General features: G+C 47.1%; 54 protein-coding genes (1 of these 54 running past the window's edge). 20 read left to right on the top strand and 34 right to left on the bottom strand.

Features of this window, described 5'->3' with window-relative positions:
- Positions 1 to 69 precede the first annotated feature (69 nt).
- The 3 genes from V7051_RS16295 to V7051_RS16305 form a co-directional block, all read right to left on the bottom strand.
- Positions 70 to 1,011, bottom strand: a complete 942-nt coding sequence (locus tag V7051_RS16295; protein ID WP_333876762.1) for an Lcl domain-containing protein — start codon at positions 1,009 to 1,011, stop codon at positions 70 to 72.
- Positions 1,012 to 1,131: 120 nt separating this feature from the next.
- Positions 1,132 to 1,257 (bottom strand): hypothetical protein, encoded by a 126-nt coding sequence (locus V7051_RS16300; protein ID WP_333876760.1) that lies wholly within the window; start codon positions 1,255 to 1,257, stop codon positions 1,132 to 1,134.
- Positions 1,258 to 1,305: 48 nt separating this feature from the next.
- Entirely contained in the window at positions 1,306 to 1,722 is a 417-nt protein-coding gene (locus V7051_RS16305; protein WP_333876759.1) for a hypothetical protein, read from the bottom strand.
- Between the two features lie 113 nt (positions 1,723 to 1,835).
- On the opposite strand from V7051_RS16305, the gene V7051_RS16310 reads away from it, so the two are divergent.
- Together V7051_RS16310 and V7051_RS16315 are read left to right on the top strand one after the other, a co-directional pair.
- A complete protein-coding gene (locus tag V7051_RS16310) occupies positions 1,836 to 2,114 on the top strand; it encodes a type II toxin-antitoxin system RelE/ParE family toxin (protein ID WP_333876757.1) in 279 nt (92 codons plus the stop codon).
- Positions 2,115 to 2,125: 11 nt separating this feature from the next.
- On the top strand, positions 2,126 to 2,440 hold the full coding sequence (locus V7051_RS16315; protein WP_333876755.1) for a HigA family addiction module antitoxin: 315 nt from the start codon (positions 2,126 to 2,128) through the stop codon (positions 2,438 to 2,440).
- A 160-nt stretch (positions 2,441 to 2,600) separates the two neighbouring features.
- On the opposite strand, the gene V7051_RS16320 is transcribed toward V7051_RS16315, so the two are convergent.
- Entirely contained in the window at positions 2,601 to 3,728 is a 1,128-nt protein-coding gene (locus V7051_RS16320; protein ID WP_333876753.1) for a tetratricopeptide repeat protein, read from the bottom strand.
- Positions 3,725 to 4,624 carry a tetratricopeptide repeat protein gene (locus V7051_RS16325; RefSeq protein ID WP_333876751.1) on the bottom strand — a complete coding sequence of 300 codons (900 nt, stop codon included), beginning with the start codon at positions 4,622 to 4,624 and terminating at the stop codon, positions 3,725 to 3,727. Before V7051_RS16325 ends, V7051_RS16320 begins: the two co-directional genes overlap by 4 nt.
- 484 nt (positions 4,625 to 5,108) lie before the next feature.
- On the opposite strand from V7051_RS16325, the gene V7051_RS16330 reads away from it, so the two are divergent.
- From V7051_RS16330 to V7051_RS16350, 5 genes are all read left to right on the top strand, one after another.
- Positions 5,109 to 6,605, top strand: coding sequence for a COG3014 family protein (locus tag V7051_RS16330; protein ID WP_333876750.1), 1,497 nt, complete (start codon positions 5,109 to 5,111; stop codon positions 6,603 to 6,605).
- Positions 6,606 to 6,608: 3 nt separating this feature from the next.
- On the top strand, positions 6,609 to 7,007 hold the full coding sequence (locus V7051_RS16335; protein ID WP_333876748.1) for a YcfL family protein: 399 nt from the start codon (positions 6,609 to 6,611) through the stop codon (positions 7,005 to 7,007).
- Between the two features lie 174 nt (positions 7,008 to 7,181).
- The gene (gene lpoB, locus V7051_RS16340; protein WP_333876747.1) at positions 7,182 to 7,802 is read left to right on the top strand and encodes a penicillin-binding protein activator LpoB; all 621 of its coding nucleotides are present in this window, start codon (positions 7,182 to 7,184) and stop codon (positions 7,800 to 7,802) included.
- An 11-nt stretch (positions 7,803 to 7,813) separates the two neighbouring features.
- A complete protein-coding gene (locus V7051_RS16345; RefSeq protein WP_333876745.1) occupies positions 7,814 to 8,617 on the top strand; it encodes a penicillin-binding protein activator LpoB in 804 nt (267 codons plus the stop codon).
- A gap of 100 nt (positions 8,618 to 8,717) precedes the next feature.
- Complete coding sequence (locus tag V7051_RS16350; RefSeq protein ID WP_333876744.1) at positions 8,718 to 9,707, top strand: serine/threonine protein kinase; 990 nt, start codon at positions 8,718 to 8,720, stop codon at positions 9,705 to 9,707.
- Between the two features lie 119 nt (positions 9,708 to 9,826).
- On the opposite strand, the gene rnhB is transcribed toward V7051_RS16350, so the two are convergent.
- The 7 genes from rnhB to efp form a co-directional block, all read right to left on the bottom strand.
- Positions 9,827 to 10,426, bottom strand: a complete 600-nt coding sequence (rnhB, locus tag V7051_RS16355) for a ribonuclease HII (protein WP_333876743.1) — start codon at positions 10,424 to 10,426, stop codon at positions 9,827 to 9,829.
- Between the two features lie 57 nt (positions 10,427 to 10,483).
- On the bottom strand, positions 10,484 to 11,254 hold the full coding sequence (gene lpxA, locus V7051_RS16360; RefSeq protein ID WP_442919665.1) for an acyl-ACP--UDP-N-acetylglucosamine O-acyltransferase: 771 nt from the start codon (positions 11,252 to 11,254) through the stop codon (positions 10,484 to 10,486).
- 2 nt (positions 11,255 to 11,256) lie between these two features.
- A complete protein-coding gene (gene fabZ, locus V7051_RS16365) occupies positions 11,257 to 11,700 on the bottom strand; it encodes a 3-hydroxyacyl-ACP dehydratase FabZ (RefSeq protein ID WP_333876739.1) in 444 nt (147 codons plus the stop codon).
- A gap of 61 nt (positions 11,701 to 11,761) precedes the next feature.
- Complete coding sequence (locus V7051_RS16370) at positions 11,762 to 12,262, bottom strand: OmpH family outer membrane protein (RefSeq protein ID WP_333876738.1); 501 nt, start codon at positions 12,260 to 12,262, stop codon at positions 11,762 to 11,764.
- Positions 12,263 to 12,363: 101 nt separating this feature from the next.
- The gene (bamA, locus tag V7051_RS16375) at positions 12,364 to 14,751 is read right to left on the bottom strand and encodes an outer membrane protein assembly factor BamA (protein WP_333876736.1); all 2,388 of its coding nucleotides are present in this window, start codon (positions 14,749 to 14,751) and stop codon (positions 12,364 to 12,366) included.
- 79 nt (positions 14,752 to 14,830) lie between these two features.
- Complete coding sequence (gene epmA / locus V7051_RS16380; protein WP_333876734.1) at positions 14,831 to 15,808, bottom strand: EF-P lysine aminoacylase EpmA; 978 nt, start codon at positions 15,806 to 15,808, stop codon at positions 14,831 to 14,833.
- A complete protein-coding gene (gene efp, locus V7051_RS16385; RefSeq protein WP_333876732.1) occupies positions 15,808 to 16,377 on the bottom strand; it encodes an elongation factor P in 570 nt (189 codons plus the stop codon). The genes epmA and efp overlap by 1 nt, the downstream gene beginning before the upstream one ends.
- An 81-nt stretch (positions 16,378 to 16,458) precedes the next feature.
- Between efp and epmB the strand changes: the two genes are divergently transcribed.
- Positions 16,459 to 17,469 carry an EF-P beta-lysylation protein EpmB gene (gene epmB / locus V7051_RS16390; RefSeq protein WP_333876730.1) on the top strand — a complete coding sequence of 337 codons (1,011 nt, stop codon included), beginning with the start codon at positions 16,459 to 16,461 and terminating at the stop codon, positions 17,467 to 17,469.
- A 2-nt stretch (positions 17,470 to 17,471) separates the two neighbouring features.
- Here epmB and V7051_RS16395 read toward each other — a convergent pair whose 3' ends face one another.
- Positions 17,472 to 18,368, bottom strand: a complete 897-nt coding sequence (locus tag V7051_RS16395; RefSeq protein WP_333876728.1) for a 5'-nucleotidase — start codon at positions 18,366 to 18,368, stop codon at positions 17,472 to 17,474.
- A 15-nt stretch (positions 18,369 to 18,383) separates the two neighbouring features.
- Entirely contained in the window at positions 18,384 to 21,515 is a 3,132-nt protein-coding gene (locus tag V7051_RS16400) for an SPOR domain-containing protein (RefSeq protein ID WP_334168757.1), read from the bottom strand.
- A 166-nt stretch (positions 21,516 to 21,681) separates the two neighbouring features.
- Between V7051_RS16400 and V7051_RS16405 the strand changes: the two genes are divergently transcribed.
- The 3 genes from V7051_RS16405 to V7051_RS16415 are packed head-to-tail and all read left to right on the top strand — an operon-like array spanning position 21,682 to position 24,108.
- Positions 21,682 to 22,206, top strand: a complete 525-nt coding sequence (locus V7051_RS16405) for a glycine cleavage system protein R (RefSeq protein ID WP_333876724.1) — start codon at positions 21,682 to 21,684, stop codon at positions 22,204 to 22,206.
- 13 nt (positions 22,207 to 22,219) lie between these two features.
- Positions 22,220 to 22,690, top strand: a complete 471-nt coding sequence (locus V7051_RS16410) for a peroxiredoxin (protein WP_333876722.1) — start codon at positions 22,220 to 22,222, stop codon at positions 22,688 to 22,690.
- A 2-nt stretch (positions 22,691 to 22,692) separates the two neighbouring features.
- Positions 22,693 to 24,108 carry a PhoH family protein gene (locus tag V7051_RS16415; RefSeq protein WP_333876720.1) on the top strand — a complete coding sequence of 472 codons (1,416 nt, stop codon included), beginning with the start codon at positions 22,693 to 22,695 and terminating at the stop codon, positions 24,106 to 24,108.
- A gap of 238 nt (positions 24,109 to 24,346) precedes the next feature.
- Here the strand turns inward: V7051_RS16415 and V7051_RS16420 are convergent, their stop codons facing one another.
- From V7051_RS16420 to ygfZ, 4 genes are all read right to left on the bottom strand, one after another.
- Positions 24,347 to 25,447, bottom strand: coding sequence for an AI-2E family transporter (locus V7051_RS16420; RefSeq protein WP_333876718.1), 1,101 nt, complete (start codon positions 25,445 to 25,447; stop codon positions 24,347 to 24,349).
- Positions 25,448 to 25,662: 215 nt separating this feature from the next.
- A complete protein-coding gene (locus V7051_RS16425) occupies positions 25,663 to 26,637 on the bottom strand; it encodes a COX15/CtaA family protein (RefSeq protein WP_333876716.1) in 975 nt (324 codons plus the stop codon).
- 15 nt (positions 26,638 to 26,652) lie between these two features.
- Entirely contained in the window at positions 26,653 to 27,495 is an 843-nt protein-coding gene (locus V7051_RS16430) for an HDOD domain-containing protein (protein WP_333876714.1), read from the bottom strand.
- 37 nt (positions 27,496 to 27,532) lie between these two features.
- Positions 27,533 to 28,531, bottom strand: coding sequence for a CAF17-like 4Fe-4S cluster assembly/insertion protein YgfZ (gene ygfZ, locus V7051_RS16435; RefSeq protein WP_333876712.1), 999 nt, complete (start codon positions 28,529 to 28,531; stop codon positions 27,533 to 27,535).
- A gap of 112 nt (positions 28,532 to 28,643) precedes the next feature.
- On the opposite strand from ygfZ, the gene V7051_RS16440 reads away from it, so the two are divergent.
- Positions 28,644 to 29,060, top strand: a complete 417-nt coding sequence (locus V7051_RS16440) for a protein YgfX (protein WP_333876710.1) — start codon at positions 28,644 to 28,646, stop codon at positions 29,058 to 29,060.
- Between the two features lie 13 nt (positions 29,061 to 29,073).
- On the opposite strand, the gene V7051_RS16445 is transcribed toward V7051_RS16440, so the two are convergent.
- The 3 genes from V7051_RS16445 to V7051_RS16455 form a co-directional block, all read right to left on the bottom strand.
- A complete protein-coding gene (locus V7051_RS16445) occupies positions 29,074 to 29,568 on the bottom strand; it encodes a Crp/Fnr family transcriptional regulator (RefSeq protein ID WP_333876709.1) in 495 nt (164 codons plus the stop codon).
- A gap of 80 nt (positions 29,569 to 29,648) precedes the next feature.
- A complete protein-coding gene (gene parC, locus V7051_RS16450) occupies positions 29,649 to 31,880 on the bottom strand; it encodes a DNA topoisomerase IV subunit A (RefSeq protein ID WP_333876707.1) in 2,232 nt (743 codons plus the stop codon).
- 3 nt (positions 31,881 to 31,883) lie between these two features.
- A complete protein-coding gene (locus V7051_RS16455) occupies positions 31,884 to 32,381 on the bottom strand; it encodes an acyl-CoA thioesterase (protein ID WP_333876706.1) in 498 nt (165 codons plus the stop codon).
- 307 nt (positions 32,382 to 32,688) lie between these two features.
- On the opposite strand from V7051_RS16455, the gene V7051_RS16460 reads away from it, so the two are divergent.
- The gene (locus V7051_RS16460; protein ID WP_333876704.1) at positions 32,689 to 32,931 is read left to right on the top strand and encodes a hypothetical protein; all 243 of its coding nucleotides are present in this window, start codon (positions 32,689 to 32,691) and stop codon (positions 32,929 to 32,931) included.
- A gap of 192 nt (positions 32,932 to 33,123) precedes the next feature.
- Here V7051_RS16460 and folP read toward each other — a convergent pair whose 3' ends face one another.
- A complete protein-coding gene (folP, locus tag V7051_RS16465) occupies positions 33,124 to 33,960 on the bottom strand; it encodes a dihydropteroate synthase (RefSeq protein ID WP_333876703.1) in 837 nt (278 codons plus the stop codon).
- Between the two features lie 80 nt (positions 33,961 to 34,040).
- Here folP and V7051_RS16470 point away from each other — a divergent pair, with 80 nt between their 5' ends.
- The 4 genes from V7051_RS16470 to V7051_RS16485 all read left to right on the top strand — a co-directional run bounded on the left by V7051_RS16470 (position 34,041) and on the right by V7051_RS16485 (position 37,867).
- Positions 34,041 to 34,577: a flavoprotein gene (locus V7051_RS16470; protein WP_333876702.1), complete on the top strand. Its 537-nt coding sequence runs from the start codon at positions 34,041 to 34,043 to the stop codon at positions 34,575 to 34,577.
- Positions 34,574 to 35,962 carry a DUF6513 domain-containing protein gene (locus V7051_RS16475; protein ID WP_333876700.1) on the top strand — a complete coding sequence of 463 codons (1,389 nt, stop codon included), beginning with the start codon at positions 34,574 to 34,576 and terminating at the stop codon, positions 35,960 to 35,962. The genes V7051_RS16470 and V7051_RS16475 overlap by 4 nt, the downstream gene beginning before the upstream one ends.
- Positions 35,963 to 36,140: 178 nt before the next feature.
- Positions 36,141 to 36,815: a DUF447 domain-containing protein gene (locus tag V7051_RS16480; RefSeq protein WP_333876698.1), complete on the top strand. Its 675-nt coding sequence runs from the start codon at positions 36,141 to 36,143 to the stop codon at positions 36,813 to 36,815.
- On the top strand, positions 36,812 to 37,867 hold the full coding sequence (locus tag V7051_RS16485) for a (5-formylfuran-3-yl)methyl phosphate synthase (RefSeq protein WP_333876696.1): 1,056 nt from the start codon (positions 36,812 to 36,814) through the stop codon (positions 37,865 to 37,867). Before V7051_RS16480 ends, V7051_RS16485 begins: the two co-directional genes overlap by 4 nt.
- Before the next feature lie 328 nt (positions 37,868 to 38,195).
- On the opposite strand, the gene V7051_RS16490 is transcribed toward V7051_RS16485, so the two are convergent.
- The 4 genes from V7051_RS16490 to V7051_RS16505 all read right to left on the bottom strand — a co-directional run bounded on the left by V7051_RS16490 (position 38,196) and on the right by V7051_RS16505 (position 43,795).
- Positions 38,196 to 40,844 carry a chemotaxis protein CheW gene (locus tag V7051_RS16490; protein ID WP_333876694.1) on the bottom strand — a complete coding sequence of 883 codons (2,649 nt, stop codon included), beginning with the start codon at positions 40,842 to 40,844 and terminating at the stop codon, positions 38,196 to 38,198.
- Between the two features lie 442 nt (positions 40,845 to 41,286).
- Positions 41,287 to 42,495: an HDOD domain-containing protein gene (locus V7051_RS16495; RefSeq protein ID WP_333876692.1), complete on the bottom strand. Its 1,209-nt coding sequence runs from the start codon at positions 42,493 to 42,495 to the stop codon at positions 41,287 to 41,289.
- A 133-nt stretch (positions 42,496 to 42,628) separates the two neighbouring features.
- Entirely contained in the window at positions 42,629 to 42,910 is a 282-nt protein-coding gene (locus tag V7051_RS16500; protein ID WP_333876690.1) for a hypothetical protein, read from the bottom strand.
- Between the two features lie 507 nt (positions 42,911 to 43,417).
- Entirely contained in the window at positions 43,418 to 43,795 is a 378-nt protein-coding gene (locus tag V7051_RS16505) for a hypothetical protein (RefSeq protein WP_333876688.1), read from the bottom strand.
- Positions 43,796 to 44,359: 564 nt separating this feature from the next.
- Between V7051_RS16505 and V7051_RS16510 the strand changes: the two genes are divergently transcribed.
- On the top strand, positions 44,360 to 44,836 hold the full coding sequence (locus V7051_RS16510) for a MarR family winged helix-turn-helix transcriptional regulator (protein ID WP_333876686.1): 477 nt from the start codon (positions 44,360 to 44,362) through the stop codon (positions 44,834 to 44,836).
- A gap of 9 nt (positions 44,837 to 44,845) precedes the next feature.
- On the opposite strand, the gene V7051_RS16515 is transcribed toward V7051_RS16510, so the two are convergent.
- Genes V7051_RS16515 through V7051_RS16525 form a run of 3 tightly spaced genes read right to left on the bottom strand, consistent with a single transcriptional unit; the run spans position 44,846 to position 46,781 of the window.
- Positions 44,846 to 45,448: a nitroreductase family protein gene (locus V7051_RS16515; RefSeq protein WP_333876684.1), complete on the bottom strand. Its 603-nt coding sequence runs from the start codon at positions 45,446 to 45,448 to the stop codon at positions 44,846 to 44,848.
- 33 nt (positions 45,449 to 45,481) lie between these two features.
- A complete protein-coding gene (locus V7051_RS16520) occupies positions 45,482 to 46,339 on the bottom strand; it encodes a pirin family protein (protein WP_333876682.1) in 858 nt (285 codons plus the stop codon).
- Entirely contained in the window at positions 46,332 to 46,781 is a 450-nt protein-coding gene (locus V7051_RS16525) for a DoxX family protein (RefSeq protein WP_333876680.1), read from the bottom strand. The genes V7051_RS16520 and V7051_RS16525 overlap by 8 nt, the downstream gene beginning before the upstream one ends.
- Before the next feature lie 204 nt (positions 46,782 to 46,985).
- Here V7051_RS16525 and V7051_RS16530 point away from each other — a divergent pair, with 204 nt between their 5' ends.
- Positions 46,986 to 47,879 carry a LysR substrate-binding domain-containing protein gene (locus V7051_RS16530; protein ID WP_333876678.1) on the top strand — a complete coding sequence of 298 codons (894 nt, stop codon included), beginning with the start codon at positions 46,986 to 46,988 and terminating at the stop codon, positions 47,877 to 47,879.
- Positions 47,880 to 47,975: 96 nt separating this feature from the next.
- On the opposite strand, the gene V7051_RS16535 is transcribed toward V7051_RS16530, so the two are convergent.
- From V7051_RS16535 to V7051_RS16555, 5 genes are all read right to left on the bottom strand, one after another.
- Positions 47,976 to 49,172, bottom strand: coding sequence for an efflux RND transporter periplasmic adaptor subunit (locus V7051_RS16535; protein WP_333876676.1), 1,197 nt, complete (start codon positions 49,170 to 49,172; stop codon positions 47,976 to 47,978).
- Positions 49,165 to 50,634 (bottom strand): efflux transporter outer membrane subunit, encoded by a 1,470-nt coding sequence (locus tag V7051_RS16540; RefSeq protein ID WP_333876674.1) that lies wholly within the window; start codon positions 50,632 to 50,634, stop codon positions 49,165 to 49,167. Before V7051_RS16540 ends, V7051_RS16535 begins: the two co-directional genes overlap by 8 nt.
- Positions 50,635 to 50,636: 2 nt before the next feature.
- Complete coding sequence (locus V7051_RS16545) at positions 50,637 to 52,286, bottom strand: DHA2 family efflux MFS transporter permease subunit (RefSeq protein WP_333876672.1); 1,650 nt, start codon at positions 52,284 to 52,286, stop codon at positions 50,637 to 50,639.
- Between the two features lie 375 nt (positions 52,287 to 52,661).
- The gene (locus V7051_RS16550; RefSeq protein WP_333876671.1) at positions 52,662 to 54,506 is read right to left on the bottom strand and encodes an autotransporter outer membrane beta-barrel domain-containing protein; all 1,845 of its coding nucleotides are present in this window, start codon (positions 54,504 to 54,506) and stop codon (positions 52,662 to 52,664) included.
- Positions 54,507 to 55,072: 566 nt separating this feature from the next.
- Positions 55,073 to 55,546: a low affinity iron permease family protein gene (locus V7051_RS16555; RefSeq protein ID WP_333876669.1), complete on the bottom strand. Its 474-nt coding sequence runs from the start codon at positions 55,544 to 55,546 to the stop codon at positions 55,073 to 55,075.
- A gap of 916 nt (positions 55,547 to 56,462) precedes the next feature.
- On the opposite strand from V7051_RS16555, the gene V7051_RS16560 reads away from it, so the two are divergent.
- Positions 56,463 to 57,671: the 5' portion of an AAA family ATPase gene (locus tag V7051_RS16560; RefSeq protein WP_333876667.1), read on the top strand. It continues 222 nt past the right edge of the window; the window shows 1,209 of its 1,431 coding nt (coding positions 1-1,209); its start codon is at positions 56,463 to 56,465; its stop codon lies beyond the right edge, outside the window.

The raw sequence follows: 57,671 nt of genomic DNA on the forward strand, positions 1-57,671 counted from the left end.
TTTTCTTGGCATAACGCCAACTATAACCTATATCTAATGCTATTAATGCAATTAATGCAATTAATGCAATTAAACACTAGCATGCCAGACACTGGTATGACCGTGACGCCTTTCAGGCTGTCTTGGATCCATGTTGAATGCACCGCTACGCGAAGATGATGTGATGGGTTTATCATAGATTTTCCTGACAAATTTACCATTCTCGTACACTCGTCTTTCGCAATCGCCATACTCATCACAATAGGTACCTTCGCCATCCCTTTCGTCATTCTTCCATTTACCCGAATAACGCGAGCCTTTATTCCAGGTATAGGTACCAAAACCATTAAACATGCCATCATTAAACTGGCCTTCGTAGCGGTTGCCGCTAGGAGAGAAGTAGGCTCCGCTGCCATGCATTTTGCCATTCTTCCAATCACCTTCGTAGCGCGTACCATCAGGCCAGGAATATTCGCCTTTCCCATTGCTGGGTTTGACGGACGCCGGTTTTACTACTTCCGCCAAAGATTTTTTGAACTCATTAATGTCCTTCGATTGGCTGCCACGAACCAACCGAACCGCTAATTTCTCGTTAAAACTGCTGGCTCTAGGTATTCTTGTATGGTGATATGTGACAATGATGCTCGAAGCTTTTTTAGGCTCATTATCCCTAGTAGACGTCCATTGCTTAATCGGTGAACCATGTCCACAATTCCACTCAGACAGTTCCTTGAGTTGGTCTAACGTAGGTAGTATCCAATCACCCTTACCCTGAAATTGATTGTTTTTCGCAACCATAAGTGCTTCTTCCCAAAAATATAGGCTGGGATCACCTTTGCATTCAAAATAGCCATATCCCGAATCGCTCCAAGTCTGTCCGAGGGCACAGGCTTGCCAAATTAAGCCAGTATTAGGGTCTGTGCGTGTCCCATCGCCATTATCTGTAGGACACCGAGTTTTGCCACGAGGGCCTTTTTGTATGGTTAGATGCAGGCTGCTCAACTGGCTTGCTGCTTGTAGAAGAACAGCCATAAAGGGAAATTATAAAAACAAATAGAACAACAGAATGAATATTTAGGTTTTTCATGATGTTATTTAAAATAGAGATTAAAAATAAAAACTCACCATGCTCTAACATTTCAATATTTCTCGTTATACCATGTTGATGTTTTCGCCTATATTCGCTCCCAGCACCGAGGCCACAATAGGCTTGGAGTTGAATTCAGTCAGCGTAATAACGCCGTTGCCGGGCGGACCGGGAGTATAAATATCTTTCAATTAATGCACAAGTGTTGCCTCGGTCTACTTCGGACAAGCACAGACTGTTCAAAAACGCACCTCATAAGTCATATATCCACTCTTGTCCAGCGTGATTTTGTGGCAGAAATGATGGAGCAGTAATTCGGCCTCTCCGGTTTTGGCGAGAGCGTCGTTGAGCTGACGAATGTGCAGTGACACCGGGCTGAAGCGGTCAACGTAAATGACCCAGAACATCTGGATGATGGCACGCTCCCGAGCTTCGGCGTTCTTGGGTTTAGTGCTGAGCGAGAGGAAATTGCCGTCTTCGCTCAGACTGAAAGTCATACCATCCTGTGCCTTATTGAAGTAACGTTTCTCCAAGATATACCGCAGGCGCTCTTGCAGCAATTCGCGCCGATGATCTTTATCCCTCTCTCGCAGCTCGTCGGCAAAGGTGCGGCCTGCATAAAGGCTGTAAGGTGGATTCGCCGACAGACAATCCACCGCACAACAGCAGGCTGATGTCGGAACCCGTGCAGCGCAAAGCATAGGTATCAACAGGATTACAATTGTATTAATAACGCGATACAATACTAATGAAAAGGAGAGCGTAACTGATGATTAAAACCTTTAAAGGGGATGATACGCACGCGTTGTTTCAGGGTGAACGGGTTCAGCGGTTTATTAACATCGAAGCCGTTGCCTTGCGTAAATTGGCGCTACTCAATCGCGCCGCGTGCCTGAATGACTTGCGAGTGCCTCCGGGTAATCGTCTGGAACAGCTTAAAGGCAATCGTGCTGATAGTTATAGCATCCGTATCAATGACCAATTTCGCCTTTGTTTCCGATTCAAACAAGGTGATGCTTTTGATGTTGAAATTATTGATTACCACTGAGGAGTCACCCTATGCGTACTGTGCCTTATCCTACTCCGGGGGAAATTTTACTGGAGGAATTTTTAAAACCGTTAGCGATTAGTCAATACCGTTTAGCTAAAGAAATTGGTGTTCCGCCACGCCGAATCGGTGAAATCATTGCGGGTAAGCGGAGCATTACTGCCGATACGGGATTGAGGATGTCGCGTTATTTTGGTCTGTCCGAAGGGTTTTGGACGGGTCTGCAAGATGACTACGCCCGTGCGCTCGCCAAAGATAAACTACAGGATGTGTTGATGCACATTAAGCCGATGTGTGTCTTGGCGACCAATAAAACAACGCTGTAACGCTGTAAGGGGGATTCGCCGACAGACCGCACAAGCGGCAGGCTGATGTCGGCGTTGTGCGTGTGTGGCGGTTTGCTATCGCGAAATCGCCTTACGGGTTAGGGCCTTCCTTCCCACCCCTGTTTTACGCCCTAACCTTTCTCGGACATGCGCCGAGTATTCAAAAACGCACCTCGTAAATCATGCGTCCACCCTTGTCTAGCGTGACCTTGTGGCGGAAATTATGCAGCAGTAATTCGGCTTCTCCGGTTTTGGCGAGAGCCTCGTTGAGTTGACGAATGTGCAGTGACACCGGGCTGAAGCGGTCAACGTAAATGAGCCGGAACATCTGGATAATGGCACGCTCCCGAGCTTCGGCGTTCTTGGGTTTACCGCTGAGCGCGAGGAAATTGCCGTCTTCGCCCAGGCTGAAAGTCATACCCTCCTGTGCCTTGTTGAAGTAACGTTTCTCCAAGGTATACCGCAGGCGCTCTTGCAGCAATTCGCGCCGATGATCTTTATCCGCCTCTCGCAGCTCGTCGGCAAAGGCGCGGTCTGCATAAAGGCCGATGAGTGCCGGCTCGGCGATTTTGCCTGCGGCCTCCTTGTCGCCAAGGGCATCGGCTAACGCAAAGTGGTAGCGCGCCTGCGTGAAATTTTTGCTGATTTGCAGATGATACAAACCCAGATTGTAGTTCACATCGGGATCGTAGGCAAACATCTCGAAAGACTGTTGCCAATAGTCGGCGCCCTGATTCAGGTCCCTCGCCATCCCCAGCCCGTTGTAGTACAGCGTACCCAGATTCATCAGCAGAATCGGGGATTTGAGGGCGGGCAGGCAGTCGGTGTAAATCTTGAGCGCTTTCTCATATTGCTGTTGCGCTTCCCACATCGCGCCCAGATTGACGCAGGCACTTTCATTGTCAACGGTAATAGCTTGCCGATAGCGCTGCTCCGCCAGATCGAACTGCCGGTGTTGCTGTTCGATGTCCCCCAGCATCCGCTGCGCATAACCCTGATTAAACTTGTTCAAGGCGTCGGGTTGCTCAACGGCTTGCAGCAATAAACGACGCGCAACCTCACGTTGCGTCTTGCTTCCTTTCAGCCAATACGTGCTGCCGAGCAACAGCGCCTTACGTGCGGCGCTATTCCGGTCGAAGTTCTGAATATCGTAGGGTTCCCCGTGGCGCGTATGAAAGGTGAGCGCCTGTCGATATTCGGCAGGGGTGATAGCCTGAGTCGCCGCCCACGCAAACGAGGTAGGCATCAGCAACAGCAGCATTGGAAAAAATGTGAGCATTTGAATCATTTCGGAAACTCAGCTCCCGATTTTTGCGTTTGATCTCGCATCAGCCGGAGCCGCAAATCGGCCAGTTGTAGTTGTGCCACAGGGTCGCCGCGCTGCACGGACAGCTCGTACCAACGTTGCGCTTCCTTCCAGTCCTGTTTTACGCCCCAACCTTCCTCGTACATGCGGCCGATGTTGTAGGGAGCTCCGGCGTTGCCTTTGTCTGACGCAAGGCAATACCACTCCAAGGCCTTTGCGTAATCCTGAGGAACGCCCCGGCCATGCTGATAAAAGCTGCCGATATTGTTGGCGGCGGTATGGCTGCCCTTTTTCTCGGCTATATGGTACCAGCGTAAGGCTTCGGCGTAGTTCTGTTTGACGCCGAGGCCGTGGTCGTAAAGGTTACCGATATTGTTAGCCGCCTCCACAAGTCCGCGTTTGTCGGCAATGCGAAACCAACGCATCGCTTCGGTGTAATTCGTTGTCACGCCGTTTCCGTACTGATACAGCATGCCGATGTTGTTGGGTGCGCTTGCGCTGCCGCGTTGGTGACCGAGTTTGTACCAGCGCATGGCTTCTTTGTAGTCTTTAGCTACGCCCAGTCCGTCGGCATACATCAGGCCGATTATTGCCGGTGCAGCCTTGCTGACTTTGTCGCTGGCGGCGCGGTAGAGTCGCATGGCTTCCCGATAGTCCTGCGGCACGCCGTTGCCAAGATGGTAACGTATGCCAAGATTGACTATCGCCTCGGGGTCGCTGTCAGCGACTCCACGCCGCAATTCTTCAAGAGTATAAGTCCTCCCCTGTTGATGGACAGTGAGAGGTACCGGGAACACCGCTTTCTCGGCGCGAAGCGGGGAAGCGAACAGCACGAGGCTTGCTATAAATAGCGAGATGAAACAATTGATGAATGTCATAATTGGCAACTAACGTGGCAGAATACTGGCTGACTTATTTTTGATCGGATGATTGTATATGTATCCGGAATGTAATGAAACGCCCCCTCGACTTAACAGCAACGTTCATTTGCACCCCGAACTGTTGTGTTACCTGATAAGGATACAACTTAAAAAGCAATATTGTACTTACAACTCTTTGTCGGTGTTTCGAATCTGGAGGCACACCATATAACTTGCCTGCAGCTCCTCAAAATCACACCTGTATTGCTGGGATCAAAAGTTACCATTCACTTCGACTGCGCTCAGGACTAACAGGCGCTGGATACCGGCATCCCTGCCAGTATGACGGCACTGGCTGAGGCATTTTACTAATCAGGAAATAACAAGCCATTAACGCCAAAAAATATTTTTACTTTTCTTTATATTGGCGCTTTTATTACGGACAATATCAAAGCTACCGAATTACAACCCAATAATTAAAATAATAGAATAAGAAATTACCATGTTTGCATATATCCCCTCTGCCAGCCTTGCGCTGCCTTTTTTATTAACAATAACCCTGTCCGGCTGCTCCGTGATGCGCAGTTACGATGATGAACTCAAACAAACTATTGATCTGGTCGGGCAAGGCCAGCTTGATCAAGCTTTAACCCAGCACGAAGCCAACAATACCGGCGGCGATTTCGACTTGCTTTACTATCTGGAAAAAGGCGAATTATTACGCTTGAAAAACCAATACAGCGACAGCGCCAACGCGTGGTTACTGGCCGATCAGAAAGTCAATGAGTGGGAAAATGAAGCTAAAATCCGGGCCGGCGCCATTTTGGAAAATGCCGGCGCAGTGGTTTTAAACGATAAGACTCGTCGTTACGACGGCCATGATTATGAAAAAGTCATGTTATCTACACAGCTTGCCTTGGATCACTTGTTGAAAGGCGACTGGAACGCAGCCAGAACCGAAATCAAGAAAACCCACGAGCGGGAAGCGGTTATAGCTGAAATTAACGCGAAAGATACCGAAGAGGTGGAACAGGAAAGTAAAGAAAAAGGCATCATCACTACGTTTAAAGACCTGAACGGTTATCCGGTCGAGACACTTAACTCGGCCGAAGTCACCGCGTTAAAAAACGGTTACCAGAGCGCTTTCAGCCATTATCTGGCCGGTTTTGTCTACGAAGCCTTAAATGAACAGGGACTAGCTTCGCCGGGTTACCGGCAGGCAATCGAGTTACGGCCTGATATAAAAATCCTGGAAGACGGCCTGGCTACATTGGAATCGCGCCCCAACCTTCGTAAACCCACGGAAACCGATGTGTTGTTTGTAGTCGAATCCGGGGCCGCGCCTGCGCTGAGTTCAATCACCATTCCTGTCCCGGTCATCGTCAGCAATTTGGGGGTTATTCCCATATCGTTCCCAGTGTTGCATTCAGACCCAAGCCACACGTTGCAGCCCAGCACCCTGGGCATTGATGGTAAGGACACCCTGCCGTTAGCAGCTATCACCAGTCTGGACAGCATGTCCAAACGCGCATTAAAGGATGATATGCCTGGGATTATCGTTCGGGGCATTGTTCGTGCCGCGGCAAAAACAATGTCGCAAAAAGCATTGATGGATCAAGGCGGCGGTGCGGCGATTGCCGGTATTGCGTTGAATGTAGTCAATGTGATCACCGAATCTGCGGACGAGCGCACTTGGCGCACTTTGCCTGCAACCATCAGCATTGCACGCGCAACACTGCCTTCCGGCAAACATGACATCGCTATCGGCAACAGTAAGCAATCGGTCGACATTCAAGGATCGCATGCGATAGTGGTTACACGGTTACTGGGTAATCAGGTTTATTGGTCGCAACCTGCTTACGGCCCGCAAATGCCGGTTTATGCCGCACCCGCTATTATTAATAATGAAAACGCGGCCGTAACCGAAGCGGAAAAGAAAGCCTCGGCAAAATCCAAAAAGAAAAAAGCCAAAAAAACTATCCAACAAGCAAAAGGATAAACCATGCATCTGTTTAAAAACATACCGTTAGCAATCGTTTTGTCGCTGCTCTGCGCCTGTGCCAGCCACAAACCGCCGCCACGCCCCCGCAGCATCGATGCCAAGATCGAACAACTGAGTGAAATGTTGTATCTGCAAGTGACTGACCTGCGCGCGGTGAAACGCAATCATCTTTTGACCGTACAAGCGGAAATCAATAATGCGGATTCGAACAACCAACAGCTTTACTATCGCTTTAAATGGCTGGATGCCAATGGTTTTGTGGTCGGAGAAGAAGCCTGGAAACCTGTGCTTGTTTATGCGTACCAGAAACAAACAGTGACAGCTGTTGCGCCGTCGCCCCAGGTCGCCGATTTCAGGCTTGTTGTGCAAAGCCCGGATAACACTGGGCAAATGCCTTAGGCTATTCCCATAAGAAGACCATGTCATCGTCACTGCAAAAGTAACTGACTGCTGGAGTGCAGGTTTTGCCTGCAAGTACAAGCAAAGCTTGCACTCCGACATGGCCCAAAATAATGATGTTCTGTAGATGCGACCTGGAACCACATCTAACATACTTTAAAGAGAGATAATCCCATGTATAAAAAAAATATTATGAATCCAAACGCTTTCAAAGCCACCGCGATCGCGCTACTGTTAAGCGGCTGTGCAACACAATCGCCAACGCTCAGTTCGGGCAATATTGAATACGGCGACAGCAAAGCGGTTGAAACCTTAACCAACGAGTTTGGCTCTACCGACCTGCAAACCATAGCCGAATCCATGGCCAGCTCACTATTGCAGGCCCCCGTCCTGGCGGCTAAATCGCGCCCTTTAGTGACCGTTGCGGAAGTAAAAAACCGAACCAGCGAATACATTGATACCAAATCGATCACCGATTCAATACGCACCAAAATCCTAAAGAGCGGCATGGTACGCTTTGCGGTAGATACCAGTGCGATGCAAACCCAGGTCGATGAATTGACCCGGCAAAACCAAACCGGCCTGTACAAAAAGAGCAAATCCAAAAAAATGGGCAATATGGAAGGCGCTGATTTCCGTATTGAGGGCACTATTACCTCTATCGTTAAACGCGCCAGCGATGTCAAAGACGTCTATTACAAATTCAGCCTGCAACTGGTGGATAATGAATCCGGCGTAATGGAGTGGGCGGATGAAAAAGAGATACGCAAGACTTCCAATAAATCCATGTTTTAGTGAGCAGGCAAATGAAACTGTTACGCTTGTTATTCTTGCCATTATCACTGCTTGGTGTATTCAACGCTCAAGCGGCCAAAATCGCAGTAACCGATCTGGCTTATGCCGAGCGGGTCAGCGGTTATTTTCATCTTGTCGATTATCACAATAAGTCATCGGTACGAGCTAGCGAAAGCGAGCGCGAACGGGATAGTTTCGAAAGCTCTTCGGCATCGAGTCGCTCATCCTATAGCGGAAAATCGCAGACTGACTATACCGAGGTCGAAAGCAGTTATAGCTATATCGAGTATGGGGAATTGCGTAAATTTGTCGGCGATATCAAAGGCGAAATTCTTCAAACCGGCAGTTTTCAAGTCTCTCAAGCCAAACCTTATACGGCCAAAAGCAGTGAAAAAATCTACGATATTATCGACCGCATCAAAAAAGGCGCCTATCCCGGGGCTGATTATGTGTTGTTCGGCACGGTCAGCGAGCTTGATTTTCGTGACGAGGTCAATCCGATTATCGGCACCGATACATTATCCAACACTTTCAGCCTGATGCTGGTCGCAGAGTTTAGCCTGATCAACACTCGCACTTACGAAGTAAAAGCCGCGTTTAGCGCTACCGGCGAAGGGCAGGATGTACGCGTTGTAACCGGAGGTAGCCGCGTCGTGCCAAGCCGCGGCAGGGTTGTTTCGGAAGTATCTAAAAGCTTAGGCGTAGATGTAGCCCGGCAGATCAATGAACAGCTGGGCGGCGGCTCATATCAAAACACCGACCCTGCGAACGGCAATTCGATGCAGGAAGGTGAAGTCATACATTTTAGCCAGTGAACAAATCCACACGCCCGATCCCCAAGCTGGACCTTGGGGATCGGGCGCTTTTAAGATGATTAATTAAAACCTCTCTGGATTCAGCGTTACAATAGTAACCATGAATACTAATCTAACTCCTTTTTCAGCACTAACTCCCGATATCATTTTAAATGCGTTGGACAATATCGGCCTGCATAGCGATGGCCGACTGTTGGCGCTCAATAGTTATGAAAATCGCGTCTACCAGGTCGGCATGGCGGACGCATCCTTTATTGTTACCAAGTTTTACCGACCCGAGCGCTGGTCAACTGCCGCCATTCTTGAAGAACACGCGTTCGTTCAGGAATTATTCGAGTCTGAAATCCCTGTGGTACCGGCAATCTCATTCGAAGATAATCAGACCTTGATCCATGCTGATGGTTTCCGTTTTTCCGTATTTCCAAGACAAGGCGGCCGTGTACCTGAGCTTGAAGGCCGCGAAAAACTGGAATGGATGGGGCGGTTTATCGCCCGTATTCATGCTATCGGCGCTTTAAAGCCTTTCAAAGAGCGCCCGGTTCTCGATATCGCCAGTTTTGGTGATGAACCCAGTGCTTATCTGCTGGCAAATAATTTTATCCCCGCCGATCTTACCGAAGCTTATCGCAGTGTGACTGAGTACGCTTTAAATAGCGTAAGGCGCTGCTTTGAACGAGCCGGTAAGATAAAAACTTTACGGCTGCACGGAGACTGCTATCCCGGTAATATTTTATGGACCGATGACGGCCCGCATTTTGTTGATTTCGATGACAGCAGGATGGGGCCGGCGATACAGGATTTATGGATGCTGCTCTCCGGCGATCGTACCGAAATGACCATGCAGTTAAACCACTTGCTCGCCGGTTACAGAACTTTCTATGATTTCGATATTAGAGAGTTGCATCTTATAGAAGCTTTGCGTACTTTGCGCCTGATTCATTATTCTGCCTGGATTGCACGACGCTGGGATGACCCTGCGTTTCCGATGGCGTTTCCGTGGTTCGATACGCCACGTTATTGGCAAGACAGAATTATTGAGTTGCGCGAACAAATAGCGTTAATGGATGAAGGGCCGCTTGAGCTGGCTTAAGGCGATTCTGCGGTAGCGCGACAAGCCATTAAAAATATTTTATTCACCACGAAGACAGGAAGTTTTTATTCTTTGCGTTCTTCGTGGCGATTATTTTTTAATAATTACACAGCGTTACATTAAAGCCCTCGCTGTCGCATCAGCATGGTTTTTACCGGGTTAAATGTTCTTCTGTGTATCGCTAAAAAGCCGAACTGTTCGATTTCAGCCAAATGTTGCTTGGTGCCATAGCCTTTATGCACATGAAACGAAAAATCAGGATAATGTTGATGATAGTCGACCATCAGTTTATCCCGCTCGACTTTAGCCAATATTGATGCCGCGCTGATCGCTTGCACTTTGCTGTCGCCTTTAACGATAGCCTGCGCGGGCATGGATAATTTTGGGAGACGATTACCATCCACTAAAACTTCATCAGGCTGGATATGCAAGCCATTGACCGCTCTTTGCATTGCCAATAGGGTTGCTTGAAGAATATTAAGCTGATCAATCTCTTCAACACTGGCCTCTGCAATCGACCAGCTTAAAGCGACTTCCTTGATGATTATATAAAGACTATCCCGTTTGCTTTCGCTAAGGATTTTGGAATCGGCCAATCCGGCTATCGGTCGCATGGGGTCCAGGATAACCGCTGCCGCGAAGACCGGGCCGGCAAGCGGTCCGCGGCCTGCTTCGTCAACTCCGGCAACAACATTTTTTGTTGAAAACTCATCATCCATAACTACTTTCGATCCTGAAACTATTGAAGTGCACGTTGACTCGCACCAAGACGGCACTTAACGCAATATGCCGCGACTTACATTACGTAAAAAGCTAACCATATCGGACAATTCTTTGCTTTCACCGGCCAGATCTTCCATTTGGTCAATCGCATCTTCCAGACGCAGGTTCATCTTGTAAATTATCTTGTAGGCTTTTCTGATCAATCGAATGTCTTCAGGAGAAATGCCGTTACGTTCCATGCCGACTGAATTGATGCCGTGCGGCCTGGTAGGCTTGCCGCCAACCATAACAAACGGAGGAATGTCCTGGGTAATTGCACTGCCCATCGCAGCGAAGCTGTACTGACCTATTTGAGTAAACTGATGCACCAAGGTAAATCCGCCCAAGATAGCATGACTATGTAAATGCACATGTCCTGCCAATGAAGCCCCGTTTGCCATAATGACATGATTGCCGATAATGCAATCATGCGCCACATGGGTATAGGCCATAAACAGGTTATCGTTACCTATCTTGGTAAGGCTTTTATCCTGTTTTGTCCCTCTGTGCATAGAGGTATATTCACGTATTGTATTTCTATCGCCAATTTCCAGCCGGGTGATCTCAGCCGCATACTTCTTATCTTGCGGATCTTCGCCGATGGACGTGAATTGATAGATGCGATTATCTTTGCCTATCGTAGTAGGCCCTTTAATCACAACGTGCGAACCTATGACTGTGCCGGCGCCGACTTTTACATCGGGCCCTATGACGGAAAAAGGGCCAACCGACACGTCATCGGCCAGCTCTGCCTTACTATCAACTATCGCTGTTGGATCAATCAAAATTAATTTACTACCGCTGCACATCTGATTTCGGCACTTGCGACAAACTCGCCATCAACTTCTGCACGGCATTCGAATGCCCAGATATTACGCTTGCTTTTAAGGAACTTTGCTTCCAGCATCAATTGATCTCCGGGTACAACGGGTCTTTTGAACTTGGCCTTATCAATACCGACCAAATAATAAATCATCCCGGCCAACTCATCCCCTGCTGTTTCTGATGCCAGTAATCCCGTGGATTGAGCCAAGGCTTCCAAGATCAGTACGCCCGGCATAATGGGTTTTTGTGGAAAATGACCTTGAAAAAACGGTTCGTTATAAGTAACGTTTTTCACGCCTAATAACCTAACGCCGGGTTCACATTCAATAACCTTATCAACCAATAAAAAAGGGTAACGATGCGGCAGGAATTCTTGTATTTGTAAAATATCTAACTTAATGGACATATTTGAGGATGCTTCTCTTAAAAGTTGATGACGATGCGGTTAAATAAAAACGCGTGTTTAATTATTCCGGCATGGTTGACAACTTTTGTTGGACTTGACTGGTTACGTCAATTTTTTCACTGGCATAAATAACGCCATCAGTGAGTAACAAATCAAAATTTTGATCCTTGGCTATTTCCCGAATCGCTTCAACAATACGACGTTGTAATTTACCTAATTCTTCATTACGACGCGCATTAAAATCTTCGCTAAATTCCTGCTGGGCTCTTTTTGCATCTCTTTTTTTATTTAAAATATCTTTTTCCAGGTTGACTCGTGCAGACTCACCCATCACCGCGGCATCTTTGGTCATTCTTTCGTCCATATTTTGGATTTCTTTTTGTTGGGCAACCAATTGCTTGTCTCGTGGTGAAAATTCCTGTTCCAGACGTTTTTTGGCTTTTTCTGCCTGGGGTGCTTTTTCAAGAACGGCTGGTATATTGACAAAGCCAATTTTTAAATCAGCGTAGCTCACATTAGCTGCAAGCAACAATCCTATGAATAAAGCAATTTTTGTTTTCATCGTTAAACAGGTCTCTCGTGAAATTAAAATAAATAATGATTAGAAATAAGCTACTTTGTTAAATTATAGGGGATAAGCTTGTTAAACAAAAACAACTTCTGCTAGAAATTCTGGCCAAAGTTAAATTGAAACATCTGCTTTTGATCCCCGGTAATAGTGCCGTCAGGCGCCGTTGTGGTAGAAGTAGCGTTTAACGGTAATGCGGCACTGACGGATAAAGCACCGAAAGGCGACAGCCATTCTCCTGAAACCCCGACAGAATATTTCAGGTTGTTCGCTTTAAAACCATTATTAATAGAACCCGCATCCAAAAAGGTTCCTAACCTGACTGATTTTGTCTCCGGCAAGAAAGGGACCGGGAAAAACATTTCGGCATTACCGATAATTTTACTGGAACCACCAAACGGATAACCATTAGAGTCTCTCGGACCTACAGTATTATTTTTAAAGCCGCGTATAGATCCTGTACCGCCTCCGAAATAGTTTTCAAAGAAAGGCAAAGTGGCGGTCTTTCCATAACCGTCTCCGTAAGCCGCTTCAGCTTGCAACCTGAACGTAAAGTCTTTCGCCAACGGGAAATAAAGCTGATGTTTATAATTGACTTTATAATATTCCAGATCGCTGCCGGGAACTGTCGCCAAGGCCGAAAAACGCTGTTGTTGTCCCTTATTCGGGAAAATTGCACGATTAAGAGTATCATGAGTCCAACCCACTGCCGGTGCCAGTGTCAGAAACGCATCCCCTGTGGCCTTAACTATTGCCCTACTATTGGCAGCGCCTTGGATGTAATTGTTTGTAATATTTGCGCAAGCATCTGTACCATTATTGCCATAGATAAAATCACAAATCTGGTTGGATGAATAAGCCGTAGTACTCAACTCGGTATGTTTTAAATCGACATCAAAACGTAGACTGTCGAATTCATTCAACGGGATGCCGAAATTCACCCCCGCATTCATCACGTTGGTCGAATAATTGGCGATATTGACTTGTCCTGCATTTCGTTTGGTATAGCCCAAATTATAACCTTGGCTTACACCATCGACTGTGAAGTAAGGATTCATAAAACCAAACTGATAACTTGTCATGTAAGTACTGTTATTAAAGGCAACATTCACCCGTTTGCCTGAGCCAAACACGTTATCCTGGGCAATATTGGCATTCAATACAATCCCTTGGGTTTGAGAAAACCCCACACCTGCCGACAAATTACCGGAGGGTTTTTCCACTACCGTATAATTAACATCGATCTGGTCGGCAGTACCCGTAACCGGCGGGGTTTCAACATTCACTTCTTCAAAATAGCCCAAGCGTTCAAGACGCGTTTTCGACCGTTCAATTTTTGAACTTGAGGCCCAACTGGACTCCATTTGCCTCATTTCGCGGCGCAGTACTTCATCACGGGTTTTGCTGTTACCTTTCATATTGATGCGTCTGACATAAACGCGTTTGCCCGGATCAACAAAAAAAGTCATATCAACTGTTTTCTTGGCTTCGTTGATTTCCGGCACCATATTAACGTTAGCAAAAGCGTAACCGTCATCCCCTAAGCGGTCGGAAATTGCTTTGGAAGTTTCGGTAGCGTTTTTTCTGGAAAAAATCTCACCAGGACCGACCTTAACCAGTTTAATAAGCTCTGGCGGAGCAACCACCAGATTACCGGCTAATTTAACTTTTTCCAGCTTATAAACATCGCCTTCTTTGACATTGATGGTGACATAAATATCTTTTTTATCAGGGGTAATGGCTACTTGTGTGGATTCAATGGAAAAATTGATATAGCCGCGATCCAGGTAATAGGAACGCAAAGTTTCCAAGTCAGCCTGCAATTTTTGTTTGGAATACTGGTCGTCCTTGGTATAGAACGACAATAGATTGGAAGTGTTTAACTCAAGATGGCGCAGCAGCGTTTCATCATCAAAAACGTTATTGCCGACGACATTGATTTGCTTGATCTTGGCTACCCTGCCCTCAGAAATCTTGATATGAATACCAACCCGATTACGGGTAAGATTGGACACGTCCGTGGTAATCTTTAAGCCGTATTTACCGTGACTGAAATACTGCCGGCTTAATTCCTGCTCTACTTTATCCAATACTTGCTGATCGAATACCTTGCCTTCAGCCAAGCCGATTTTCTTTAAGGCTTTGGTCAAATCGTCTTTACTTAAGTCTTTATTGCCTTCAAAAATGATTTTTGCGATGGAAGGACGCTCTACCACGTTGACGATCAAGGTTGAGCCTTCTCTTTCCAGAGAAATATCCTTAAAAAATCCGGTTTTGAATAATGCCTTGATAGCCGAACCGACATTATCCAAAGAAAACCTTTCACCCACATTGACAGGGAGATAGTTATAAACGGTACCTACTGAGATACGTTGCAGGCCCCTGACTTGAATATCCTCTACAATAAACTCTTCATCACCTTTAACCGCCTGGGAAACCAGTAGAAATAACAATAGCAAGCAAGAGAGAGTATTTAATTTCATGTAGAAGTCTAAAAATAAAACGGCATTGCCCAATGTTAAAAATCTGGCGGATTATATCACAGTAAATATTTAAACGAGCTTAAGCCCTGTGAATAGGAAAATTCAACACATCATCGATGGAAACACTACCCGACAACAGCATCAATAAACGGTCCAGACCTATAGCCATGCCCGAGCATTCCGGCAAGCCCGATTCAAGAGCAGAAATAAGACGCATGTCTTTAACGGGAACAGGCAGTTCTTGTTGTTGCCTGATAGCCAATTCCTTATCAAAACGTTTGTTCTGTTCTTCCGCATCAACCAGTTCATAATAGCCATTGCCAAGTTCAACGCCATTAATAAACAATTCAACGCGGTCAGTTGTCAGCGGGCACTGTTCATTGACTCTTGCTAATGAAGATTGGCAAGCCGGATAGCCGTAAACCATGCACAACGCATTGTCGCCCAAATGCGGCTGGACTTTATGACTAAATATAAAATCCAGCCACAGCGCATGGTCGTGTCCGCAAATATCCACCGCCTCAGGTAATTGGCATTCGTTGGCAAAAGCACAGTAGTCCTTATATGAAAACACCAAAGGATCTAAACCGGTAAACGAATTAAATACTTCTTGATAACTGACTCTTTGTGTTTCCTGTAAATGCTGTCCACTAAACAGCCCGGTAATCAGCTCAGCGATTTCATCCATTAATTGAGGCAAGGTAAAACCGACCCGATACCACTCCAGCATCGTAAATTCAGGATTATGAAAACGCCCGGACTCGCCGTTTCTGAATGCTTTACCTATTTGGTAGATAGACCCGCTACCGGCTGCGAGTAGCCGTTTCATTGCAAACTCGGGCGATGTTTGCAAAAACAGTGTTTGCCGCCGTGGCGACAAACAATACTCAGCCGTAAAAAACGCCAACTGCGGATCTGTTCCGATACTGTGACCAAGCAGCGGAGTTTCCACTTCAAGCACTGCTCTATCAGCGAAAAATTGACGTATCCCAGCAAGCATCTGCGCTCTTAAACGCATCAGCTCCAGGGAGCATGTCGGTCGCCAGTCTTGCTGCACTATTCTTTTACGCGGGAAACGTATTCACCGGTACGGGTATCGACTCTGATTAATTCACCGATTTGTACAAACAAGGGAACCCTGACAACCGCGCCAGTCTCCAGAGTCGCCGGTTTACCGCCGCCGCCCGAGGTATCGCCACGCACACCGGGATCGGTTTCAGTAATAACCAAATCGACAAAATTGGACGGTGAAATCGCAAGCGGCGAGTCATTCCACAAAGTTACCGTGCAGGAATCCTGGTCTTTAAGCCATTTACCGGCATCACCGACAATTTTTTCATCAGTCTGATACTGTTCAAAAGTATCCGGCACCATAAAATGCCTGAATTGACCGTCGTTATACAGATATTGCATCTCGACATCGACCACATCGGCGCCTTCAAGCGATTCACCCGACTTGAAAGTTCTTTCAATCACCCGGCCGGTTTTCAAATTCCTGATTTTCACCCGATTAAAAGCCTGACCTTTTCCGGGTTTAACAAATTCATTTTCAATAATTGCACAGGGATCGTTATCCAACATAACTTTTAGCCCGGCTTTAAACTCATTAGTGCTATAGACAGCCATTTTATCCTCAAATATGACAAACAATGTAAACTCAGCCATTATAATAGAGGCAACTACCGATAGAAACTTTAATAATCTCTAATGTCCGAGCCGCAATCCGAAATCCAGCATTTTACTAAAAACTGGCAACAACAACTTGCCGAAGCTTTTAGCAACATTGAAGATATCTGCCGTTACCTGCATTTATCACCGGACGACTTGCCGATTTCGGCCGCCGCTGCCGACAACTTTCCGTTACGCGTTCCTTTAAGTTTTGCCGCCTGCATCGAAAAAGGCAATCCGCATGACCCCTTATTACGCCAAGTGCTACCGATTAACGAAGAGCTGCTCGCCTATCCGGGATTTAGTAATGATCCCGTCGGCGATCTTGCATCAGCCTCCCAGACCGGTGTTTTGCATAAGTATCACGGCCGGGTTTTATTTATCAACACCGGCAGCTGCGCCATCAATTGCCGGTATTGTTTCCGGCGTAATTTTCCGTATGCTGATTTACAGCTTAGCAAACAAAACGAAGATAACGCCGTACAATACATACAAGACAACGCCAGTATCTCGGAAGTTATTTTAAGCGGCGGCGATCCCTTACTGCTCAGTGATTCACGGTTAACCCGGATTATTCAAAAATTAGACAGCATTAAGCATTTGCTACGCATCCGCATACACACTCGGCTACCTATCGTTTTGCCTGCGCGCATAACCGATGAATTCATTAACATCCTGAAGCTAAGCCCCAAACAAATCATCATCGTCCTGCACTGCAACCATGCCAATGAACTCAATGAACGCGTCACGGCTGCCTGCCAATTACTGAAAAACAGCGGTATCACCCTATTTAATCAATCCGTGTTATTAAAAGGCGTGAATGATAATGCCGAAGTCTTAGCTGAACTGAGCGAACAACTCTTCAGCCAAGGCATCATTCCCTATTATCTACATTTATTGGACAAAGCAGCCGGAACGGGACATTTTGAAGTTTCAGAAACGGAAGCGCTGGAGATCATGCGGCAAGTTCAAGCCACCCTGCCCGGCTATCTAGTTCCAAAACTAGTCAAAGAACAAGCGGGAGCCACTTCCAAACAGACTATTTTATAGTTCTAATCTTTCCGGTTTATTATGCCATGCGGCACATGCGCGGCGGCGACATGCCGGGCGGCAGACTCACAATGACCTTTTTGGTCATCAAAGAAAATATCCGCGCCGAATGCCTTCAAAAAAGCGCCTTTGTCTAAGCCGCCCAAAAACAGCGCTTCATCGATACGAATACCCCAGGCTCTTAGTGTCCTGACCACCCGTTCATGAGCCGGAGCCGATCGAGCGGTAACCAAGGCCGTTCTTATCGGTGACGATTGAGGATCAAACTGCGTTTGAATATGATGCAAGGCGCTTAAAAAATCTTTAAAAGGCCCGCCTGGCAATAGTTTTCTGGCTTCATTACGCTCATTTTCGATAAATACATCCAGACCGCGCTGTTGATAAATCCGTTCCGCCTCATCCGAAAACAATACTGAATCTCCATCAAAAGCAATGCGTAACTGATCGGAATGACTTTCCATGGAAGGTCCGCACAGAATGGTCGCCGCCGCAAACCCCGCACACAGCGCCTTGGCGACATCTTCGGCATTGGTTGATAAAAACAGATGCGCACCGAATGCAGGAATGTAATTATATGGGGATGCCCCACTGGTAAATGCCGCGCGGATAATATTCAGCTGGTAATGAGCAATGGAATTAAAAATTCTTAATCCCGTATCCGCACTATTTTGTGATAACAGAATAATTTCGACCAGCGGGTCATCAGGGCAGCTGTCATTTAAACTCAAAAACTTTTTAACCAAAACGAAACCATAGCCCGGTTCCAAAACTTCATCCTCATGTTCTATTTGGTAACGACAAAAAGCTTCCTTGCCTTGCGTTTCAAATATCGCATGTGATTCATCCAGATTAAATAACGCTCTGGATGATACAGCTACAACAAGCTTTTTCTCTCTCATAAAAGGTATAGGTTTCTAGTTGTCGCTGACCCAAACTGAATCCAAATTAAGGGTCTTTTTTATCCTATCCGTATTGGAGAGCGCCTCCGCTTTGCTTTTAAAGCCACCGACTCGTAGTCGGTACATTGTAGTGTTCTTTTCATAAACAGGAATTACCTCAGCAAAAACTCCTAGGCGGGCAAATTCAGCGGCTTTACTTTTGGCAAACCATTCTTGTTTCAATGCCACCAGATTGACCCCCCACTTTCCAGTCACTGTTGGCCTGTATACTGTTACAGGTTCCTCTTTAAAAACAGCTTTCGGCGGAGTTATTGGTTTGGCGGGCACGACTTCGGGTTGCGCTTTGACTTTGACCGGCGCAGTTTCAGACACTGCCTCTACTTTAGCAGGCGTTGCTTCATGCTTGGCTCTCTCTTTGGTCGGCGCGATCTCATGAGCAGTTTTCTCCGTGGTTGGTGCGGGCTCATGCCCTTCTTTGATAGGAGCATGCTCCTGGGTTGCATCGGTTTTGACCGATGCAGGCTCGTGTGCAGTTACTTCTTTAACTGCAGCAGGCTCATGCGCGATTTCAATCTTCGGAGATTCGATAGCCGATGGCTTCAATAGCTCCTTTCCATCTTCGCCCATTTTAACCTGCAACATGTCAAGCGCCTTGCTTACCATACTTTGTTTAGCCGCAATATCAGGCACCTTGTTGGTTAACAAGTCCACAGGGAATTGAGGGTTTCCTTTCAGTTCGGTTATAAACCCATAGACTTGCTGATTCAGTTGCACAACAGAATTCATCACAGCGTTAATTTCTTCATTAGGGTTCTTTTCAGAATTCTTTGCTAAGCTTGCTTCAAGCGTTGAAACCTGCTCAGTTAGTTTTGAAACTTCAGATTTTGCGTTATAAATCATCACACCCAATCCGGCCGCAGCGCTTAATGCAACAGCGCCAAGCCCTATCGCTACATAACTAAAACGCTTGGCTTTTTTAACCCTATTTTCAGCATCTTCCAGTTGCTTTTTAATTTCTTCCTGCTCAAATGTTTTTGTATTTTCAAAATCTTCTATAGCTGTATCGCCAGCTTGTTTTGCTTGAGAGTCAAAAATCGCTTCGTTATCCCCCGGTTTGAGTTCAGCAATTTCCGGCTCAAAAGAAGCCCGCCCAACTTCATCTTCATTCAAGAAATCAGTATCGCCAAAAACATCAGCTAACTCATCTTCTTTAATTCCTGAGCTACCGCCCATACCAGGAACTTCCATATCAGCAGTAATATCAAAATCAGGCAAAAGAAAATCATCTTCATCTTGAGTTGATGGTTCGTCGGTCTCTGCTAACTGATCCTGCTCCTTTTCATTAGAGAAATCATCGCTCACCTCATCCAATTGAAAAAAATCATCAATTTCGCTCAAATCCACGTCGTCGCCAATCGCATCTGTCTTCGCGACTGTTTGCCCTACCTCATCCTCTGCATCAAAACCGGCGTCCATGAGTAAACTGTCAAAGCTATTTTCATTTTGCAAATCATTAAAGGGTTCTTCAACTGCTAACTTCTGCCTCTGGTTGGATTCCGATTCAACAGGAGCCAATGCTTCAACATCATCATCTTGGATCATATCCGATTCATTAAAATCATCCCCAAGACCGAACAAATCATCGACTTCATCCGGCAGGCCAACGGTATCTCCATCATCCGAGAGTTGTTCAACCGCTGCCTGCGGTGCTGGACTGGATTCCGATTCCGTAGAAGCCGATGCTTCATCCTCGTCATCCTGAATCAAATCCGATTCGTTAAAATCATCCCCAAGACCGAACAAATCATCGACTTCATCCGGCAGACCAACATTATCTTCGTCATCCGAGAGTTGTTCAATCGCCGCCTGCGGTGCTGGACTGGGTTCCGATTCCGTAGAAGCCGATGTTTCATTCTCGTCATCCTGAATCAAATCCGATTCGTTAAAATCATCTCCAAAACTGGAAAATCCATCAATTTCATCCGGTAGGCCAACGGTATCTTCATCATCCGAGAGTTGTTCAACCGCCGCCTGCGGTGCTGGACTGGATTCCGATTCCGTAGAAGCCGATGTTTCATTCTCGTCATCCTGAATCAAATCCGATTCGTTAAAATCATCTCCAAAACTGGAAAATCCATCAATTTCATCCGGTAGGCCAACGGTATCTTCATCATCCGAGAGTTGTTCAACCGCCGCCTGCGGTGCTGGACTGGATTCCGATTCCGTAGAAGCTGATGTTTCATCCTCATCATCCTGAATCAAATCCGATTCATTAAAATCATCATTAAGACTGGAAAAATCATCAACGTCATCCGGCAGTCCGGCATCATCAACATGCGCGGATAGATTTTCTGCAACGTATTCAGGCTCATCAACTTCTACTGCCGGAATTATGTCCGGTTCATTGAAGTCACTAAAGTCTGAAAAATGGTCAAGTTCTTCATCCACATCAACATCATCTTCCACATATGACTCTTCAATTTCTGCCATAGCCGGAGCCGAGGCTTCAACCTCATCCTCCTGAATCATATCCGATTCATCAACATGATCAATTTCGTCTGCTAAATCCACATCATCCTCAAGCATAGAGAAATTCTTAATGGCCGGCTCAGGCTCATCAATCTCAACTACCGGAACTATTTCCGGCTCATTAAAATCGCTAAAATCAGAAAAATCATTCAGCTCTTCAAGCTCAGCCGCATCAACATCTTCGATTTCTTGCGTTGGCTCATCAGCTGCATCAAACCCGGCATTCATCAACAATCTATCAATGGCATCTTCCTCATGCTCATTTGATGAAGTAAAAGATGAGTTTCCTGCAGCTTCATTTAACCCCACACCGGCCGCTTGAGTTTTCTCCTGCTTATTAAAATCATCTCCAAAGCCGTCAAAACTTAAAAAATCATCCAGTTCATCATGCAGGTCGATATCCTTTACAATATCTATATCTTTTTTCGCCTCCGGCTGCATTAATTCATCATCCATATCAAAACCGGCATCCATCAACAATCTATCAATAGCATCTTCATCGTCCTGAAAGTCATTCATTGGGAGAAGAGAAGATTCCGCCTTGTCCAACATGGCATCCAGATCAACATCGAGATTATCGCGTTTTTCATTTGATTTTTTATCTATTGAATCATTCATATTCAGGCTCAGTAATGAGTTGTAAGATAACCACATTTTTCAATGCAGCGTTCAATGCTTATCGGCAGGGAAACAATTTTATTCATTCTAATACCAAATAAACTTAATCTTCATCAAGTTTCAGCCATTTGATGCTAAACTCCCAAAAAAACTTTTAAGAAGAAAAATGCAACTAGCTATCACAGCCTTAGGCAACCATCAGAGTAAATTTATTGCCGAAATATTACCCGCCGTGCGCGACTGTAAATGTAATATTTTGGAAATAAGATCATCCCGCCTTGCTCAATCTACTGCGGCGTACCTACTTATTCAGGGCAATTGGAATCAAATTGCCAAATTTGAAAGTACTCTGGACATTATCCAGAGACGGCTGGACATCAAAATTCACACCTTCCGGCCCGATCAAAAAGACAAGCCCAAGGAGTGCGTTCCCTATTCATTGGAAACCATATCCCTGGATCGTGATAATGTCATAGAATCCATTACTTCCTTTCTATTTGACCGTGAGATAGATATTGAAGAGATAACCGGTAGCTGCTACCAGGCGCCCTATATTCAAACCTCAGTATTCTCAACCAAATTTGTCATTTTGATCCCGCCGCAACTCCACCTGCTATCGCTACGCGAGGAGTTTCTGGATTTCTGCGATCAGCTTAATATAGATGCCATTCTTGAACCTATAAAACGATAAACTTAATTTAATAATGATAACTCTCGGCAACACTGTCCCCGATTTTGAGGCTTTATCTACCGGCGATAAAACGGTAAAACTAAGCGACTACCAAGGCAAATACCTTATTCTCTACTTTTACCCCAAAGACAACACGCCCGGTTGTATTCAGGAAGGTCAAAGTTTTCGCGACAATATCGAAAAGTTCACCGCTCTCAATGCTGTCATAGTAGGCGTATCCCGTGATACCGTCCGCGTTCATGAAGGCTTTAAGTGCAAACAGGAATTCCCTTTTGATTTGCTTTCGGACCCTGAAGAAAAACTGTGCCAGCTGTTTGATGTTATCAAAATGAAAAACATGTACGGCAAGCAGGTTCGAGGTATCGAACGCAGCACTTTTCTAATCAATCCTCAGGGGGAACTTGTCCATGAATGGCGTAAAGTAAAAGTAAAAAGCCATTGCGAAGAAATACTACAAGCCTTAGATGAACTAACAAACCACTAATTATGAATATTCAAACAACACCCGATAAAAAGCTGTTTGTCTTAGATACCAACGTGCTGATGCACGATCCGGCATCAATCTTCCGTTTCAAGGAACATGACATTTTTATCCCGATGATTGTTCTGGAAGAACTCGATCACGCAAAAAAAGGCCTGACCGAAGTGGCACGCAATGTCAGGCAGGTCAGCCGGTTTCTGGATGAATTAATCTGCGACGCCAACCAGCAAACCATCAACGACGGCCTGCCGTTGTCGAGTATAAAACACGGGCCGAATATCGATATCGTTGAGAGTGGACGCTTATATTTCCAAACCAGCGCGATGACCGCACTGCTGCCGGAAAGCATGCCCGGCAACCTTGCCGACAACTCCATACTCAGCATTGTCTTGGCGCTTACCAAGGAATTGCCCGATATCACCGTTATTCTGGTGTCAAAAGACATCAACATGCGCATCAAGGCCGCAACATTGGAGTTGCTTGCCGAAGACTACCATAACGACCAGACCCTGGATGACATTGATCTGTTATACAGCGGCGCCATGGCGTTGGAAGAGGATTTCTGGACTGTGCACGGCACCAAAATGGAATCCTGGCAGGAAAAAAACCGCACTTTTTACAAACTGGAAGACCCTATAGTCACCGAATGGTATCCCAACCAGTATTTGTATATAGAAGACGAAACCAATTTTGAAGCCATCGTCAGATCCTGTGATGGACAAGTTGCCGTCTTGGAACTGGCAAAGGATTATCGCGCAAAACATAACAATGTCTGGGGCATCACGGCAAAAAACCGGGAACAGAACTTTGCCCTCAATGTGTTGTTAGATCCTAACATTGATTTTGTTACCTTACTGGGCACCGCAGGGACCGGAAAAACCTTATTAGCCCTGGCCGCCGGGCTTACCTTGACCCTGGAGAACAAAGCCTATCAGGAAATTATCATGACCCGCGAAACTGTCCCTGTCGGTGAAGATATAGGTTTTTTGCCCGGTACCGAAGAAGAAAAAATGGCGCCATGGATGGGTGCGCTAATTGATAATCTTGAACTACTGGGCAGCAATGCGGAACATGGCGAATGGGAGCAAAGCGCAACCAGCAACATCATTATGAATCGGGTCAAAATCAGGTCGCTCAATTTTATGCGCGGACGGACATTCCTCAATCGCTTCCTGATCATTGATGAAGCTCAGAACTTGACCTCAAAACAGATGAAAACATTGATCACCCGCGCAGGTCCAGGAACAAAAATCATCTGTATCGGCAACCTGTCGCAGATCGACACACCTTACTTGACGGCGACGACCTCGGGTTTAACTTATGTTGTAGACCGTTTTAAAACCTGGCCGCATGGGGCGCATATCACCTTGCGGCGTGGCGAACGTTCACGCTTGGCCGATTACGCTTCGGATATTTTGTAGCGGCTTCCTTAACTGCGTTATGCATTGCCCACGAAAAACCCGAAATACAAATGACACTGATTAGATAGGTTTAAAAGGTTAAAATATTTCACCTTTTCATCGGTGTCTATCAGCCAAATCGGTATCGCCTACTTTTGGCATCGTGCTCTATTTTTTCACTGCTAAGTAGTCACGACATTTTTTCAAATTTTTCGTGCCCTTCGTGGACAACATCGTCCTTCCTCATGCTTAACGTCAATTAATAACTTGCATCCAGATTCTTATCGCCAATCCGCGGCCAAGCGGTTAGTACCGCTTTGACAACAGTAGCTAGCGGAATCGCCAAAAACACTCCCCAGAAGCCCCACAAACCGCCAAAAAACAAAATCGCAACGATAATTGCAATCGCATGTAGATTAACGGCTTCGGAAAACAATACCGGTACTAATACAACGCCGTCCAGCGCCTGAATAATTGAGTATGCAATAACAACGTACATAAACTGATCGCTACTTAATCCCCACTGAAAAAAGGCGACGCCCAAAACCGGAAAAGTAACCAGCGTTGCACCGATGTAAGGGATAATAACCTGCAAGCCCATCAAAACAGCCAACAGCATCGCATAATTTAGGCCCATCGCCGCATAAGTCGCGTAACTGACGGCCCAGAGAATAAAAACCTCACCGAACTTGCCGCGAACATAATTACCGATTTGTATATCGACTTCCTCCCAAACACGTACGGTCAAATTCCTGTCTTTGGGCATAAACTGCAAAAACCAGGATATGAGTATCTGTTTATCTTTTAAAAAGAAAAAGACCATCATCGGCACCAGGAACAGGTAGATCATTACACTGACCAGCCCGACAACGGAGGCTGCTGAATGTGACAATATATTTTGCCCGTAAGTTAACAATTCACGCTGCACCGCAAACATCATCTGCTGGATTTTACTTTCCGAAATAAACTGCGGATACATTTCCGGCAAACTCATGATTCCGCTTTGCGCCCTGTTAAGTATTTCCGGGATATGCTGAACAAGCTCGACGGCCTGCTGGGAAACAATCGGCATTAAATAAAATAATAAAAAAATCACACATGCCATAAACACTGAAAATACCAGATACACAGCCGGCATACGCGGCATATTCAAGCTTTCGGCCTTACCGACCAGGCCTTCCAGCAAATACGCCAACACGATTGATACAAAAACCGGCATCAACAGATCGGACAATGAATAAATCAGCACAAAACTGACAATTAGAATAATTGCCAGCGCAACAGCTTGGGGATTGGGTAAAAAACACTTAAAGGTGTCTGTTAGGAAACGTAAACTTGCAGATTGAGCTTGAGTTGCCATTGGTAGCCGGGATTTTTATTTTATTTACGCCATTCTACATTCAATATAAGGCTTTCAATAGGAACAATAAAATTAACGGCGGATGTAGCGCCAGTTAACCGATGTCCACGCTATATATACGACGCTTTTATTCACCACGAAAGCGAAGAAAACATAAATTTGATGAAAACTTCGCATCTTCGTAGCGTATGAACCGGCCTGCATTAAATCCCCAATTAGGCTTGGCGTTTTGAAGCGTAATTCAGGCAGCTGAAAAGAAAAAATTGAACACCGAAAATCAGATTAGCCATCAACAGGTGAATCGGCTGGGCAACCGGCGGCATACCCAATCTATCCAGGCTGATGCCCGCAATAATGGCCGTAATGACCAAAGCGGCCAGAGATAAACCGATACGCCGCAACAAGTTTTTTTTATCGACAGACCGGATAATCTTCCAAACTAACCAAAGGTTAGTGAATAAAATAATCGAGGAGAAAGACCTATGTATATAAAAAATGACCGGAAAGTCGTCACGCCAGTATTCGCGCTCGATATAAGTATGATTATGCGAAATAAAATCTACCGCCTCCCTGACCTGAGTTCCCATCGCCACTTGTAACAGGGTCATTATCATCGCCGCAATCAACACGGTTTTGAATTTATCCGGCAGCGATCGAATATCAATTTGGGCGATTACATCCCGTTGCGAACGGGCAATCGTGTAAATAAGCAATGCGACGATGAACAACGCCAGCAGCATATGCAAGGTGATCATCAACGGCTTGAGATTACTTGCTACTACGCTTGAACCTAACCAGCCTTGAAAACCGACCAGAAAAAACACACTGACAGCCAAATAAAAAATGGTTTTGTCCGTTTTAAGGTAGATACGCGACGACCAGGCTGTCAAAAAGATTAAAAATCCAATCGTCACACCAACCAGGCGATTAGTGTATTCGGTCCAGGTTTTTACCGGGTTAAACTGGGTGTTTTCATAACCGCGTTCGGCATATATTTCATGGTAATTCGCAGGCAGCTGGGACTCATCGGTCGGCGGCACCCATTGTCCAAAACAAGTCGGCCAGTCGGGGCAGCCCATGCCTGCCCCGGAAGCCCTGACGATTCCACCGACAAGGATGACAAAATAAACGGCAAAAATTGTAATTGTACCTAACCGGCGAAAACGTGCGGCTGCTTCAGTATTAATCATAAGTTTTAAATGTTTTTAAGAGAGCATATTTCTGGCAATTTCAATGTCATCCGAAATACCCTCAATTTCCAGTATTTCAGTGTCAGTAGAAAATCCAAGTTTGGCGAATGAAGGAACGGTAGAACAATCAACCCGGCATGCCGGATGATCGGTTCCCGCTATACTTTGCAAAAATGCAACTTGTACAACATCGACATAATCAGCCTTAGCCCCTGAGTCATATCGAAAGTTAACATACTCAGACGCAACAGGCTTTAAATTTCCAGGAAAGTCCCAGGCATCCATAATCAATTTACCGACAGCAGGATGCGCTTTTTCCAGTAATTTTCCCATTCTTGTCGGGCTATCCCTAAATTCCGGAATATTCTCAACCAGCATTAATATTGGTAATTTGCCTATTTGATGAATAAGACCCGCCAACATGGCTTCATCGGAATTAAGATGAGGAACGAAAGCACAAAGAGCGCGGCTGATAGCCGAAACATTGATACTTTGTTCCCAGGTTTTCCTGAACAGACTTTCCAATAGTTTTGATGAGGGACGAAATATCTGCTTCATTACCAGAGTGGTCACTAAACTACGGATTGTATTGTTACCCAACCTTGAAACTGCCATCTGGATGTTATTGATTTCAACTGCACCGCGGTACATCGGACTATTGGCTATACGGATAATTTGCGTCGACAGCGCCACGTCGGTCACTATCATATCAGCCAGCTCTTTGGCCGATATATCACCCTCAGTAACAGCATTTTTAACTTTTAGAGCAATATCAGGTAGTGTAGGCAAAATAAGACGATTCGCATCAAGTTCGTATTGAACATGATCAAGAAAATCCTGAACGGAAGTAAATTGCATTATTTCGGCATTCCTCGATAAATAATACGTAATAAAATTATACGTTTAATAATGTAATTTTATCTTGGTTATTATTTTTCAGCCTAAGACTATAAGCATTTGTGTCGGAAACTTGCAGCACGACAAGCATTTTGCAAGTATTTTGCCCATTTTGCGCATACAGCACTTTACCTGCGCTTTGTTCTGTGTCGGTGCTGTCATCAATGATTGTTGAATTAGGCTCAGGACACGCTAAGGCATCACATTCAGCGAGAAACATTTCCCTTTTTGCTTTGCCAAGATAATGAGTCCGGGCAACAATTTCCTGACCGGTGTAACACCCTTTAGTAAAACTAATGCCGCCCAGTTTATCCAGATTCAGCATTTGCGGAATAAACTCTTCCGATGTTTCCGCCGCAAGCCAAGGAATCCCCGAGATGATATCGAGATAACGCCATTGCGCGGAACTTTCGGGCTTGAACCCCTGCTTGACCTGTTCTAACCAAAGTATCTGAGCCTTATCAGCCTCGGCAATAACCAGGCAGCGATTTTGAAGATCAACAACAATATTTTCCTGTCGGCTCGTTGCAAAATCGGGTGCTTGATCAGGTTTCGCTGTACCGTAAGTTAATCCGATTAAACACAACTCATCCGAACTGTCGGTTAAGGTCACATTTGAGCGCAACACATACATCTGTAGTCTTTTTTTGACTGATGCCAATAATTCTTTAGGCAGAATCATCAAAAAAGCATCGTCGCTTTTGACCAGTAAAAAAGTGATAATCGCCCGGCCCTTAGGATTGCACATTGCACCCAGACTGCTTTTTATATCGGTTATATCATTAATATTGCAGGTAATTTGTCCTTGTAAAAATTTTGCAGCATCAATTCCTGCAACCGTCAAAACGCCCAGATGGACAATTGGATAAATACGCTGTTTACTTTCATGCTCGGGTGATGAAAAGACGATATCGGCATCGTTCTCGAATATTGCTTGCTCAGAAAGCAGAAAGTTTTTCCAGTTAGGGTTCATCAATAAACAAATAGTTAATTTCAAAGTACACTGATTATATCGCTGTTTGAACAAACACAAAAAACCGTATGGCCATTTATACTGTATTGGAATATAGGCATTACCCGCCAAAGCTAGAATAAAGGAGCGGCTTAACTTGCAAAAAAAACACGAACCCACGCTGCTGCTGGAGCTAAAGCCATCGAAGAAATTAAAGCGGCTGCTTGTGGTTATTCATCTACTGGCATTAGGCTCGTGCATCGCCAATGCTTTGCCGGTTGCAATCAAGTTGGCGCTGTTGACCGGAATTTGGCTACATTTTGAATTTACTGCTAAGCGCTTCAAAAGCGAGCAGTGCAAAATCAAACATACCGAAACATCAGGCTGGGAAGTATCCGACGGCAATGGCTTTGAACAGGTTCAGATTCTGGATTCAACAGTCATCACCATCTTCGCAATATTTCTGCATTTTAATAACAATGCCGATAAGCAATCCGTGCTTATCGTAAACGATGCATTACCGGAGGATGATTATCGGCGTTTTATCGTCAGGCTGAAAACTGCCGGTAAATGAAGCGTTAAACCTGCTAGATTTTCCGGAAGATCGGAATCGATTTTTCAGCAGATCGCCGAGTCTTAAGCCCCCAAGCCAGCAGATATTCAATCCGGCGATTTCCGTCGCTCAAGCGATTAAAAAGTATTTCAAATAATTTCTTGTAAAACGAATAGCCTTTATTGGGATGGGCATCCAGATACTCACCGAGCTTTTCGCCATTGATTTCCACTAAACAGCCATCGGTAATGGCTATAACGGAAGCGGTCCGTACAGATGACTCATGGAGACAAGTATCGCCAAAAAGGTCACCCTTCCCCAAATCGCCGACTCCCGTTTTTATATTTCGGCGTTCTTCCAGTTCCACATGCACAGATACGCGTAATTGACCGTTTTCAATAAAGAACAGGGACTTGGCCACATCGCCTTCCCTAACGATGACATCATTCGCATTAAAATGCCAACGCTTCCAAGCGACCCCTTGAATAAACTTTGGGTCATCGACTATTTCTTTAATTAAATTTTTCAAAGCTGTAAGTCTCTACTACTTAGCAAGTATTTAACAAAGCGCTCAGTTGAGGTAAATAAATTTTCGCAAAAACAGCACCATCAATCGCATTCCAAGCCATCGACTCGTTGAAAGCCCCGGGGCAATGACAAACCTCGTTTGGCACGACTACCGGAATAATGCTCAATATCCGCGCCTTTAAGCGTTAACTGGCGCTTACCGGCAATGATTTTCAGCTGGCCGTTTTCAGGCAGCGCCACGGCCGCGACCACATAATCTTTACCTGCAGCCAGGTCAGTTGTCGGAATTTGAATCAGCTTATTGCCTTTGCCTTTCGCTAAGGCGGGCAGCTCGGCCACCGGAAAAATCAGCAAGCGGCCTTGCAAAGTCACCACCGCAAGCGAATCGGCTTCACTGCGTATCGGCACAGGCTTTAATACCTTGGCGCCATCAGGCAGCGTGATCAGCAGTTTACCGGCCTTGTTTTTACTCAATAATTCTTTTAACTGAACCCTGAAGCCATAACCGAAATGGCTGGCAAGCACATACCAGTCATCGGGCTGGCCTGCCAAAAGATGCAGGAATAAAGAACCCGCCGGCGGATTAAGCCGTCCGGTCAACGGTTCGCCCTGGCTTCTGGCCGACGGCAAATCGTGCGAAGAAGTGCTGTAAGCCCGTCCGGTGGAATCTAAAATATAAACAGGATGCGTAGTCCGGCATCTGACCGCATCCAGAAAACTGTCGCCGGAACGATAACTTAAACTTGCGACATCAATGTCATGGCCTTTCGCAGCCCTTATCCAGCCTTTTTCGGACAGGATCACGGTTAACGGCTCATTGGTGATCAATGCCGTTGTTTCCAGAGCCTGTGCTGCATCCCTGGCAACAATCGGAGAGCGGCGGTCATCGCCGTATTTCTCCGCATCGCGCTCCAGTTCTTTCCTGATCAGGCGATTTAACAAGCGCGGCGAGCCCAGCGTTTTTTCCAGTGCGGCGCGCTCCAGTTCCAGCTCATCCTGCTCACCGCGGATTTTCATCTCTTCGAGCTTGGCCAAATGCCTTAACTTTAATTCCAGTATCGCTTCGGCCTGAATATCGGTAATTCCGAATCGTTCCATCAACACCGGCTTGGGATGATCTTCACTGCGAATAATCGCGATGACTTCGTCGATATTCAGATAGGCAATCAGTAAACCATCCAAAATATGCAGCCGTGCTAGCACCTTATCCAGCCGGTATTGCAATCGTTTTCGCACGGTCTCGGTACGAAACGACAGCCATTCGACCAGGATGCCTCTGAGCCCTTTCACCTTGGGCCTGCCATCCAGTCCTATCATGTTCATGTTGACGCGATAGCTTTTTTCCAGGTCGGTGGTGGCGAACAGATGCGACATCACCTCATCCGCATCGATCCGTTTCGAGCGCGGAATCACCAACAAACGGGTCGGGTTTTCATGATCCGATTCATCGCGCAAGTCTTCAATCATCGGCAGCTTTTTCGCCAGCATTTGCGCGGCTATCTGCTCCAGCAATTTAGCCCCGGAAACCTGGTGCGGCAGCGCTGTGATCACGATATTGCCGTCTTCCTGTTCGTATTTGGCGCGCATTTTTATCGAGCCGCCGCCGCTGATATACATTTTTTGTATGTCCTCGGCTGAGGTGATGATTTCCGCATCGGTCGGATAATCGGGGCCTTTGACATGAGTAAACAGCATTTCCAGCGTACTGTCCGGATCATCCAATAACTGTATGCAGGCATTGGCCACTTCCCGCAGATTATGCGGCGGTATGTCGGTCGCCATGCCGACCGCGATGCCCATGGTGCCGTTCAGCAATATATTCGGCAACCGCGCAGGCAACAGCACAGGCTCTTTCAACGTCGCATCAAAATTATCCGCCCAGTCCACCGTACCCTGCCCCAGTTCGCTCAGCAAGGTTTGCGCATAGGCGGTCAGCCGCGATTCTGTGTAACGCATCGCGGCAAAAGATTTAGGATCGTCCGGCGAGCCCCAGTTGCCCTGCCCGTCGACCAATGGGTAGCGATAGGAAAAATCCTGCGCCATCAATACCATTGCTTCATAACAGGCGGAATCGCCGTGCGGATGATATTTACCCAACACGTCACCGACGGTTCTGGCCGATTTTTTAAACTTGGCTGTCGCGGTCAAACCCAACTCCGACATCGCATAAACAATACGCCGCTGTACCGGTTTTAAGCCATCGGCGATATGCGGCAAGGCCCGGTCCAGAATCACATACATGGAATAATCCAGGTAGGCTTTTTCGGTAAAATCCTTTAACGGCAGTTGCTCAAAATTTCCCTGTATAATCATAAATTACAGCTCATCCTTTAATAATTCCACATGCAAGGCACGATTTCTCTCCAGGCTTTCCTGGCGCATTTTTTTACGCATTTGGGCCGCTTCATAAAGTCTTTTTTCCACTTCGTTATCCAATTGTAGTCTCGGAACTTCCACCGTTTGTCCATGCTCATCCATGGCGACCATCGTAAAATAGCAGGAAGTCGTATGTCTTTTTTCATCGGTTCTTAAATCCTCGGCAAAAACCTTGACGCCAATTTCCATCGACGAACGACCGACATAATTAACGTGCGCATAGAAGGTAACCAGCTCGCCGACATTAACCTGTTGTTTAAAAAACACCTGATCGAGCGCCGCTGTAACCACGTATTTTTTACAATATTTTGCCGCACAGGCATAAGCCACCTGATCCAGCAATTTCAATAAAGAACCACCGTGTACATTGCCGGAAAAATTAGCCATATCCGGCGTCATCAATACCGTCATCGTTAGGGATTTTTCTTGTTTGGTCATTAAAGTCTCATTTCCTGGGCCTGACATTTATTGCTGGGATATTTTTCGGCCATCGCACTGACGATAAGCCTATTAGGGTTAGCGATTATAAATCTTAAAAAGTTATCTTTATTCATATAATTTAAATTTTAAATATACAAAGACAACAGACCGACAAAAAGCGCCGCCTAGCCTGACCGGCTTTTTGTTTTTAAAAGCATCAAGTAGTAGTTGCGGTAACGTGATGATGGGATTAGCATGCTGAATGCCAGACTCAAATATCTGGTGGGATTTCATTTTTCTTTCAATCAGTTATCGGGAGATCATTATGTTAGACCAAAACGAACATTCCAACAAAACCGACCCATCCCAGCCCTCAACGGATTCAGACGCCCCTGTAGAAAATGTTGTAGGGAGCTTTAAAGCACTTTTAATATCCATTGGCGGCGTGCTGCTGGTTTTATCCATTCTTGTATTACTACCGATGTTTCTTACCTATTTATCAGAGGGTGATTATCGAGCTCCGTCAGAGATTCATCCAACAGACACCGGCCAAACGTATAAGCCCTGACAACTAAGCAGACAAAAAAGCCTACACGATAGACATCGGCTTAAGTCATTTCATCAGGAAAACATGAACAACTGCATGATAGATATTTTTCGCCCCGGCAACTGCTCCCGCGCAGAAGTGTGCCGGGACGAAAAATTTTATCGTGATTTTTCCTCGCGGTCTTTGTGTCTTTGTGGTGGCGCATCAATCGAGTTAAGTTGATAGCTGCGACCTGCTCTGTTTAATTGCCCAAGCCACATCGGCTGCCTGCCGGTTTTCCTTAACATCATGCACCCGAAACATCTGCACGCCCGCCATCACGCCTAAAGCCGTCGTCACTGCTGTGGCGGTAACCAAGTCAGACGGATCGCTGACATCACAAATCGTACCCATAAAACGCTTACGACTGGTGCCTAACAAAACCGTAAAACCCGTCGCCACTAACGCATCAAGATGGGCCAGCAAATCGAGGTTATCCTGCTTGCGTTTGCCGAAACCGATGCCCGGATCGATTGCAATCGCTTCTTTTTTAACGCCCGCTTTTAACGCTGCATTAATACTTTGATTTAGCGTATCGAGTACATTCCGCACGACATTGTCATAATGAGGATTGTCCTGCATGGTCTTCGGCGTTCCTTGACTGTGCATCAAAATAATCGGCACGCCTGTTTCCGCAGCCAATGTCAAAATTGCCGGATCCGCCCTACCCCCTGAAACATCATTGATGATATTAGCCCCGGCATCCAGAGCCGCTTTGGCGACAGCGCTTAAAGTCGTATCGATACTGATTAAAATATTGCTCTCTAACTGTTGCCTGATGGCTTCAATCACCGGGACCACCCGCTCGATTTGCTCACTAGCGGCAACCGAATCAGATCCGGGACGGGTTGATTCTCCGCCTATATCGATAATATCGACGCCTTCGGACAACATAAGTTCAACCTGTTGTATCGCGGCATCGAGGGCCGAGTATTTACCGCCATCGGAAAAACTATCCGGCGTTACATTTAAAATCCCCATAATCAATGGATTGTTAATATTCCTGAACATTCCCTAAAAACTCCTGTGTACGAAATCGGCGTATTGATTCATGTATAATGGCCGCATGTTTTCGACTCTAACTAAATTTAATGGATAAGCCACGATTAGCCTGGGCCATTACCGGCTCCGGTCATTATATAGAAGAATGCCTGGACTTCCTGCTGACGCTGGACAATGTTGATTTATATTTGAGTCAAGCCGGAGAAGAAGTCTTGAAAATGTATGGCATTAATCTTGATGACGTCCGCAAAAAAATGTCGGTATACCGCGACAAAGCCGCTTCAGCGCCGCCGGTTGGACATTTTTATAAAGGCTATTACCATACCTTTGTCATGGCGCCGACCACGTCGAACACGATTGCCAAATGCGTGCTCGGAATTGCCGATTCGCTGGTGACCAATCTTTATTCCCAGGCCGGGAAATGCAAAGTTCCCAGCATTGTCTATCCTTGCGACATAGCGCCGGAAATGGAAACGACCGCGCCGAGCGGAAAAGTCATGGTTTATCCGCGTAAAATCGACCTGGAAGGCACGGCCAAATTACGTACTTTCGAATACACCAGCGTCGTAGAAAGTGTCGACGAATTGATTATCACAGTTAAAGAACGGCTAAAATCGTTAGCATGAGCGAACATATCCTCTTTCTTACCGGCAGACTGGCGGAAAAACAGCTGCATAGCATTCTGGAAAAAATGCAGCCGGAATTCACCTATACCGTGCATGAGCTGGGGCTTAAGGTCGCCGCATTGATGACTGCGGACATGATCGGCCGCCGCTTGACCGACACTTTCGGCGCCGATCGCATTCTGGTGCCCGGACGTTGCCGAGGCGATTTGGAAACCTTATCCAAAGACTTGGGTTTACCGATTGAGCGAGGTCCGGACGAACTTAAAGACTTGCCGATGTTTTTCGGTCAAGCCGCGCACAAGATTGATGTAAATCGCTACAGCGTCAAAATCTTCGCCGAAATCGTCGATGCGCCCAATGTCAGTGTGGAAGAAGTCGTTAATCGCGCCTACTACTACAAACAAAACGGTGCCGATGTGATCGACATAGGCTGCTTGCCGAGCACCGATTTTCCGCACATGGAAGACATCATCCGCACCTTGAAGCAGGAAGGATTTACCGTCAGCATCGATTCGCTTGAAGCGGACGATTTGCTCAGGGGCGGCAAAGCGGGCGCAGATTACATGCTCAGCCTGCACGAAAGCACCTTATGGGTTGCCGATGAAGTCGCAGCGACGCCGATTTTAATCCCGGAAAAACATGAAGACCTGTCCTCACTGGATAGAGCCATCAACATCATGCAGGCAAAAAACCGGAGTTTTATCGTTGACCCGATTTTAGATCCGCTGCATTTCGGCTTTACGCAATCCATCGTGCGTTACCATGAAGTCAGGAAGAACCATCCCGATATTGAAATGATGCTGGGAGTCGGCAACATCACCGAACTGACCCATGCCGATACCATGGGCATGAACGCCTTGCTGCTGGGCATCTGCTCGGAACTTAACATCAACAGCATTTTGGCGACCCAAGTCAGCAAACATGCCTGCCGGGCCGTCAAAGAAGCTGATCTGGCGCGCCGCATCATGTTTGCGGCAAAAGGACATAACATGTTGCCCAAGCATATCGATCCCGGTTTAATGGCCTTGCATGAAACCTCGCCCTTTCCTTATAGCTTGGATGAAATCAAAGAACTGGCAGGACAGATCAAAGACCCCAGTTACCGCGTCCAGATCAGCGCCGAAGGCGTGCATATTTTCAACCGTGACGGCATGCACAGCGCTACCGACCCGTTCGACCTGTTTCCGAAACTGCATGTTGAGACCGATGGCGGCCATGCTTTTTATCTGGGCGTCGAACTGGCTCGTGCTGAAATAGCCTGGCAGTTGGGTAAACGCTATAGCCAGGATCAAGCATTGCAATGGGGCTGTGCAACCGACAGCGCAGAAACCACCGTTGACCTGCATACTTTTAAACCGGCCGGAACCACATTAAAAAAGCATTAATGATTGCATCCTCTTATTACCCACAGGCAATGGCAAGTCAACAAGTGATTAAAAGCTTTTTATTCACCACGAAGACACGAAGGGCACGAAGAAATAAAACTTCGTGTCCTTCGTGTCTTCGTGGTGATAATTTTTTAATCATTTTTTGATTTGCCTGTTTTTTAATAAAAAATTACTAATGATTCAAGAAACCATAGTCACCACTCAGAACAGTTCGGGCATGGCGCATATTGCGCCCATGGGGGTTTATTTATCCGCTGAAGCGCAAGACGAATTTATCATCCTGCCGTTCCGTCCTTCAACCACGCTGAACAACCTGCTGGAAAGCAAAACCGCAGTCATCAACTATTGCGATGACGTGCGAGTCTTTGCCGGATGCTTAACCGGGCGGCGCGACTGGCCGTTGAAACCGGCGGAAAAAATCAACGGCCAAGTGCTAGCCTGTTCGCTGGCGCATACCGAAGTCGAACTGATCCGTGTTGAGGACGACGAGACCCGGCCCAAATTATTCTGTAAAGCCGTGCATACCGCTAATCATGCGCCTTTTAGAGGCTTTAACCGCGCCCAATATTCAGTGCTGGAAGCGGCGATTTTAATCAGCCGATTAAATATGCTGCCGCTGGAAAAAATACAAACGGAAGTCGACTATCTGCGCATCGGCCTGGAAAAAACAGGCGGAAACCGGGAATTGGAAGCCTGGGGCTGGTTGATGACCGTCATCGAAAATCATATCGCCACGGATGGCGTGTATGCCGCAGGCCAGTCGGGAACTGGCGCGGCGATCGCCACGGACGGTGTATCTGCCGTAAGCCGGTCGGGAACTGGCGCGGCAAAAGCCGGGATCAGCTCATGACCGGAATGCTTGCCAGTGTTAACAGCGTAGAAGAAGCCTTATTAGCGTTAACTGCAAACGTCGATATTATTGACCTGAAACAACCGGCCTTAGGCGCTTTAGGCGCGCTTGAAACCGACCTTGTCACAAGCATTGTTGTTGCAATTGGCGGCCGTCGCCCCGTCAGCGCCACCGTTGGCGACCTGCCAATGGAACCTGAGCTTGTTTACTCGGCAGTCAAAAACATGGCCGAAACCGGCGTCGATTATATAAAAATCGGTTTTTTTTCCGGTGGCGACTGGCAGGGAACTATAGAAAAACTCGCTATGCTGCCGCGAACAATGAGTCTAATCGCTGTATTATTCGCCGATACCCATCCTGATTTTTCTGTCATAGATTCGCTAGCGAATGCCGGTTTCAAAGGCGTAATGCTCGATACTATGAACAAAAACAACGGCGCCTTGACTCAAGTCATGCCCCAGACCGACATAGCGCAATTTGTCAGGCTGGTAAAAGACCGGCAGTTGCTGTGCGGACTGGCCGGTTCGCTCAAGCTCGACGATATAGCCGAACTAATCCCTTACCAGCCTGATTATCTTGGTTTCAGAGGGGCATTATGCCTGGATCACAACAGAACGGCACAATTAAACAAGTCATCAATTATGCAAATAAAACAGACTATAGCGGAACATCATCAGAATCCGCTCCAATCAGAAAACTCTGAAAACCGCATTTTGATTGCCGATGATAGTGAAATAAACCGATTGATACTGGCCAACATGCTGGAACTCAACGGCTACACCGTTGACGCAGCCGCTAACGGTAGGGAAGCCCTGCAATTCATCCGCAAAAATCCCTATAAATTCGCGCTCATAGATCTCAGTATGCCGGTTATGTCAGGACTGGAAATGGTGAAGATCCTGAGAGAACAGCATAACCCGTTAAAAACTGCCGCAATCAGCACTTTTGCTGTCGACAGTCAAAGAACTGAAGCACTGGATGCCGGGTTCGATTACTGCTTAACCAGGCCGATTGATGAAGAACAATTGATTGCGTTGATAAATCTACGCTAGATTTTTTCAGAGGATAGGCACAATTTAGCCGCCATTCAATGCGACATCGGTTTCACTCATTGAAGCTCTTTCAAATTGTGACATAGTCATTCAACAAAAGGCGGGAACTGACCGAAGGATGCAATAATGCCTTTGCTTTTGGAAACGTACCCATAAATTCGCAATTTCGCCGATAAAAAACCGAATCTCAAATCGCATCCATGTGTGCTGGATACCGGCACAAATCCCTCTGGAACAAATTTGCATTTACCGAAGGACTCAGGACCGGTATCACGTACTGTTTAAACAAAGAAGTGATAGATCGCAAGTTTTTTAACCACCATTAATTTCACCCTGCTTTTTTATGATCAATCACATTGCGAGGGGTTGCCAAGGATGGCTCAGTCATACTCGACGCCAACTTCTGCGCAAGACGTTCGCTGCTGAGAACCAGCAGCAAACACTCTTCGTCAGGTTTATCCGGAGCAATTGCCGCATCCGCAAGCAACGCCCCGCCTCCTATAACGGCCGGTAATGTATTCATCCGTGACTCATGGACCTCCGGAATTTCACCCAGGGCATCCGCAATAACGCCGAACCGGGTACTTTCATTCTTTTCTATCACGATGACCTGCTGCGCTTTGCGATTCACCGGTTCCGCATCACCCCGGGTTGTACATATTCTGTTCCTAACATCGAATACAGGCATCGGTAGTCCTTCGTACATTAAATATCCAACACAATCGGCACCGGCACCGGGTGCCGGTGTAATGTTCACAGTATCGACCGCTTCCATAATTTGGTTAGCACGAATGCCGAACCATTCATGTCCTAGCCGAAAGGTTGCAATTTCCACAGTGGTTTCGGCACGCCCTCGATCGGAGCGTATCATAGGACAAAGAGCCGTTTCCGTTTCCCCTCGATTTTCGGTCATTGCGCACAGCTCCTTGCCCACGAGCGCAATCACTTCGTTGCTATAGGAATCGGACTCACTTTTATATTCACGATAACCGCTGGAAGCATGGGCGCCTATCGCATAATAATGACCTTTTAGGGAGATGACATCGGTCATTTCTTCCCCAGGAGAGAGATTGCACAAGGCCGGGGAAATCGTAAGCCTCTCGCCGGGATTAAAGCGGTCATCCGAACAGGCCAGAACCCGGCCATCCCGCGACACAAAAACGCCAAATGAACTTGAATCGATCTGTCCTTCGGCATCCTTAGGCAGGGCGTCGCGCAACATCGCCGAAAACTGCGGCGCCGAATCGAATACGATACCAATGCCGCCGACAACCCGCGCCCCTTCAGAATCCCTAATTGCCGCCCCATAGATATAAGTATGGCGGCCTTGATAGAAGCGAGTCTCGATAAAGTCAGACACTGCGTAACCCTGCGAGTCTGGAAGCATCAGGACGCGCCGCTGCCATTCTTCCCCAACACTTTGGCCAACCAGAGATATTTCGCCGGGATTGGAGACCGCCACGATCCTCCCGCCGGCATCAAAAACGATCAGATTAGTGTAAACGGTGTACAGGCTATTGATATAAGCCAGGATGCTCGAAATGCGCGCCCTGCCCGCATCGGAAACCTCACCCTCAGAGAGCAACTCGCGAAACGATGATGTCAACGCCCACCACCGGCAATCGTTGGCGCGCTCGTAAAGATTGCGATCCATGATGTCAATCGCCAAAGATGCCTGAAAACGGCTATCCTCCAGTACCGACGAAACGACGGTCTCATGCAGGTTTGCAATAGAACGTTGAAAAACCGCCTGCGTCCTGGCCCCGGTATTACTGATTTCCCACAATAAAATCTTCGAGAAGCCGGTATCTTTTGCCTTACCGAAACGGCATTGCCGAACGTTTCCATTCCAGACCGAGCGATTGAGATCGCGCTGAATCAATTCTGCATGTTGAGGAATATTGCGTAAGCTTTCGCTGAACAACTGTGAGCGTTCCATAATTGTATCGAGCGATTCTTGAGGAATATTTTTCAGCAACCCTGAAGAATCCCGGTTAAATGCATGCTGCAAAGGCAACATTACATGTGCATACCACTTTGGCCCTGCGTAGCCTTGGTAACCACTGCTGCAACGAGTAGAGGCCAGATACTCCTGGCCGGCAAATCGCTGTGCACGGTACTCCCGGTCCAAAACCGGCGTTAACTTAGCCCCAAGCGGCACATGATAAATATCCGAACTGGCAATCACCCGTCCTTCGCTATCCAGCAGGGTAATGACAGACCAATCGTCCGGAGCAACGAGATTGGCAAAAATCCCCTTTAATTCATTATCGAATCTAAAACATAAACAAAGTACACCCAGCGCCTTATTTTCTCCATCTACGACGCGGAACGAGTAAATCAGGGAACAATTTTCTTCCGGCAAAAAGTCGACCCGGTCAAAAGTCTCTACATAACCATCCGGCGTTTCCAGGGAAAGCTGCAAAAGCGGGTGCTGGGTGCGCTCTACGCCGATAGTATCTTTAAGCCGGATTAGAATCTCGCCATGGATATCCAACAAGACAACGTCGGAATACACCGAATATTTAGCGACATATTCGGAAAAACGCTCCCGAAGCAGGGACAACCCCGCTTCCAGTTCCTGTTTTCTGGAATACTTGCCTTTCAGGCTATTAGCATCCCTGAGCACTGCGCATATATCGTCATCCGTAGCCAAAAAACCGATGTCGGCGGTACGCTCAAATAAATTCCTGACCAAGATGTCGATTGCGACTTGCGCCTTCGATGTCATCTCCGACACACATTTTCGCAGAGTTTCACTTGCAAGCTGATTAAGCAGTGATCCCGTTAATTTTTGGAAGGATTGACGGGTACCGTTCATATCGGTACCCGTTCCGGACAACTGCCCGAGCAAGGTCAAATTGTCCCAAACACTTTGTAAGTTATTCAGCTCGTCCCGGCATTCGTCGACAGCTTGCATATGCCGTATCATTCCTATTAACCCTTCTTCGAGATCGATATTTTTATAATTAGTCATCAGAAGTACTCTAAATATTTTAAGATTCTGCAAGTATTATCGGCAGAGCCACTTGCAAAATTCATTAAAGCGGGAGCCATTACCAGACTAAAAAGAAACGTCTAAAAGACTAAAAATATCAACAAATGAGCAAGTTGCGCGCAACATTATCACAGACATTGGTAATTCTCAATTTAAAACCTTACTAATTGCTAGGAATTTATTTCCCAACTTATCCAGTCAGCCGCTACGGCTTGACGACAGCTATCTACAGAGCAGAGCACGGAAATATTAGAACAAGATGAAATCGAGAATTAACCTGAAAATGCCTGGATTTGTGGAAAATTTCAGAGCGGTAGGATAACGATTGGAATTTTTCCCAAACTTAACAATATTGGATAATACAGATCTATTCCTGCCAGTGCCGGCCGGGTTGCAAGCTACAACTTATCGTTTAAATTGCTTAACTGAATACCGTTTTCATGGTTTTATTAATTTGTTGCTTGGCTTCAGTCAGGATACTCAAGGAGAGTTCCGGGGAAAGTGAAAAGTTCTTCAATTTATCGGCCGCGGGAATAGAGGCGATGGGAGGCAATTCAGGCATGTTTGGCTGTCCGATTTTGCTGTGTAACCGGGACAGTATAACTATGTCGGTTAAACTCAGTTCTCTGCCGCTGTTGTGATACCAGTCCTCAGAATAAACCGGGACTTTAAGAAACTCTTCCGAAAATCCCCAATCGCGCAGGATCTTATATCCTACAGCCTTTTTAACGTGAGGTAAGGCCTGTTCGATATCTGCTTCAGAGCAATACTTTTTAGGAAAATTTGCGGCAAAACTTAAGAAAGGCACCGCACCTATATCGCAAATAAGCCCTGCAAGTAGCGCCTCTTGTGGATCGACTTGCTTGGTTGTAGTGGCTAAAACATAACTGAGCGTGGAAATATAAAAGCTCTGCTGCCAGATTTTATCGATGTATTTTTGTATGAGCGGTGAATTGTTTTTGAAAATACGGCTGAAGCTCAAGCCAATGACCAAGTTGCGGGTTGCATTCAAACCAATACGGTTTATCGCTTCAAAACAGCTTTTTACCGGCGTTACATTGACATACAGAGGACAGTTGGCCAAGCCGATAAGCTTGGCTGAAATAACCGGGTCCAGTTGGATGACTTTTACAATATCGTTAATGTCCGCATCGTATTGCTGCATCGCATTACGCAATTTAATCGCCGTATCCGGCAATGAAAGTATATCAAGCTCTTCATAATTATAATGATGAAAAAAGCAGGTCATCAGACGGTTTTCAGTTAACTCGTCAGGAATAACCAGCTTTGACAGCTCTGATGCGGGGGCATATTTGGGGGACATGATTTTTTGCGAGACCCGCAAGACGCTCACATCGGTTTTAGCTATCGCCGTTGCTGTATGTATGGAACCGCTTGAGAGCGGAAATTTGGCTTCGCTGGTTCCGGACACTATTTCATAAACTCTGTCGTTTTTATCCGACAAAGAAACGCTACCCTTTAGCAAATATAACGCGGAGTCGGTTTTATCGCCGGAACGAAACAGGATAGTATGCTTAGGAAAAACCTCGGATTTAAGATCCGATGTAAACGCTAACAGCTTTTCATCATCGTAATTCCTGATCGGAAAGAGCTTTTGTACGACAGGCATTGAAATGTTTTCGGGAACAAGGCTGCATATGGGCAACATACTTTTATTTTTCTTTAACGACGATGAAAGAAAGTCCATGTTTATTTCCATAAAATCAATTGAAAACAGGTAATCTAAAAAACGCTAAATGCACTTAAAATGAGCTGCTTAGTCCTCTTTTGCGCTTTATATCATCGAGTTTTATCGCATTCATGGCATTACCGATCGATACAAGGCTCAATTTTGCGTTACCGTTCGAGCCACGACCGCCGTCATCGAAATTTTTATGATTAAATTTAATAAAGTCCTCAAGCGCTTTTGAAGATCTTTCTTTACTGGAAAAAGGGCCGTAAACACCTTCACGAGCATTAAAAAACCACTCCATTAAACCTGTTTCGGCATTACGTTGGGAAAAAGTTCGGTCAATTTCAAACATGGCTGATTACCTATAATTTATGTACCGAGAAAAATTGCGGTACTTACCTTTCCTGCTCATCTACATTGCATTTGAATGCCGCCTTCCGGCGATGTGTATTTTCTACATAAGCATTTGCCTCATATTCGTCCGGAATCCGCCGCCGAGAGACACAAATCAAACATTGCTTAGAAGGACTATCGAATGCGCTTTGACGAAGCATTTAGTGTTGTGAAAACGGAGGCCTTCCGGATTTCATCAATTCCCTTGTTTTAAATACTAGCGAAATGCCCAAAGCAAAGAAATTAGTACGAATACATAGGCGGCTTACAAACGTCAAACCAGACAGCGTAATCCACGACTTTATTAATGATAGTCAAGCCCCCCAAAGTATCGACGAGACTCGGATCAGCCAATATGTCGTCAAGCCATACAAGCAAAAAACCCTTACTCGGAAATGCCGAATAAGGGTTAAGTTTGCGCTTCGTTTAAAAAAATGGATAGCCCGAAAGCGTATCCGTCTTTTTGTTAATGATTAGACGCGTATAGCTGTTTAATCTCTTTATACCGGTTTAACGCATCCATTAAAGACGCTTTAGCCGATTCCAGCTCATTATTCTGCAGAGCCATTCGCGCTTGCTTCAACACATTACTGGCCTGATTACGTTTTACATCAAGCACGTTATTAGCAATATCTTTTTGCAATTGCCGAGCATCGGTCACCATGTCTATAAGCGCTTCGTTGTTCGTGCCACTGTCCAGGGCGGCCTTGGCCTGTTCCACTTTAGCCAGCGTATTGTCGATAGCCGATCTAACATCTTCATATGATGGATTTGCCAAAGCAAAAGCAGTTGATGACATTGCAGTCATAATCAAAGAAGCCAGGATTTTTTTGAATGTATTCATGGGGTAAACCTCACAATTGATAAACGGAATATAGATACATAACGATTAGGATGAACTTTATGTAAACCGGATTCAGGCTGTTCGCTAAGTATGGTTAAATTCCAGCATATTTAGTTCTTATTAGGACTAAATATTGTTCTAATAAGAACTATTTTTTAATGCCCTGGCTTTTTCAATCGCTTATTTTACTCTGCCATTACCATATAATATTTATATCTCAAAATCTTATAATAATTCTCTTGCAAGGGTAACTGGGGTTCCGGCACCGTACTATTTCTGCCGTATAGTCGGCAGATCTTGCCGGGAAATATATAAAGCACCGGATATATGAATCCCTGCCTTACAACTTGGGGAATAAAATTTTCTGAATGTAACGTGGAAACGACGATATTTTGCATCTGTTTCAAATGATCGCTGCTAATTTTTGTCTGTCAGAAAAAACAGAAAACCTTAGCTCTATTCAAATAATATAAGTGGACAGCTTTGACTAATCATTAAAACTATTGAGGTTAAATTTAGTTCGGGCTACTATTTGGTACTAATTAAAACAATTAAATTCAGAAAATGAACTCTACCTCGACATTTCCAACTGTATTGCGTGAGCTATTACGAACACATCAAGCTTTTTTAGCCTATGCAGCCAGCCATGTGCACTCGCTGGATCTGACACTGCCGCAATACGATATTATTATCACCTTGGGTGATACAAGCGGCATGACCTTTAAGAAACTGGGCGAGAAAACTTTAATTACCAAAGGAACCTTAACCGGCGTAATCGGCCGCCTGGAAGACAAAGGCCTGGTTCAACGGGTCGCTTCGGAAACGGACGGCCGCAGTCAGATTGTAAGGCTAACGGCGGCTGGTGAAGATTTATATCAACATAGTTTTCCCGAGCATCTGGTTTTCATTAACCGGATATTTGATGATTACTCGCCAGAGGATATAGCGGACCTTGAACACAGCCTACGTCGGTTACATCAGACTGTAACCGCATTGCGTAGTAACGGGAGCGGTACGCTTACTGATGAAACCGATGAGTAAAGCAAAAGATCATTCAATCCCCTTGCCCCATTGTCCGGCGTAGAATTGTTCACTCAGTGCGACCCGAGAACGTGGGCTTAATTCGGCCTCTTTAAAATCGTCATCAAGCACATCAACATCGGCCTGATAGCCGACAGCCATCATTGCCATCGGCTTACAATCGCCCGGAAGATGAAAAACCTCCCTGGCTTTTTCAACATCAAAACCGCCCATTTGATGCACAACCAATCCCAACGCCGTTGCCTGCAAGCATAAGCTGAGGCTGGCGGCGCCGGTGTCATACATCGACCAACGATTAGGCTGGCCGTTATGGCTGAAATTATCCATGGCTACAGCCAGTATCAAAACCGGTGCATTCTTGGCCCATCGCTTATTCTTTTCAACCAGCGTTGTAAACGCATGTTGCCAGCCGGTTTCATCCGTAGCTTTATCGCACACCACAAACCGCCACGGCTGGCCGTTAAAACAGGACGGCGCCCAGTGCGCGGCTTCCAGCAGCGCCAGCAAATCATCATGACTGACCTGCCTGTCAGGATCAAAAGCCCTGGGACTCCAACGCGCCTGGATAATATCGTGAAGTTTTACACGGGTTGGTGCTGGTTTTTGCTGCATATTGCTCTCCTTAATCTTAGATAATAAACCGCTTCATAACGTCAATACGCCGTCACGGTAATCGCGAAACGCCTGTTCAATTTCTTCGGTGCTGTTCATTACGAACGGACCTGACTGCACAACCGGTTCTTTTAACGGAATCGCGGCCAATACCAAAAATTGCGCCGACTGATCTTGCGTTGCAAGCTGTATGTTATCACCGTTAGTTAACTGCCCCAGTTGTCCGGCCTTTAAAACCTTGTCCACCCCGATAGCCAGCTCGCCTTTGTAAACATAGACCAACACAGTATGTTGCGCTGCTATGGGTATATCAAGCTGTTGCTGTGGACTTAACAATACATCGAAATACAACGGCTGTGTCGTTACACCGGTCACCGCGCCGGATATTGCTTGCGTTTTACTAACATATTCACCGGCGATGACCTTGATGTAACCGCCGTCCGCCAATGCTACATGAGGAATTTTCTCGGCAGCAAACTCCTGGTAATGCGGCGGTTTCATTTTTTCTTTGGCGGGCAAATTAATCCATAATTGAAAACCGTGTAACAGGCCGTTTTCCTGTTCCGGCATTTCCGAATGAATAATGCCGTGCGCGGCCGTCATCCATTGCACATCGCCTGCCCGTAAATGCCCTTCATTACCCAGATGATCCCGGTGCAACATCGCACCTTCCAGCATATACGTCACTGTTTCAAAGCCGCGATGCGGATGATCGGGGAAACCTCCGACATAGTCCGTCGGCTGATCAGATCCAAACTCATCTAATAAAATAAAAGGATCGAAAGCGTTTTTTTGCTGCGGACTGACGATACGTTTCAGTTTGACACCGGCACCATCCGAAGTATTTTTCCCGCTGATTACCGCCGCAAGTTGTCGTGTTTGTTTATTCATCTTTAGCCTCCAATACGATCAGCGCATCCAGCGAATACTGTCCACCGCCGATAAAGATCAGTGCCGTGGTTGCCGATAATAAAGCCAGCGCATATTCGATCCCGTGCGTATCCAGAAAAAAGCCCTGTCCCCAATGCACCCAAAACAACGCAACCAGCATCGTTAGCGCATTAACCATTGCCGCCGGACGCGTCAACAAGCCCAGCATTAACGCGACGCCGCCAAAAAATTCCGCGCTGCCCGCCAATAACGCGATCGCAAACCCGGGAGTTAGCCCAACCGATGCCATCCATTGCCCGGTTCCATCCAATCCGTAACCGCCAAACCATGCAAATAATTTTTGGCCGCCATGCGCCGCCAGGATTAAACCGATAGGAAGCCGCAGTACGACAGCTTCCAAACCGGCGCCGGAAACCAGTGTTTTATTGATTAAATTTTTCATGATACCCTCTTAAACGTTAAAAAATTTGAAATGTCGGGATCATTATAGAATTGGCTGGAACAATAAAAAGCGGTCAATTTTGCTTAATAGATTCAAAATATTTGAACAGTAAGGCTATCGTCTGAATTGCCGCGCCATGTGGAGTGCAGGCTTCGATTTGTCCCGCCTTAAATTGATAGCCAACAATAAACATGAGCAGAAAACATGAAATATCCTATCACCCTTGATGCGCTGGAAGTGCTGGATGCAATTGCCCGAAAAGGCAGTTTCGCCGCTGCGGCTAATGAATTGTTTCGGGTTCCTTCGGCAATTTCTTATACCGTACAAAAACTGGAACAAGACCTGGATGTAGTCTTGTTTCGGAAGGAAGGCAGAAAAGCCGTACTGACCGAGGCCGGAAAAGTATTGCTCGAACAAGGCCGGGAAATTCTGGACGCAACCGAACGCCTGGCTATAGCCACCAAGAAAACCCATAGCGGCTGGGAGCCTGTTTTCAATATCGCGATAGATTCGATTTTAAATTTTGATTTCATCTACCCGTTAATAGCCAAGTTTTATGAAGTACTGCCGGATATCGAAATCAATATCTACGAGGAAGTGCTGGGCGGCGCGCAAGAAGCCATAACCAGCAACCGGGCTGACCTGGCGATAGGAGCAGGCGCTGAACCCACGCCGAATCAGGGTATTAAATATCAAAAGATTCGCCAGATCGAATGGCTTTTCACAGTTGCACCCGGACATGAACTGACCCAGGCATCATTGCCACTATCCCGGCAATTGATCGAGCAACACCGCTTTATCGTGGTCAGGGATTCATCCATGAATCAGGCGCCGCAAAGCCGTCGGATATTCAGCAAGCGACCGGTATTGAGCGTGCCGTCGGTGGCGGAAAAAATAAATGCCTTATGCTCGGGCTTGGGTGTCGGTTTTTTACCGGCCCACCGGATTCAGGCGTTGCTCGAACAAGGCCAGCTTATCGAACTGCCGGTAGAAAATGCAATACCGATAGAAACTTGCCACATGGCCTGGAAAACAACCAATAAAGGTAAAGTCTTGCATTGGTTTATCGAGCAGTTATCTGAGCATGATTTTATTTAATAGCCGATCAAAAGATTTTTTTATTCACCACGAAGGCACGAAGAACACGAAGAAAATATAAAACTTCGTGTTCTTCGTGCCTTCGTGGTGAATAAATTAACTAACCTGCTTTTTTGCCTGCCGATTCCCCTCAATAATCTTCCGAATCAACTCATCGGCACCGTCCAACTGATGATCGTAAACTTCGGTTTTATAGGCTGACTCCGGCGTAGTCGTTAACGGCTCCAGAACCGAGCGTCCGGGATGGCTGGTATCGATCCTCACCACCGCCGACAACCCCGGCCGCAACGGATTGGCCTTTAGCTCCTCGGCCCGCAAACCGATACGTACCGGCACCCGCTCGACAATATGGATGTAGTTGCCGGTAGCATTATCCGGCGGTAACAAACCGAATACACTGCCGGTACCCGCGCCCAAGCCCTGCACTTCGCCATGATAAACCACGTCGGAACCGTACAGATCGACAGTGATTTCTACCGGCTGACCGGGCTGCACATCGGCCAGCTCGTTTTCCAGAAAATTGGCCTCTATCCATAGATAATCCAACGGCACGATAGCCAGCAGCGGCATCTCCGGGCGAACCTGTTCTCCGGGCTGGATACTGCGTTTGGCGACGAATCCCGACACCGGCGCCACAATCTGCTGCCTGGCATTATCCAGGTAAGCCTGTTTCAATGCGGCGACCGCTTGCAACACCTTCGGATTATCGGCCGCGCTGGTGTTCTGAATCAACGCCTCAGAGCCACCCAATTCGGCGCGAATCTGGCGAACATCGGCTTCCAACTCGCGGACCTGAAACTCGCTATCCTCAATCTGCTGCGCCGATACCGCGCCATCGGCAGCGACGCTACGATAGCGGGCCAAATCGCGTCGGCTGCGATTCAGCAACGCTTCCTTGGCGATCAATTTTTCACGCAGCATATCGGCCTGGCTGAACAGCGTTTCGATCTGCCGCACACTATCCGCCAGATTGGCTTCGGCCCGCTCCAGCGCGACTCGCGTCTGCAAGCCGTCGAGGCGCACCAGCACATCGCCCTGATGCACATACTGGGTGTTATCGACTCGCACATCCACGACCGTGCCGCTGGTTTGAGCCTTCAACGGCGCTTGGTTGCCGATGATATAGGCATCATTGGTGACCACGACACGGCTGGCAACACTCCACCAGTAAATCAGGTAAATCAATCCAGCCAGCAACGCCACCACAGTCACTAACAACAGCCGATAACCGCGGTGCTGCCTCCGCTGATGAAAACCGAAGTGGCGCTGGGGTTTCTCAATTGTATTAGTCATGGTTGCCTACCTTTCCGGCATTAATTAGGTTTGTGTTTTCGTAGCCGCCGCCCAACGCTTCGATCAATCCGACTGCGGCCAGCAAATGAGCGGTGCTCAGTTCGCTGGCGGTCAGCTGTTGCCGGATCAGCGCCGCTTTGGCATCGATAACGCCGTCGCGGCTGCTGAGACCGGCCTGATAACGTTTTCCGGCCAACGTTGCTTCAGACTCGGCGGCTTCCAACGCGCGTTCCTGGGCTGTATCATGCTCCAGGGTTTGCCGCCATTCGGCCAGACTGTCGGCGACCTGTTGCACCGCTACCAGCAGTGTTTCGTTGTAACTCTCGGCGGCGGCATCGTAAGCCGCCTGCTGATTCTTCAATTCGGCCTCCAGCCGCCCGCCTTCAAAAATCGGCAAGGTAATGGTCGGCCCCATCCCATAAGCCACGCTCGCGCCATTGGACAGGAACAAATCCTTCAAATTAAGGCTGCGCAATCCGGCAAAACCGACCAAATTGACGTCGGGATAGAAATTGGTTTTCGCCACTTTGGTCGACTGGGCCGACGCCTCCACCCGCCACATCGCCGCCGCCACGTCCGGGCGATGCGCGAGCAGCCCCAGCGCTATCGCTTCCGGCTGCGGCAAATGTCCGGCAACCTTGTTTTCCGCCACGTGAATGGTTTTGCCCCAATCAGGCCCCTGCCCGACCTGCGCCGCCAGCCGATTGCGCAATATCTGCGCCTGGTTACGCACGCTGGTTTCGCGCTGCCGGGCCGCTTCCAACTGTTGTTTAGCGGCATAAACCAAATCCTGGCTGGTTAATCCTCGTTGCCAGCGCAGCTCGTCCAGTTGCATTTTTTCCTCGGCTTGCTCAGTCAGGCCATGGGCCAGTTCGATGTCTTCCTCGGACGAACACAGGCGGATATAGCTGCGGGCGATAGCTGTGCTCAACATCAGCCGCGCCATTGCCAATTCCGAAGCCTGAGCTTTCTCTTTGCCCAACGCCGATTCCAACGCCGCTTGATCCTTGCCCCACAGATCCAGGTGATAACGAAACACCACAGGATCGATGTAAGCGCCGGTAAACGTTTTGCCGCCGTTAGGCCCGTAAAAATCGGTTTCGGAAAAGCGGCGTTGATGAAATTCGACGCTGGATTTAATGCTGGGCAGCATCTCGGCGGCCTGATAATCAGCGACGGCTTCCGCCTGCGTCAGACGAGCCGCCGCCGCGCGCAGACTTGGACTGCCTTGCAGCGCGGTTTCTATCAACCGGTTCAGCTCGGCATTATGAAAATCCTGCCACCACTTCGCCTTCGGCCATGCCCGGACGATTTTTTCGGCTTGAGCATCGCTTTTCAGAGTTTGGTTCAAACTTGGCATGTCCAGCAGTTTGGCCCGAATTCCATCTTCCGGAAGCAGCGCGCAGCTATTCAGCAGCGACAGGCTCCCTGCCAACAGTATTATTTTGTTAAACCGGATCATGGCTACGGCTCCTCCATTAAATCTTCCAAAGCCGCCTGCCGACTATCGTCTTTAGGCAGCGCCGCAGGTTTAGGCCCGACCGGATGAGCAAGCCAGACCACTGCCGCCAAACCCATAAACAGCCAAGCCACGAAACGGAACGTATCGTCCAGGCCGAGGACCGCAGCATGCTGACCGGCTACCGCCGCCAATTTGGCGGTAGCCAACTGGTCTTGCAAACCGGCGGCATGCAAGCGGGAAAGAGTCTCTACGGACCAGCCGTCGTGCAGTGAAAAACTTTCAATCAACCGGCTTTGATGGAAGGCCGTGCGCCGCTCCCAAAATACGCCTAATAACGGCGAGGCGATGCTGCCGCCCAGTACCCGCATCATGCCGCCTAATTCAATCGCCTGGGTTTGCCGTCTCGGCGTCAAACCGAAAAGAAACAGTGTGGTCAGCGGCACAAACAAGCCGCCCAGGCAAAAACCTTCCAATACCTGCGCCCATAACGGCTGGCTAAACCAGCCGCCGCGCCCGAAAAAATCGTAGCTGCTGATCCAGGCGCAATACACTGCAAACAACAGCATGTTGATGCAAACCAGTAAGCGGGCATCGAAGCGATGCACGACCCGGTGCATCAGAGCAGCCATCGGCTTGGCCAAAAACACCAGCGGCAATAACACACTCCCGGCCAAGAACGAGGTATAACCGGCCACCACCTGCAAGCGCACCAGCAACACCGACAACAAACCGTACATCAACATAAAACTCAGGCTGAGCATGATGCTGCCGATTGCGAAATTACGTCGGCCTAACAGGCGCAAATCGAGCAACGGCGAGCGTTCCGCCAATTCCCAAACGATGAAGTAAACCAACATCAACAAGCCAACCAGCGCCACGCCGACCAACTGGACCGAGTTGTACCAATCCGCATCCTGGCCCTGATTCAGCACGGTCTGCAAGCACATCAACGCGGCAGACAGCAATAGGAAGCCGGCGCCATCAAACGGCATTTTTCGTTGCAAAGAGCGTCTATCGAACAGCAAAGCCCAGGCCAGTGCCGCCGACAGCAATGGCAGCGGCACATTCAGGTAGAACAACCAACGCCAGCCCAAATGATCGGCAACCCAACCTCCGGCTGCGGGCCCCAGCGTAAAAGGGCTTAATGCGGCAATGCTCCATAGCGACACCGCGAAGGATTTGGAAGATTCAGGATATTCGCGCATCAGCAGGGTTTGCGACAGCGGGATGGTCAAGCCGCCGAAAAAACCCTGTAGCGCCCTGCCCGACAAAAACCAGAACAAATCGCCGGTGACCGCGCACAGCAATGAAGCCAATGTCATCGCGACCATCGCCAGCAGATACAGCCGAACTTCGCCGACCGCAGCCGCCAGCCAGGAGCTGACCGGCAAAGCCAAAGCCAGAGAGATGAAATAATAGCTCTGCATCCAACCGGCGTGACTGGGGCTTACCCCCAGATCGCCGGTGGCATGCAGACTGACGGACGCGAACGCGCCGGTATTGAACAACACCAGGATGTTGCCCATCAGCAAACCGAAATTAAGGAAGAAAAACTGCACACCGGACAGTGTCCGCTTGCCGATCTGGGCGTTAAGACTGTCGTGGGTTAATGTCGCCCACGCTGCTCGGGCATTTTTATCGGTTGAAGTCATGGTGTTGCTGGGCTCGCAAGAACGGGATGTTATCCAGTAAAGTGCAAGACCTATGCCGTGGCTAGGCTATGTTCAACAACACAAATAAAATCAATTAGTTGATAGTTTTTATAGATTAAAAAACCGAAATTACCGCAAGATCTTATTACTAAATATCGTGGAATAACGAAATATCGTCACCATAATTTTCGCTCCCACGCGCAGCGTCAATGCCATTAAAGTAAGAAAAATATTAATCGAGTAGGGCGCGCCCTACATTGCAATCCGGCCATTCCTTGCCCGAATGACGATGTCCAACAGACTCTTATGTATAACGATGAGTGCAATGCACGAAAATGAGGTAAACATCAAATAATCAGTTCAGCCATTCAATGTTCAAAAATGCCAAGCGCCATTTGCCATCACTGCACTTGCCTCAAGCCCGGAACCCCGTTCGTAGTTGTACGTCAAAGCCAATTCCGCGTTGTTTCTGTGTCCTGAAAAGCCGAAGCCTAGCTGTGTAAGGTCGGCTGGCGATCGCCAGCTACCGGACTGGAAGGTTGTCGTTTGTCCATCGAAGCCGGCAGTGAGGGTTCCGTTATTACTCCAGAGCCGGGGCGATGTCAGCACGCTGCTATCCAGAGACCAGTCCAGACTAGCGGCCTTGCCGAGTGCTACCGCCAGGGAAACACCGACTCGGGCGCGCAGGTCGTCAAGTGTTTTTGATTGCACCGCCAAATCGATGCTGCCGGCACCTTGTTCGGTAAATTTGCCTCGATCGAAGCGTTGGTACTCAAGACCCACGAAAGGCGTCAGCTTAACTTTCTGCAAAGAAATCGCTCGCGCAACTTTCTCTAAAGAAAAAACCCGCGCAACATCAACGCGAGCGCCGCTGGACAGGGCATGAGTCGATCCGTCAGCGTTTCGGTTTACCGCGAACGAGTATCCGGGCCACAAGCCTGCGTCGGGAATATTGATGTTTCGCCGGGTGTCGATACCACTGTAACCCAGAAATAATTGCCCGGTTGCCATCAACGCATCCGCCCGATAAGAGCCGTAGCCGCCCAGATAGCCGGTGTCCAGTTTTGCCTGTCCGGGCGCGCTCGCGGCCCAATCAAGATCGGAGGATAGATAGCCGGCTGCGGCCCCGAAATTCCAATTCTCCTGGTAGTTCGTTTCAATGCCTGCAACCACCATCGCGGTGTTTTGGCTAAAACCGGTGCGGTCCGAGTCGGATGACTGCCTGGCCCAGGTTCCTTGCGCATGTATCCAGGTCCGGCGTCCCTTGTCATCGGTTGCTGAGACAGCGCGGCTGCCTGGAGAGAACGAGCTGGAAGCCGCGGTCAACTGGTTCATGAACAGTCTTGATTGATACAAACCGGCTCGACCGAGTACGCCAAGACGCTCGGCGCCCATTTGGTTGATCGCTTGTTGCAGTTTTTGATCACCGGCAGGTGCGGAAAGATTGATCAGGTCCAGCGAGGTGAGCACCTTGTCCAGGTCGCTGTAAGCCTGGACGGTGAGGCCGTCCATATAACTGCCCACCTTCAGCGCATTGCCGGTAAGCCGAGGGCTGTAGGCAAGCAGGTTGTTCTCACCCATCGGCGCGGCGAGAACGTAATTCCTGATCGGAACCTGAAAGCCGGAGACGTCTCCGGCATTTCGGCCGACGTAATATTGGATGCCGCCACCTGCTCCCCAGTAAGCTCCCGCCGGCGCCACGGTAGAGCTTGTAATCGCACCCGCAGGTCCGCTCCAGAACGTCACCCCGGCGGGAATCAGGGCCAATGCAAAGGTATTGTTCCGGGTGCCGTCGGTATAGACCGGCAAGGCCAGTCGATCCAGCAACATCGCACGACTCAGGCCCCGAGTTTCGGCAATCGGCGATATCCAGCCTCCCGCCTGTCCTGCCTTGTTGGAATCCGTAGGGACATAGTAGGAACGGATGCCTATGAAGGGTTGCGTCGTCTGGAGTTTATAAACGCTAGTGCCCAGCTCGAAGGGCGGATTGCCGGTAGCGCCGACCGTTACGGTGTTCACGTGATCGACTGAAACATTGGCATCCAGAATGATGAGCCCAGGGATATCGATCGGCGTCGCCGTACCGATGGCATACACGTTGGCAGTGACGGTGCTGCATACCGCCAAAGCCAGCGCGTGAATGCCGATACCCGGTTTACGCGGAGCGAAGTAGGGATTTTTTACTTGAGGCTCAGACTTTATATCGTCTGTTTGTTTCATGATGTTATTCCCATGTCTTGGATGCTTGGGTTTCTTTGTTTTAGAGGCTGATGAAAGCCCCTTCGTCGGGTACGCTGTGCGTACCATTTTTCAATATCCGATAAGCTACCCCGACTGCCGATATAGAGTTCTAAATCTTTTCGGGTCAGATTCATTTGCTTCATTTTCGCAATCAGTTTGATGTTTTATGATCATATATGGCATCGAACCGGGATCAATACTTGAATTGATATCCTCCGTCAGGGCCGTAGGCTGAGCTGAATGCAACACTTAATAGAATAATTTAGTTCCCAAGCTCCAAGAGACTGTGAAAGTATTCTTGAAAATATGACGCATACTATTTTAGTGACTTGTCAGTCATTGTTTTATTCATGTGGGAGGGGCTTTAGCCCCGACTTTCGGGGCTAAAGCCCCTCCCACATGAATACTTTCACAGTCTCTCCAAGCTTGGGAACCAGCGTAAAATCCCGTTCACTCTGACCTTGACTAAGCTCATGACTAAAGACGGGGTGGACGGTTAAGCCGATTATGTCTCGACAAGGCTCTCCTGAGCGTAGCCGAAGGGCTCAAATATCCTCCTCCCCGATTTTATGATGTATTTCTTGAACAACTGAAATTTCCTTTTCCGTTAGGTCTTCGACATTGATTAATCGATTATCGGCATGCTTCGTCACTGCTATCAGCTCGTTGAGCTTTACCTGCAATATGGAAATTTCCTTATTCTGGCCGCGTTGTATTAGAAATACCATTAGAAAGGTAATGACGCCAATATAGATCGTTAATCCGCGTTCCCAGCCCTGAGAAAATTCATAGACTAATCCCACTACAAACCAGACAAAAATAGACAGCAGTGCTGCAACAAACCCGCTTGCTCTACCTGTCCATTTTGCGAAACGGTGTGTAAAAATTTCAAGTCGGTCAGATATTATTTCCTTTTTGTCGGAATCACTTAAGAGCAGTACGGCAACAAACCGACTTGCGCTATCCGCCCATTTTGAGAAACGGCTTATTAAAATTTCAAGTTGGTCTGATTTCATCATTTTGTTATTTCCTTTGGTCAAAATTATCTGAGCTTAATGGAAAAAATAAAAGGGTCGCACGAGGCAATAGATATTGATTTAACATTGCCTGGAATCCCCACAGCAAGACATCATTCAAGTCATCAAAGGGAGCTCACCCATTAAGAGTTGTGGCCTCTTGAAGTTCGTCACTTCGGGCAATCATCGGGTTCACACCCTTTACCGTCTGGCTAGATTAACATAGCAAGAAAGAGAAAGGTGGAATGCGCAACACGAAGCCAGCGCCACAGTACCTCTGAACAGCCGGGTAGGCTTAACCGTTCTCCTTGGCCCTTCGACTACGCTCAGGACTAAAGGCATTATCGAAGACTGTCATGAGCTTGTCGAATGGGGGGGCGGTTAAGCCGATCATGGTTCGACAATCTCATGACAGGCTTAACCTTATCTTAAACGGGGGGGGGGAAGCCTTCGTTGCCATCGACAGCCGGATACGTCTTGGTGAATTCCTTTTTGATCCATCTCCAATATGTCAAATAGCATATATCACTTTCCGGCAGAGCCAAGATGGCACGAAGATGATTGCCCGGCAAAACTATTGCATCAATTCGAAACGGCCAGCGTTGGCGGCATTCGCGAATGGCAGTGCGTAGGAAAATGCAGGAGGTATCCGTACAAAGAATCGGGGCGCGTCGTTCAGTTACCTCAGTGAAGAAGAAGGAACTGCCGGGAATATAAGCGCGCCGAAATAGAGACATAAGCGCAACACCGAAATGTAACAAAAAATGTGTGCGCTGCGCGTACCGCATAGTAGTAGACGAGATTGATTTGAGCACGGCAAGCCGGATATTTAAGATAATGATATGATACGTTAGGCTTAGGGTACGCGCAGCGTACTACTCTACCGGACTTTTTAGCACTTACCAGGAATAAGAAAAGTATGCGCAGAATTGATTATTTTTACCATGACGAAAGAACCGTCCCTCTTACTATTCCTTCGATCACTGAAGATGATACAAATACTTATACAGTTATAGTTGGAAAAAATGGAGTTGGAAAAAGCCGGCTTCTTGCTAACATGGTGAATGAATTCACGATGATTGAACGATATCTGCCAAATATTCTAAGTATAGATCGTGAAGAGCTTCAACATGAACCTCGCGTTATTGCAGTATCTACAAGTCCTTTCGACAAATTTAAGTTGCCACCGAGAGGAAAAAGCAAAGAGCAATATACAAAAACTAATTATAGGTACGTTGGTATGAGATCTAGCGGTCCCTACGGGTCATCTTCAATTTCACTAATATCATCTGCTACGCATGGAATCCTTGAACGTTTCCTAAAACACGAAAACTATGATCGACTTTGTGAAGTATTTGAGACACTTGGATTTTCCACTGAAATCCAACTAATTTTCAAGCCAAGCTTTAAATCTACTAGATATTTAAGCAGTGATATATCGTCGAAAATCATACCTAACTCGTTAATATTAAAGAGTGATACAACCTGGAAAAATATATATCACCCGTTAGAGTTGGAGTGGATAAATGAGCTTGGTATAGAGCTGTCACCAAAAATTCTAGATAATATTGTTGATTTAAATGAGGAAGACAAATGGAAGATAACGCGTTCAATCAATAATCTAAAGAATGTTCTGCGTTACGATAGCGCTATATCAATTTCCATAAACTTTTCCCACGGCGATGTATTTAGCCTAAATAAAGAGCTGTACCAAGATAAAGAGCTTCTTGAGTCCCTTAATATATTACTTAAGCTAAATCTGATTCACCTCATGGATATGAAGCTTCATAAGCATGAGTTTGGCTCGATGTCACTACGACGTGCAAGCTCTGGTGAACAGTGCATGCTTGTGATGATTCTAGGAATTGCTGGAAATATAAACGATAACTCCCTAGTATTCATTGATGAACCAGAAATTAGCCTTCATCCAAGATGGCAAGAAGACTTCATGAGTCTTCTAATTAAAACTTTTTCCAAATATCGTGGTTGTCAATTCTTTATAGCTACGCATTCACCGCAAATAGTATCGAAGTTAAAAAGTGAAAACTGCTTTGTGACATCGCTAAGTAGTAACGAGATATTTAGCGCATCATTTTTCTATAACAGATCATCTGATTTTCAGCTTGCA

The sequence above is a fragment of the Methylobacter sp. genome (assembly GCF_036845245.1).
Classification (GTDB): domain Bacteria; phylum Pseudomonadota; class Gammaproteobacteria; order Methylococcales; family Methylomonadaceae; genus Methylobacter_A.

Excerpts from the sequence above, each read along its gene's own strand:
- V7051_RS16555 (WP_333876669.1), bottom strand. The coding sequence starts at position 55,546 with ATGATGAAATCAGACCAACTTGAAATTTTAATAAGCCGTTTCTCAAAA.
- V7051_RS16415 (WP_333876720.1), top strand. The coding sequence starts at position 22,693 with ATGAATATTCAAACAACACCCGATAAAAAGCTGTTTGTCTTAGATACC.
- V7051_RS16405 (WP_333876724.1), top strand. The coding sequence starts at position 21,682 with ATGCAACTAGCTATCACAGCCTTAGGCAACCATCAGAGTAAATTTATT.
- bamA (WP_333876736.1), bottom strand. The coding sequence starts at position 14,751 with ATGAAATTAAATACTCTCTCTTGCTTGCTATTGTTATTTCTACTGGTT.
- V7051_RS16490 (WP_333876694.1), bottom strand. The coding sequence starts at position 40,844 with ATGACTAATTATAAAAATATCGATCTCGAAGAAGGGTTAATAGGAATG.
- V7051_RS16460 (WP_333876704.1), top strand. The coding sequence starts at position 32,689 with ATGTTAGACCAAAACGAACATTCCAACAAAACCGACCCATCCCAGCCC.
- V7051_RS16530 (WP_333876678.1), top strand. The coding sequence starts at position 46,986 with ATGAAATATCCTATCACCCTTGATGCGCTGGAAGTGCTGGATGCAATT.
- V7051_RS16470 (WP_333876702.1), top strand. The coding sequence starts at position 34,041 with ATGGATAAGCCACGATTAGCCTGGGCCATTACCGGCTCCGGTCATTAT.
- V7051_RS16410 (WP_333876722.1), top strand. The coding sequence starts at position 22,220 with ATGATAACTCTCGGCAACACTGTCCCCGATTTTGAGGCTTTATCTACC.
- epmB (WP_333876730.1), top strand. The coding sequence starts at position 16,459 with ATGTCCGAGCCGCAATCCGAAATCCAGCATTTTACTAAAAACTGGCAA.
- V7051_RS16310 (WP_333876757.1), top strand. The coding sequence starts at position 1,836 with ATGATTAAAACCTTTAAAGGGGATGATACGCACGCGTTGTTTCAGGGT.
- V7051_RS16315 (WP_333876755.1), top strand. The coding sequence starts at position 2,126 with ATGCGTACTGTGCCTTATCCTACTCCGGGGGAAATTTTACTGGAGGAA.
- V7051_RS16510 (WP_333876686.1), top strand. The coding sequence starts at position 44,360 with ATGAACTCTACCTCGACATTTCCAACTGTATTGCGTGAGCTATTACGA.
- V7051_RS16345 (WP_333876745.1), top strand. The coding sequence starts at position 7,814 with ATGAAACTGTTACGCTTGTTATTCTTGCCATTATCACTGCTTGGTGTA.
- fabZ (WP_333876739.1), bottom strand. The coding sequence starts at position 11,700 with ATGTCCATTAAGTTAGATATTTTACAAATACAAGAATTCCTGCCGCAT.
- V7051_RS16420 (WP_333876718.1), bottom strand. The coding sequence starts at position 25,447 with ATGGCAACTCAAGCTCAATCTGCAAGTTTACGTTTCCTAACAGACACC.
- V7051_RS16525 (WP_333876680.1), bottom strand. The coding sequence starts at position 46,781 with ATGAAAAATTTAATCAATAAAACACTGGTTTCCGGCGCCGGTTTGGAA.
- V7051_RS16480 (WP_333876698.1), top strand. The coding sequence starts at position 36,141 with ATGATTCAAGAAACCATAGTCACCACTCAGAACAGTTCGGGCATGGCG.
- V7051_RS16430 (WP_333876714.1), bottom strand. The coding sequence starts at position 27,495 with ATGCAATTTACTTCCGTTCAGGATTTTCTTGATCATGTTCAATACGAA.
- V7051_RS16545 (WP_333876672.1), bottom strand. The coding sequence starts at position 52,286 with ATGACTTCAACCGATAAAAATGCCCGAGCAGCGTGGGCGACATTAACC.
- V7051_RS16395 (WP_333876728.1), bottom strand. The coding sequence starts at position 18,368 with ATGAGAGAGAAAAAGCTTGTTGTAGCTGTATCATCCAGAGCGTTATTT.
- parC (WP_333876707.1), bottom strand. The coding sequence starts at position 31,880 with ATGATTATACAGGGAAATTTTGAGCAACTGCCGTTAAAGGATTTTACC.
- efp (WP_333876732.1), bottom strand. The coding sequence starts at position 16,377 with ATGGCTGTCTATAGCACTAATGAGTTTAAAGCCGGGCTAAAAGTTATG.
- V7051_RS16515 (WP_333876684.1), bottom strand. The coding sequence starts at position 45,448 with ATGCAGCAAAAACCAGCACCAACCCGTGTAAAACTTCACGATATTATC.
- V7051_RS16455 (WP_333876706.1), bottom strand. The coding sequence starts at position 32,381 with ATGACCAAACAAGAAAAATCCCTAACGATGACGGTATTGATGACGCCG.
- V7051_RS16425 (WP_333876716.1), bottom strand. The coding sequence starts at position 26,637 with ATGATTAATACTGAAGCAGCCGCACGTTTTCGCCGGTTAGGTACAATT.
- V7051_RS16370 (WP_333876738.1), bottom strand. The coding sequence starts at position 12,262 with ATGAAAACAAAAATTGCTTTATTCATAGGATTGTTGCTTGCAGCTAAT.
- V7051_RS16295 (WP_333876762.1), bottom strand. The coding sequence starts at position 1,011 with ATGGCTGTTCTTCTACAAGCAGCAAGCCAGTTGAGCAGCCTGCATCTA.
- V7051_RS16520 (WP_333876682.1), bottom strand. The coding sequence starts at position 46,339 with ATGAATAAACAAACACGACAACTTGCGGCGGTAATCAGCGGGAAAAAT.
- V7051_RS16495 (WP_333876692.1), bottom strand. The coding sequence starts at position 42,495 with ATGCCTGTCGTACAAAAGCTCTTTCCGATCAGGAATTACGATGATGAA.
- V7051_RS16330 (WP_333876750.1), top strand. The coding sequence starts at position 5,109 with ATGTTTGCATATATCCCCTCTGCCAGCCTTGCGCTGCCTTTTTTATTA.
- V7051_RS16350 (WP_333876744.1), top strand. The coding sequence starts at position 8,718 with ATGAATACTAATCTAACTCCTTTTTCAGCACTAACTCCCGATATCATT.
- folP (WP_333876703.1), bottom strand. The coding sequence starts at position 33,960 with ATGTTCAGGAATATTAACAATCCATTGATTATGGGGATTTTAAATGTA.
- V7051_RS16500 (WP_333876690.1), bottom strand. The coding sequence starts at position 42,910 with ATGTTTGAAATTGACCGAACTTTTTCCCAACGTAATGCCGAAACAGGT.
- V7051_RS16550 (WP_333876671.1), bottom strand. The coding sequence starts at position 54,506 with ATGAAACAAACAGACGATATAAAGTCTGAGCCTCAAGTAAAAAATCCC.
- V7051_RS16320 (WP_333876753.1), bottom strand. The coding sequence starts at position 3,728 with ATGATTCAAATGCTCACATTTTTTCCAATGCTGCTGTTGCTGATGCCT.
- V7051_RS16325 (WP_333876751.1), bottom strand. The coding sequence starts at position 4,624 with ATGACATTCATCAATTGTTTCATCTCGCTATTTATAGCAAGCCTCGTG.
- lpoB (WP_333876747.1), top strand. The coding sequence starts at position 7,182 with ATGTATAAAAAAAATATTATGAATCCAAACGCTTTCAAAGCCACCGCG.
- rnhB (WP_333876743.1), bottom strand. The coding sequence starts at position 10,426 with ATGGATGATGAGTTTTCAACAAAAAATGTTGTTGCCGGAGTTGACGAA.
- V7051_RS16535 (WP_333876676.1), bottom strand. The coding sequence starts at position 49,172 with ATGACTAATACAATTGAGAAACCCCAGCGCCACTTCGGTTTTCATCAG.
- V7051_RS16485 (WP_333876696.1), top strand. The coding sequence starts at position 36,812 with ATGACCGGAATGCTTGCCAGTGTTAACAGCGTAGAAGAAGCCTTATTA.
- V7051_RS16335 (WP_333876748.1), top strand. The coding sequence starts at position 6,609 with ATGCATCTGTTTAAAAACATACCGTTAGCAATCGTTTTGTCGCTGCTC.
- V7051_RS16540 (WP_333876674.1), bottom strand. The coding sequence starts at position 50,634 with ATGATCCGGTTTAACAAAATAATACTGTTGGCAGGGAGCCTGTCGCTG.
- V7051_RS16475 (WP_333876700.1), top strand. The coding sequence starts at position 34,574 with ATGAGCGAACATATCCTCTTTCTTACCGGCAGACTGGCGGAAAAACAG.
- V7051_RS16505 (WP_333876688.1), bottom strand. The coding sequence starts at position 43,795 with ATGAATACATTCAAAAAAATCCTGGCTTCTTTGATTATGACTGCAATG.
- V7051_RS16400 (WP_334168757.1), bottom strand. The coding sequence starts at position 21,515 with ATGAATGATTCAATAGATAAAAAATCAAATGAAAAACGCGATAATCTC.